The organism is Pseudomonas sp. D4002 (assembly GCF_013385665.1).
Taxonomy (GTDB): Bacteria; Pseudomonadota; Gammaproteobacteria; order Pseudomonadales; family Pseudomonadaceae; genus Aquipseudomonas.
On record NZ_JACAPN010000020.1, the window covers coordinates 115,343 to 173,013 of the forward strand.

The window sequence follows — 57,671 nt, forward strand, 5'->3', positions numbered from 1 at the left end:
CTACGTAGAAGACAGGTGTCAGTGCGAGACCGAACAGGGTCACGCCCAACATGCCGAAAAACACCGAGATCCCCATGGCTTGGCGCATTTCTGAGCCCGCACCAGTGGAAAACACCAGTGGAACAACGCCCATGATGAAGGCGATCGAAGTCATGAGAATTGGTCGGAGACGCAAGCGGCTCGCTTCAATGGCTGCCGTCAGCGGCGTGTACCCGTCATGCTCTAGTTCTCTGGCGAACTCGACGATCAAGATGGCGTTTTTAGAAGCCAATGCGACCAATACCATCAACCCGATCTGGGTAAAGATGTTGTTGTCTCCCTGCGTGAGCCACACCCCCGTGAGTGCGCACAAGATGCTCATGGGAACGATCAGGATTACCGCCAAAGGGAGGGTCAAGCTTTCGTACAGTGCGGCCAGTACGAGGAATACGAGCAGGACGCTGACAGGGAAGACCCACATACCGGCATTACCTGCCAAAACCTTTTGGTAAGTCAGCTCAGTCCACTCGAATTTTACGCCTTGAGGCAACACCTCGGCTGCAATGCGCTCTGCTGCTGCTTGGGCCTGGCCAGACGAATAGCCCGGCGCTGGGCCGCCGTTAATATCCGCTGCGGTGTAGCCGTTATACCGAACCACCATGTCCGGACCGTAGGTTGGGGTGATACGAACCAGAGACGATAGGGGCACCATTTCTCCACGGTCGTTTCTGGTTTTCAGCTGAAGGATGTCATCTGCTCGCTGACGAAACGGTGCGTCGGCCTGCACTCGTACCTGATATACACGGCCAAAACTGTTGAAGTCATTCACATACAAGGAGCCAAGGTATACCTGCATGGTCTTGAATACATCGGTAACGGACACGCCCAGCTGTTTGGCTTTCACACGGTCTAGCTCGACGTTTAGCTGCGGGAAGTTGATCTGATAGTTTGTCAGTGACCCACCAAGCTCCGGGGTCACTGCAGCCTTGGCCATGAATGCTTGAGCGGCCTTGTTAAGCTCCTCATACCCGAGGCTACCTTGGTCTTCCAGCTGCATTTTGAAGCCACCCAGTGTGCCAAGCCCGAGTATTGGAGGCGGTGGAAAGGCTGCGACATAGGCTCCTTTGATACTGGCGAACTTTTGGTTAAGGGATGCGACGATGGCCGCGGCGGACTCATCTTTCGATGTACGTTCGCTGAGAGGCTTGAGGGGGACAAAGACAATCCCTGCGCTAGAACTGTTCATGAATCCGTTAACGGACATGCCAGGGAAGCCGACTGCGTGAGCTGCGCCCGGCTGCTTCATGACTATTTCGCTCATCTGGCGAATCACTTCTTCCGTACGGTCAAGAGAAGCGCCATTGGGAAGCTGGGCGATGGTTACCAAGTACTCCTTGTCCTGCATGGGAATGAACCCAGCAGGCACAACGTTCCCCATAACCGCCGTGAGTCCCAGAAGAACCACATAAACAACCAGCATGCTGCCCTTGCGCTTAAGGACGCCTGTTACGCCTTTCGAGTATTGCTCCGAGCCACGATTAAAAACCTTGTTGAATGCTCGAAAAAAACCGCCCAGTAGCTTATTCATCACCCGCGTTAAGGCGTCTTGCTTAGCGTCGTGGCTACGCAAAAGTAGTGCGCTGAGGGCTGGAGAGAGCGTGAGTGAGTTGAAAGCAGAGATCACCGTAGAGATCGCAATGGTCATTGCAAACTGCTTGTAGAACTGGCCCGTGAGACCGCTCATAAATGCCAACGGTACAAATACAGCAACCAACGTGAGTGCGATAGCAATGATGGGGCCGCTGACCTCTTGCATGGCTTTATACGTGGCGTCCCTCGGGGTCAGACCGCTGGCTATGTTCCTCTCCACGTTTTCAACCACAACGATGGCATCGTCAACGACGATACCAATGGCTAACACCATTCCGAAAAGCGACAGGGCATTGATCGAGAAGCCGAAGGCCAGCAAGAGCGCAAAGGTACCGATGATGGACACCGGTACAGCGATCAAAGGAATGATCGCTGTACGCCATGATTGGAGGAACACAATGACGACCACGACCACCAGTGCGATGGCTTCGAGCAGTGTTTCTATAACCGCCTGAATGCTCGACTTCACGAAGCGAGTGGGGTCGTAGATAAGCCTGTAATCCAGGCCGGGAGGGAAATCAGCGCTGAGATCTTTGAGTGCAGCGCGGATTTGATCAGAGATCTCCAGCGCGTTAGCGCCAGGCAATTGGTAGATGGCGAGGGAGACGGCGGGTTTGTTGTCCAGCAGCGCACGCAATCCGTATTCAGCCGCAGAGAGTTCGACTCGGGCGACATCCCGCAGATGAGTAACTGCGCCATTCGGGCTAGTTTTGAGAACGATGTCGCGGAACTCGTCGACGGTCTTCAAGCGACCCTGGGCATTGATTGTCAGCTGTACTGCAGTACCCGGCGAAGAGGGCGCAGCACCAACGGCACCCGCAGCAACCTGAATATTCTGTTCTTGAATGGAAGTGACAATCTCCGAGGCGGTGAGATTACGCTGTGCTACCTTCTGCGGATCAAGCCACACACGCATTGCGTAGTCACCTGCCCCCCACATATCGACACGGCCAACGCCAGGTATCCGCTCAAAGCGCGTTTTGACGTTCCGTAGGCCGTAGTTTCTCAAATACGTTGTGTCGTACCGATCATTCGGCGACACGAGGTGCAGAAAAAGAACTAATGAAGAAGAGCTTTTGAGCGTAGTAACACCCAATCGTTGTACATCTTCGGGCAGTCGTGGCAATGCTTGATTGACTCGGTTCTGTACCAACTGGGTAGCCAAGTCCGGGTCAGTTCCTAATGCGAAAGTTACAGTGATGGTCAGGTTACCGTCACTGTTCGCTTGAGACTGCATGTACAGCATATTCTCAACGCCGTTGATTTTTTCCTCAAGCGGCGCAGCAACTGTCTCGGCAATGACTTTTGGGTTCGCTCCAGGATACTGTGCGCTGATTGTGACCGAGGGCGGAACGACCTCTGGATACTCAGAAATCGGCAGTTTAAATATTGCTATCAACCCTGCAAGCAGGATCACCACGGATAGTACGCCCGCAAAGATCGGACGATCAATGAAGAACTTTGATATGTTCATTAATGGCTCTTTAAGTGAGGCGGCTACTTTCTCTCAGCGCTGCTTGAGGGTTAAAAAGACAACAGGACGCTTAAGGATGCACTCTGTTTTATAATCAATGCACGGACCAATAAATCCTAAGTGCCTGAGGGGCATTCATTGTTTATTGGTGAATTTTAGTTAGTGCTGTCGTGGGTCAGTGAGCGTTTCTAGCCTGAGCGTCACTTTGGGGAATTATCTTTCCTAGAACCTGCTCCCCTGGACGGACTCGCTGAATACCGCCTACCACCACCCGTTCGCCCTCTTCGAGTCCGGACGTGATAATGCGATCATTGCCTTGTAGATTTCCCAGCGCTACCGGGCGATAAACAATATGGTCATCCTTTCCCACGACCAAGACAAATCGCTTATCTTGATCGGTGCCAATTGCCGCATCATCAATAAGGAGGGCCGCGTATGGCTCACTGCCGCCCACTTTTACACGCGCATATAGCCCCGGGACCATGGTGCCATCAGCGTTGTCAAACCGTGCACGCATGCGGATAGTGCCTGAGGTAGTGTCGAGTTCATTGTCTACGGATTGGATGACTCCCCGGCGCGAATACCCTGTCTCATCTGCAAGCCCTAGATCAACCGGAACAGTAGCCTTATTGCCGAGTCTGTTGATGTACTTAAGATAAGTCTGCTCATCAGCGTTGAACTCTGCATAAATGGGGTTCACAGAGACAAGCATCGTTAAAGGCGCCGCGCCTGCTCCGGCGTTTACGATGTTTCCAAGTGTTATTTCTGCCCGCGATACGCGACCAGAAATTGGAGCTGTAATCTGGGTATGGCCGAGATCAATTTTAGCGGCATCCAGCGCCGCTTCAGCAGTCTTAAGATTGGCACTGGCCTCCAATGCTGCGTTGTTTTTTTCATCGTAGTCACGTTTCGCTATTGCATTTTCGGCAATTAGGCGCTGTGCCCTCTCCCAGTCGCTTTTCGTGTACGCGGCGCGAGCCTGAGCTGCTGCAACCTGCCCCTTAGCTCGTTCGACTTGTGCTTGGTAAGGTCGTGGATCGATGACGAACAGAGTGTCCCCTTTTTTAACCAATTGGCCGTCATGTATGTTGACGTCCGTTATGGTTCCTGCCACCAGCGGCCTAACCTCAACTTTTTCCACCGCTGCTAATCGGCCAGAATAGATTTGCCAGTCGGTAACGGTTTCTCTTTTAACGACCGCGACATCTACCTCTTGGATTGGGAGCGGGCCTTCCTGTGCTACAGCTTTCTCTGAGCTATCGACCACACTAAAGGCAATGACTCCGGAAATACAAAGCATGCCTGCCGAATAAAGTGCCAGCCTAATGCGGGGTTTGGAATTAGCGCTCATAATTACTCCGAATTTATTCCTGTTCTAGCTTGACTGTTGTGTGAATGCCAACTTCCGATGGCTAATTCGCATGAAATATGAAATGGCGCTTCTTGGAAGCCAAGGTTTTTGCTTCTCCAGCAACACCGCGACTTTTTTACAGTGCACGGCATGCGTGAAAAATCACGTCATCGACCTGTTTTCATTGTCTAGAACGCGTTCGCCATTGGCGATTTTTGTTCTGCGGTCGGCACGCATCCACCTTAAGGTAATAACCGCGGATACCGCGATTAGCGGAAAAACAATATTATTCATGCCCTTCCAGCCAAGTAATTGCAATATAGGGCCGGCGGCCAAAGTGGAAAATGCAGTGAATGTATATTGAATAAACTCTGCCACTCCCTGCACCCTGGCCTTTTCGGAGGGGTGGTAGGAGGAAGTCAATAAGGTTGTGCCACCAACAAACATAAAATTCCACCCGACGCCTAAAAAAAGAAGCGCGATATAGAACGCGGTCAAGCTGTCCGAAAACTGTGCAATCAATCCGCAAGCTGCACTTAGTGCCATTCCCAGGAATAAAATCGGAGGCAATCCGAATAGGGCAATCAGGCGCCCAGCGAATAGTGACGGCGCGTACATACCCACTAAATGCCATTGAATAATGCTGGCGCCATCATTTATGGAGTGATTGCTGGCGACAGCAGCCAGCGGTGTCGCGGTCATGATGAACATCATCACCACGCCGCCAATAACGTTATTCGAGAGTGCCGCTAGTGAAATAGGTTGCTTGAATATTGTGAGTAATTTGCGTGGCGGCTGTTCGTGGTCATGCAGTTCCAATGGTTCTGGAAGTGCATCTTGGTAACCCAGCCAAAGTAATGCTGCGGAGGCAAGGCCCAGCAGGCATACCATCAAGTACGAGCCGGCGAATAGGACTGGGAACAAATCTGTGCTCCAACTCGCCAACAAAGGCCCAAGAAAAGCGGCGATCACTCCGCCCGCAAGCACCAACGAGATCGCGCGCGCTTTGCGATTGTCAGGTTCCGAATCTGTCGCAGCCAATCGGTAATACTGGGCAAACGCTTGAAAAATACCTACGGCGGCTGTCCCCATGCAAAACAGCCAGAAAGAGTTTAGGAAAACTGCCCATACGGAAATCAATCCGCCTATCGCGCCGGTGAGGGCACCTAGTACAAATCCACGCCGCCTACCTATTTTCTGCATCAGAGTAGAGGCGAAATATGTCGCAATCGCGCCTGCTACGGTGATGAGTGCAAAGGGCAGAGTCGCAAGCGATTTATCGGGTGCGAGCTGATATCCCGTCAAACCGGTCAACGTGAGATCGATTGCGATGGCTGCCGTGAACAAACCCTGGGCTATTGCCAGCACAGCCACATTCGACGGGCTTGATGACTTTTCTAACGCTGAAATGTCTTCCGATAATTTTGATGTGCTCATTGTGTCCGCCTCCAGTCAAGACGGTTCGAGCTGTCTGCCCTTACAACCATGACGACTCTCCTGTTGAGAAACTGGAGCATTCTCTACGTCACTTATGGCGGGAGAAAGGACTTAGTTCCCTCCTTTTTGGTCGTCGGATTACATTAGGAGCAGGTGTCACAAACAGGAAGGCTGATAGCGAAGCGGGACTGAGAGGCGAACAAAAACGATGACGTTTTTTGAGGGTTTTTTGCTCTTTTCGCCATAAAATTTTTAGAGGATGATTTGGGGCCAGCGTTACGAAAATCGGCCAATAGGACGCTGGCGGGGAACAGTAATTCCGAGCAGGATCTATGATTTTTTAAGAAGGTAATTCCATGCGTGACATCGCTTTCCTGGTCTTTCCCGAGTTTCAGATTCTGGATCTCAGCGGTCCGCTGGCGGCCTTTGAGATCGCTAAAGAGATTGGGGTACCAGATCCCTACTGCTGTTCGGTGGTTTCGTTGTCGGGCGGTCCTGTGATGAGTTCGTCTGGTCTAGAAGTAAGGAGTCAGAAGATCAGATCAAGCCCGTACGATACGTTGATAGTGGTCGGCGGTAAGGCTTTTTCCAAACCCTATGACCTCCCCATGGTGTCGGACCACCTCGCTAATGCGGCCGCGAAAGGTACTAGGCGAGTTGCGAGTGTTTGCACCGGGGCTTTTCTATTGGCTTCGGCGGGCCTGTTAGACGGTCGCAGGGCTACTACACACTGGAGGCAGACCGCGCGACTGCAACGCAATTTTCCGAAGGTGCGGGTACAGCCCAATCATATATTTACGAAGGATGGTGGCATCTGGACGTCTGCTGGCATCTCTGCGGGAATCGATCTGGCGCTGGCCATGATTGAGGAAGATCTGGGAAATGCTGTTTCCCATGAGGTCGCCCGCGCCATGGTCGTGTACCACCGTCGGCCAGGAGGGCAGTCACAATTTTCGGCCATGGCCGATATGGAGCCGACGACGGATCGCATGAGGGAGGTGCTTTCCTACATGCGAGAGCATCTAAACGAACAGCTATCAACAGAGCATTTGGCATCAATTGCTTGCCTCAGCTTGCGCCAATTTGGTCGAGCCTTTCTGCTGGAAACGGGGGAAACACCCGCTAAAGCTGTGGAGCGTTTGCGTGTCGAGGTCGCGAGGCTGCGCGTTGAACGTGGGGCGGAACCGATCGAACTGATAGCACACTCGGTTGGCTTCAAGGATCCGGAGCGGATGCGCAGAGCCTTCATCAGAGTTATCGGGCACCCTCCTCAAAGCATCAGACGGCTGGCCGCACATCAGGGTGTTAGCGCTTATGAGGTTACGGTTGAGGCTGAAGTGTCTTAACTGCCCGCTCAGGGTTCATTGCGCTCGGCGCAATCCCCGTTGCAACGGCGTATTTGAGCGCTGTACCGAAAGTCTATTCCTCTTAAAGCCGCCTCATCAGTAGATTCTAATTTCGGAAGGGGAAACAAGTTCGACTAAACCGTATGGCGTAAATCGAGGGGACTAAGTCGTTTTGCAAAGCGCTAGTGACGCTTAAGCTTCAGCTTCTGGGTTTAGTGACCCCGAATGGTCGCGGTAAATCTCAAATCTACTAATGGGACAGTCATGAAAGAACTTTCAGGCAAACGTGCATTCATCACTGGCGCTGCACGTGGTATTGGCGCAGCTATCGCTATCGAGTTGGCAGAAAAAGGAGCTGATATTGCTTTCAGCTATGTTCGCTCTGGGGATGCGGCGGAGGAACTGGCCAGAGAAATTGAGGGATTGGGTGTTAAAGCCTTCCCTATCCAGGCCGATAGTGCGGATCCCCAAGCAGCTACGCGTTCTGTACATGAGGCAGCTAGGCTTTTAGGAGGGTTGGACATACTAGTAAACAATGCGGGCGTCGCTTTTATTTGCCCGCTAGAGACAATGCCGCTGGATCAGATAGACCAGATCATCGCCGTAAACATTAGAGCAGTGATCTTGGCTTCTCAAGCAGCCATTACCTATCTTGGAGAGGGCGGAAGAATCATCAATATCGGTTCCTGTCTGGCGGAGCGTGTGGCCTTCGAATCGGTCACAGTCTATTCCATGTCCAAGTCCTCCCTACTTTCCTTTACACGAGGACTTGCTCGTGAGCTAGGACCGCGTGGCATCACCGTTAATACTGTGCATCCTGGACCTACGGACACTGATATGAACCCAGCCGATGGTGATGGTGCCGATGCGATGAGGGCTCATTCAGCATTAGGCCGATACGGTACTGGGAAGGATGTCGCAGTGGCGGTCGCGTTCATCGCAAGCCCAAGCGCTAAACACATCACCGGCACCGGGTTAAGCGTGGACGGGGGCGTAAACGCGTAGTCCTGATTTATCTACCTACAGACTCTCTGACTAGTTACCCCAGACACCTTGCTAGTAAGACTGAACGCCATTACGGGGCTAAAGAACTTGGTAGTTCGGGCTGATTTCCAGCAGTCATTCTAGTTGGGTGGCCGGCGAACTTAAATCTTCTTTTCGCGAACGCCTGGTTAGACGAACCACGTTTTACAGTTGAGGCGCCGTCAAAAGCATTAGAGACAACACCCTCAATTCAATCGCACTAGTGATCAGCTCGACCTGAACCGATGTATTTATCCATCGGCAGCACATGATCAATGTATGAAGTAATAATTCAAAGAAGACTTGCTAATCCAATTTTTGGTTTTTTCGTATAAAGAGGCTTGAATCAATGAGCGTTTTGTTGACTCGCCGCAAGGTGATTTCAGGTATGGGACTTCTAGGTATCGGCATGCTGGCAGGATGCGATACCCGAGGTGAGCTATCGTACAAATACGGCAAAGACTTAAGCAATAAAATTCTTGGGCGCACATTCCGGCTAAAAGACACCGACGGCGAGGTAAGAACGCTTTCAAGCTATCGAGGCGTGATGCCCATGATTTTTTTTGGATTCACTCAATGTCCGGCAGTCTGCCCCACCGCCTTGGCTCGTGCAGTTAAAATCAAAAAAATGATGGATAAGGACGGCTACTTTCTTCAGGTTATCTTTATTACGCTCGATCCCGAGCGGGATTCACCAGCCGTCCTAGACGCCTATGTAAAAACTTTTGATCCGTCATTTATCGCTCTTTACGGAACGCTAGAAGAAACAGCGGCTACAGCCAAAGAGTTTGGCGTGTTTTACGAGAAAGTACCGATTGGGTCAACATATACACTTACTCATTCATCGACAAGCTATGTGTATGACTACCAAGGAACGCTACGCCTTGGATTTTCTCAAGCACTTTCGGCACAACAATGTGCAGAAGATCTGATTACACTCATGGAGATTTGCTAATGTATTCAGGTCCAGATTTGACCAATATAAATCAACACGTTAAACAGATCGTACTTGGGTTTTCTCTACTAGGGCTGGCTTTCCAGGTTTCAGCCCAAACGCAGATAGAGGGCGCATGGGTTCGCGCGACAGTGCCAGGACAACAAGCGACTAGTGCGTTCATGACGATAACTGCAAGCAGCGACAGCAAGCTGCTCAGTGCCCAGTCACCGGTGGCGAAAATCGTGCAAGTTCACCAGTCGACAATCAAGAACGACGTGATGCGCATGCAACCAGTAGAGTTCGTCGCCTTGCCTGCTGGCAAAGCAGTCATCCTGGATCCCCACAGCTATCACATTATGCTTATTGACCTGGTGAAACAGGTAAAAGAAGGTGACCAGGTGCTTGTGAATCTTACGGTAGAGAATGCCAAGGGAGAGAAGGAATCGATCAAGGTTGAGGCCACCGCGCGAGCTTTAAATATGGCTGATGACGCAAAATGAATCGATAGTTTCAACGATGAGCGCCAGTAGATAAAAGTGGCTGACCGTGACGAGCGTTTAAACTGGGCGACGCCGCCAGCCACGTTGTCGGATTCGCTGGCCGCGTTTATCGAGTAGATTCGGCATGAAGCTAAGGCAAAGAGTTTTTTTGCCTTAGCTACCTTCGTGCGTGTAACACAACAAAAAATTGCTGGCTTATCTCAGGTGACCTCGCGCGCGACCCTTGTCTGGTTGCGATGCACCTCAGGTTAGCGCGTTCAAGCCTTTTAGCATCGGCTTAGAGGAAGAGGATCTTGCATCTGACGGGCTAAATTTATCCGATGCGGCTCCGTCGCTTGCTTAGGCGTATCGTTGGAATATCTTCGAGATTATTTTCCACTGACCGTCGATCTTGAGCAGCGAAAGAAAGTCGTGGAAGCTCGCGCCCAAAACGTCATTCTCCATGTCCACTCGGACAACTGCAGCTGTGGGTGCGATAGCCAAGATATCCAGGCGACTGCGGGTGTTCGGCGAAGCGCCCAGTGCTTTGAAGAAACTAGCAAATACAGGAACAGCTGGACCTTGAAGCAGCTCATCGCCGGTGTAGCCCCACATTATCGCGTCTTCGTGGAAGGCTTTCTCAATTCCAGCGATGTCCCCAGAGCGATAACCGTCAATATAAGCTTGAGCTGCCTGAATTACATCGTCGTATTCAGTCGTGGCGACTGGTTTTATATGCAAAGTCATGTTGAACCCTCGTAGCTGCCTAGCGAAATGTGCGTGTTTATGGGCCTCGCAGAGTCACGTACCGCGATCACCAAAATGTTTGCTACAACGAGTGCTCCTCCCCTGGCTTGGAGACGATGCATTCATACGTAGCGGGCCCACTCCTGAGTAAGCGTACTCAAGCCGTTGCCTTACGAGCATTGGACTAAAACATTGGTGATTCTTAGTGCTCTACTGCGCCGCCTGCGAACCTGTAAAAGCGAGCATTACAACCGTCGCTCATGGTGTGCGTGTCACCAACTTTACGTAGGAGTATGGGAAACGAAAACGACGTTTATCCCTCACTTTAAGCCAATAAATCTCGCTACTAAAAGCCATGAAGGGCGCCAGGCTCCGTGGTATTACACTAGGGTTCCCGTTAATCTGAGACTTAAAACGCTGGAGCTGAGCTGCGATGTACCGAATTGGATTTTTTGTCTGCCCTGGTCATGATGCCCTCGATCTTGCTGGGCCACTGTCTGCATTCAATCAAGTGGCGACGGCTGTTGGTCATAAGCCGTATGAGCTTCGTGTCGTATCGCACTCCGGAGGATCGGTTATTGGTAATTCAGGCCTTCCGGTCGAAACTACTCCAGTTTGCCAGCACACCTTTGACACCGTGATTTTTGTGGGTGGCGAAGTCGAGCCAATGCTGACAGCAGAGAATCTCGCCGCAGCAAGGCAATTGATCGTCAACGCTTCGCGAGTCGCCAGCGTGTGCACCGGGGCGTTCTTGCTTGCGGAAATCGGGCTGTTGAACGATCGGCGGGCCACGACGCACTGGAATCACACCGCACTACTGCAATCGCGTTTTCCCCGCATCAAGGTTGAGGGGGACAATATTTTTATTGAGGACGGGCACATCTGGACGTCGGCCGGCATCGCTTCCGGGATCGATCTGGCCCTCGCCCTGATTGAGAAAGATATGGGCGTGAATGTAGCGCGCGATGTCTCCAGATTGCTGGTCGTTCCATATCGACGGCCTGGTGGCCAGTCACAGTTTTCCGCGATGTCACAAATGGAGCCAGAGTCAGATCGCATCCGTATTGCGCTGAAATTCGCGAGAGAGCATCTGGCCGAGGAGTTGCCCATTGAGAGACTCGCCGATGCGGCGAGATTGAGCCTGCGACAATTCGGACGAGCGTTCCGCCGAGAGACAGGTGAAACACCAGCTAAAGCAGTGGAACGCTTGCGCGTCGAAGCGGCGTGTTTACGTCTGCAAGAAGGCAGCGAGCCGATCGAGCAGATTGCTCAGGCGGTCGGTTTTACTGACCCAGAACGAATGCGTAGGGCGTTCGTTCGACTGCATGGATATTCACCGCAGTATGTCCGCCGCGAGAATCGGTTGAGTGTTGAGTGCTCGATAATCAATAGCGGTACATAGCGAAGCCGAACTCATCCTGGATGCACCCGCTGACTTATGGCTCTTGAGAATGCTGAATCCATTCATTCAAAAGGAGCCGAAACGTGCGAAGGATTGTAAAGATGGCATTCACGTGGGTGCTTACAAGTGGGCCACTAATGAGCCAACTCTAAACGTAAACCCCCCGTGCGTAGGTACGCGCGGGGCTATATGCTTGAACTTGACGCCAGCTTAGGAACTGACCCTAGAGCGACCCCGCGGCATGGCGCAGAAATGACTGATCAAGGTCCGCCGAGAACAATGTTACAGAGCAACGATCACGCGGGAGCTAGTTTTGATAACTGCGCTCGACGCTTCATATGCTCATTCGCGACTCTCACAGCCTCGTCAGTTCTCCCCCACAGCCCCTTTATCTGTGCGACGATCTCCGGCCGCGCGGTACGTGGATTCCCCGAGTTCATTGTCGGCTGCGGGTCGTACTCGAGCACAAGCTGAGTAAACTCTGCCGCATCCTGGCCTTTAAGCTCGGCGATGACCTTCAGCGCAAAGTCGATACCTGCCGTTACACCGCCACCTGTGATTCGGTTCCTGTCGACGCATACCCGTTCGTAGCTCGGTTCGATACCCAGTGCGATAAGGGGTTCGTAGAAAGGCCAATAGGTCGCTGCACGGTAGCCCTCCAATAGTCCCGCCATAGCAAGAAGTACAGAGCCTGTGCATACAGCGGTTACATAGGTGGCAGTCTTGCCTGCGCGAGCAATAAAATCGAGCAGCTCCTGGTCCTTCATGATTTCAGGCGTTCCTCCGCCACCTGCGACAAACAGCACGTCCAGGTTATCTGGAACGTCATCAATCGTGATCGTGGGGTTCATGGTGACGCCCATATCCGTGGGAACGGGCTCCAGGGTCTTCCAGATTATGTGGGTTTTGGCATGAAGGCCGAATGCCGTCTGTGGGCCAGCCAAATCCTGCAGAGTAAAGCCAGGAAAAATTACCATGCCAATCTGCAGTTGGCGGTCTTGAATCTTATTGCTCAGCTCATCAGTCATTACCGTCTCCTCTCGTCGTAGTTGACTAAAGAGTATTCCTGCAAGACGCTACACGTGAGTGGCTTAAACGACATCAAACGATCGTTTTCTGCCAGTTATTTTGATTGTGAGAGCGGAGGTCGACGCCGTGCATAAAATTGCGGTTCTGGTATTGAATGACGTGGTGCCGTTGGACTTTGGTATCGCTTATCAGGTTTTCGCTTTGGCTTCTCAGGTTGATGGGAGCAAAGCTTACGAGGTGGAGGTGTGCGCACCCGAGCGGACAATTCGGGCCACTGGTTTTGATATGCATGTGCGGTACGGCCTCGACCGTCTTGAGCTCGCCCACACCATTGTCATTCCCGGGTGTGAAGACCCGTTTGGAGAGGTTCCAGAGGCGGTAAGAATTGCTCTTCGCCAGGCACATGCTCGTGGTGCAAGATTAGCGTCAATCTGCACAGGAGTTTTTATCCTTGCCGCGAGCGGTCTTCTAAGCGGAAAGCGCGTCACGACGCATTGGCGCTTCGCCGAGGACTTGGCCAGGCTTTACCCAGAGATAACAGTAGAACCTAATGTTCTATTCGTTGATGAAGGTAGCATCGTGACTTCGGCGGGTGCGTCAGCAGGATTGGATATGTGTTTGCATCTCGTGCGACGCGATTATGGTCAGTCTGTTGCGGCAAATACTGCCCGTCTAGCGGTCGCGCCACTGTACCGTGATGGTGGTCAGGCCCAGTTTATTCGTCAGGAGCTTCCAGGCTCTCCTACGAGCTTGGCGCCGTTGATCGAATGGATACGGGACAATTTGAACAGTTCGCACACGGTCGATAGTCTTGCGGCTCGCGCCAACATGAGCTCCCGCACCTTCGCTCGGCGATTTCAAGAACAGACTGGTACTACTCCTTTACAGTGGCTTCTGACCGCTCGTATTGATCGAGCGCGTGCATTGCTTGAGGAGAGCGAGATATCGATTGATCAAACGGCATTTCTTTCCGGATTCGGGTCTGCGGTGACCTTCCGGTCGCGGTTCCGAAAAGTCGTTGGCCTCACGCCAACTGAGTACCGTCGTCGTTTCAGCTCAGTAAACTAAAATCCAAATACCCGCAGACCATGGGTTTGGATTTTCAGGACGACCGACACGCTCACATTGATGCGTCAATCGCCAATCCCGCTGGCGATCAATGACAGTACCTCGCTCGGCACATTTTTCGGGGCACAACAAATTCGGGATGGGAGCGCTGTAGTTTCACTACGGCGAATCAAGAACTTCCCATGGACAAATGCTAGAAAATCATGCCCATATGCCAGCACCTTAGCCTGAGTCTTTACTGTCGTAACGCTGGGCGCTATCAATGGATTTCTGGTCCGAGAGACCCGATAGTCGGTCAGTTGTAGGGCGGGTTTGCCTCATACTCCCTCCTGCTCGAGTGTCGCACTGTTCAACTGCTGATCTTGCCAGGCCGCGCAGGTCAGCCCAGTGCCTTTCCACCGTCCATTCTGTATGACCATTGGCTGTGCGCCCGTGGATAATCAAAAATATTTCAGACCTATATCACCTCTATGAACGCCCGCCTGTATCGACTGCAGTTGGGATTTTGGCGTGCCTGCACTTCGCTTAGCACGCTCATCATTTGAGAGGATCTGCGTATGTATAGCCCTTGCCCAAGTTGTAACTCTGGACGCATCGTCACGAAAAATATTGGGAAACAAGCAGGCGGTTTGATCGGTGCCGCAGGCGGCGCCGCCAGTGGTACAGCTGGCGCTCTGTCCGGCGCCGAAGCTGGAGCTGTTTTAGGTGTCGCCGGAGGCCCAATAGGCATCGCGATCGGGAGCGTCGCTGGGGCGATTTTAGGGGGGTTGTTTGGAGGGGTCGCTGGCGGTATCGCCGGGGCCACGCTCGGTGAACAGATCGATGACAAGGTACTGAATAACTATCAATGCCTAGAGTGCGGTTACAGCTTCAGCGCTAATCGCTAAATCATCGAGTCAGCCCCTGTTTCTCATGCAAACAGGGGCTTCCCCTTTGTCAAAGGACCTATTCCCATGGCTCATCTCATTGAACAAATGGCTTATGTTGGCGCAACTCCCTGGCACGGTCTGGGTAGTCGCCTTTCTCCGAAACAACCCATCGAAATCTGGCAGCGCGAAGCGGGTATGGACTGGAAGATCCAGGACAGCCCGGTGCATTTCAAATCCGATAGCATCGGTGCACTTGGCTCAATTCACACCTTCCCTGACCAGAAGGTTCTCTACCGCTCCGATACTAAGGCCCCGTTGTCCGTGGTTTCTCAGCGCTACCAAGTCGTGCAGCCGCGCGAGGTCTTGGAGTTCTATCGGGACCTCACTGAAGTATCGGGCTACGAGCTGGAAACGGCCGGCGTACTCAAAGGCGGTCGCAAGTTTTGGGCGCTGGCCCGCACTGGCCAAGGAACGACCTTGAAAGGCAACGATCAGGTCAATGGTTATCTCCTGCTGGCCACCTCCTGTGACGGTACCTTGGCTACCACGGCCACACCTACAACTGTGCGGGTAGTTTGCAATAACACGTTGACTATTGCGCTGGACGGTTCGTGCAAAGCGATCAAGGTGCCGCACAGCACGCGCTTCGATCCACAGGCAGTAAAAAAGCAACTCGGTATCGCTGTCTCGCAATGGGACAACTTCATGCACCGGATGCGAATGCTATCTGAACGCAAAGTTCAGTGGCATGAAGCCATGGGATTCTTCATGAACGTGCTGTGTGATGCCAATCCGAACATGCCACTACCGGCAGTACTTCCCAACGAGCGGGCACTACGCAAGGTGCAATGCCTGTATGAAGGTCAGGGTCGCGGGTCAACCCTGGAGTCAGCTCAAGGAACCGCCTGGGGCCTGCTCAACGCCGTGACGGAGTACGTCGACCACGAACGCCGTGCGAGAAGCATCGAGTACCGTATGGACTCTGCCTGGTTCGGGCAAGGAGCACAGCTCAAGCAACGGGCGCTGGAGGCGGCGCTACAACTTGCAGCTTAGGCCTAGTTTTCACTGTCCTCATAAACCCCTTCCCCATTCTGTTCTTCCACTCCCTAAACGCCTGATCAGCTTCGTGCTGGTTGGGCGTTTTTTATGCCTCAAGGAAATGATTATGAGCACTCAATCCCTACTACATCTCAGAACTAAACCCCGTCCTGCCTTACGCTTGGTCGGCACCAAACAACTGCCGCGTGAGGACTGGTTGACCGTGCGCAAGCAAGGCATCGGCAGTTCGGATGCCGCCGCCGCTGTGGGCCTGAACCCTTATAAATCACAGCTGGAACTCTGGATGGAAAAAACCGGGCGTGACACTTTACTGCCCATGATCGATCCGCAGGATGAGGAAAACCCCGCGTACTGGGGCAACATCCTGGAGCCGATTGTCGCATCCCATTACACCCGGCGCAGCGGTCATCGGGTCCGCCGGGTCAATGCGGTTCTGCAGCATCCTGATCCCAAACTGGCCTGGATGCTGGCCAATATCGACCGTGAGGTTATCGGTGCGTCAGAAGTGCAGATTCTCGAATGCAAAACCGCCGGCATAAACGGCGCACGTCTCTGGAAAGAAGGCGTGCCCGAGTATGTGCAGTTGCAGGTCATTCACCAGTTGGCCGTGACTGGCAAGCAGGCGGCGGATGTGGCGGTACTGCTCGGAGGTCAGCACCTGGAAATTCATCGCATTGAACGCGATGAGTCACTGATAGCTCGGTTGATTGACCTGGAACGGCTCTTCTGGGATTACGTCGTCAGTGACACCCCGCCGCCAGCAGACGGTTCTGCCTCGGCGGAGCAAGCTTTGCGCTGTCTGTATCCGCATGACAATGGACAAATCCTGGATTTTAGCCACGACACACTGCTCTGCACGGCCTTTACCGAACTGCAGAACGTGCGCAAGTCGATTGCTCTGCAGGAGAAGCAGGAAGCTCAGCTCAAGCAAACGTTGCAACAGGCCATGGGCGATGCCAGTCGGGCGACCTTCGCAACCGGCAGCATCACGTGGAAGAAAGCCAAAGACAGCACGGCCCTGGATATCCCCCGCCTGCTGAAAGAAAAACCCCACCTGCAAGTACGCTACTCGACCACAAAAACCGGCAGTCGACGTTTTCTGCTGGCCTGAACGCTCGCTCGCGCTTCCCTTATTCCCATGCCCTTTCTCTCCAACGCCACCCTGGCCGTTTACGCGGTCTCGGTGGCATTTTTATTTCAGATACAGGAGAACTCCCATGCTCAAAGGTTTAGCCATCACTCCGCCGATTTTGGGCCGAATATCCATTGGCAAGCTCGTCGAAAAGAACGGCAAGCGTCTACCGGAAAAGGACGATCAATTCACCCTTACCTCCCAAGTACAGAGCCGTGACGGCTGGCTGCTGCACCCCCTCAATGAGGAGCTGCGTAATGGCCAGGACGGCAAACTGCGCAGCATTCCGATCCGGCTGCTGTTCAACGAGCCGGACCTCAACTTTCGAGCCGACTACAGCCTGTTCGACCGCAACACTGGTCGCCCGCTGTGCGTCGGCAATGGTGAGACCTGCAAGCGTCTGACCAAGGATGGCGTTCAGTCGTTGCCCTGCCCTTCCCCGGATGGCTGTTCACTGGCCCAAGGCAGTGCCTGCAAACCTTACGGCCGGCTCAACGTGGTGATTGGCGATGACGATCCACTTGGCAGCTTTGTCTTTCGCACTACCGGCTACAACAGCATCCGCACCCTCGCAGCGCGACTGCATTATCTGCAAGCCATCTCCGGCGATCGACTGGCCTGCTTGCCGCTGGAGTTGCGTCTTCGCGGTAAGTCCACTCGCCAAAGCCACGGTGTACCGATTTTCTACGTAGACATCACGGTACGCAGCGGTCTGGGCATGGAGGATGCCTTACTTGCAGCCAAGCAATTGGAGGAGACCCGTCAAGCCGCAGGCTTTGACCAGAGCGCCTTGGATCAAGCGGCACGGCAGGGTTTTAACAATGGGGCCTTTGAGGACACCGTGGAGGACACAGGTGCCATCGTCGAGGAGTTCTTCCCTGTCATTGAAGATCAGCCCAGCCGTATAGAACTCAACCCCCCTCCACCGGCAGCGCCTGCCAAACCCTCACTTGCCCAGAAGCTGGAATCGCGAGCCTCGCAGCACAAAAGCAGGTCTTCGGTTCAGTAGCCATCAACTCTTCTGCGTTCTTCCCTATTCGCTCAGGAATACCCGAATGAAATATCACAAGCTGATAGCCGGTGAAACAATCGGTACCTATGTCATGGAATCCCCGGTTACCGAGGCTGACATCCTGCAGATGGCACAACAATTGGCAATGAGCCGTCTGTCTAAAGGCCGGGCATTAACGGAGCCAAAGCAGGTTTTTAGCCACCTGCAAACACTGCTGCAGTACCACGAGCACGAGGTCTTTGCGCTACTACTGCTCGACAGCAAACATCGAGTGATTGCCTTCAGGGAGCTATTCAGAGGCACACTGGATGGCGCCAGAGTCTACCCGCGAGAAGTGGTCAAGATTGCGTTGGAGCACAATGCGGCAGCGGTGATTTTGGTACATAACCATCCATCCGGCGACCCTGAACCCAGCCAAGCTGATCGCACGCTAACCCAGGCGCTCAAGAACGCCCTCAGCATGATTGGCACCCAGACGTTGGATCACATCGTTGTAGGTCATGAAGGCTGCGTATCGCTGGCTGAACGAGGTTACCTTTAACTCCAATGTACACACCGTCCGATGGACCGCCTTTGGCATTGCCAGGGTGGTCGTCGGCACGGTGTCCTTCTATTTTTTTGTCGTGATTCAGCGTTGTGCTCAGGTTCTGCTGCACCCGAAACCATGGGAACCATCCCCAAAAACCTTCGTGCTCGACTTACACAGGTAGCTCGCACGATGGAAGAAGGCTGCCTGTCCGGCTATCTCGTCGCGATACAAGTGATAGTAAGGATTTTGTGGAATCTCGACCAATCCCCTGACAGCCTCTACTGATAACCCTAAAGCGCTTGCCCACGCTCCTTCCAAGCGATTAAACATGTTGTCTCTGCCTGATTCGAGCTTACCCAGCGCATTGAATGCATCGTAGTTCAGCAAGATCGCAAAGTGATGATGTGGTCGCGCGTGCTGCCCTTGTTCCCTAGCCCAGACGTAACGCACCTTGGTGTCGTGAGCGTACTTATTCACAAGTTTCGCCATTTGGCGATTGTGCTTGATTTTGGCTTTAAAGGATTCGATGAAGCGGTCAATAACTTCGTTCGTGAAAGCGTAATCGGGCAATTGATTGTTAGCTGGTAGCCGCAGGTCAAACCTGAATGCGAACACACGAGGGTACTGATTAAGCGCTCGAGATACCGTCTGATGAAGACGGTTTAGGTACTCTTGGATGAAGGGTCCCTTATCCACTTGCACGGTCAGGCCTTGATAAGAACCTTCGTAATGAAGGGTTAAGTTCGTGTTGCCTGGATATCTAGCCATGATGGAGCTCCGAGTATTTAGTTTCATATAGTCAGGCCCACTAGTACATTTTTACTTACACCTAAGAATGTAGAGCACAGTACTGCTCTGCTTAGAGTGCCTACCTTCCCTCCGACACACCCCTACACCTAACCAGTACAGACAAGCCAAACTCACAATAGAGATACTGTATAAGCATAGTACCAATACCGAAACTTTCTGACGGCACGACACTAGATAAAACACCCACAAGCCCTGTTAAAAAAGATACATTACAGAGAAACAACAACTCTGGAAAAACACCATGAAAGATAAGTTCCTTCATGGTGTTAACTAGAACCGAGCCAGTGAAATTCACAAAGGCAAACGCAGCAGATCCTCAAGCATCATTCTTCACCAACTGATCCCGCTCTTTAACTTTACTTAGTATCCAATCGTGAACTTCACTTTCCAGCCAACCTACACAACGGTCCCCCAAGGAAATAGGTTTGGGAAATGAATCTCCCGAAATAAACTTGTAAATCGTAGATCTAGCAAGGCCAGTTAGATCCATGACCTCTTTCAATCGAATTATCCTCATGAACGCATCTCCTGTATTCGTCCAGAGGATTGGCAAGGTCAGTAGAACTTTACTGAGGGCCACGAAACTCCTGTCTACTGGCGAGTCAATGAACCACTCAGAGGCTAGAGAACGGACATGGTAAGAAGCGACCCTTCCTTGCCATGGGCGGCGGCGTTGACGGATTTTTGAAGACCTTTCGGCAGCCGCCCCTTGTTGACCTCAAGGCGGTTCAGGCCCAGCAGCACTTCAGCGGCTTGTTCACGGGTGCTCAGTTGGGCGACCTCCATGGTGCTGATGCCTTAAACACCGCATAATTTCGGCCCTATCATCAAAAATATCTACTATAAATATTCTAGCTAAACACTATAAAACTCATGCAAAATCTCTATGTTTGTGCTATAACGCTACTGAATTTTTTCTAGAAGACTTATAAAATGGCCATCAGAATCAATGATAATCTTTCTCAGCTCTGGGGAGACAATTTAGTCAATGACCGCAGGGATATTTGGCTATGGAAACGCCTCCAAGAATACGGGCTCAATATTGGCCCCCTCGACAGAGCGCCGCGAGAGATGCGCAACATAATCGCAGAGTGCTTGAGCTTAAACCCACACATCGCTGAGACTTTGAAACAACAGGAAGCGGCAAAACTACTTCATCAGGATCACTTCAAGTGGATACATGAGGGCAAACGCCAAATCTCATGGGTAAGTAATCGATTACTTAGCGCTTCAGGACTTATTCCATTCATGATCCCAACAAACCTACATGGAATAGACAGGCTGTATTACATCGCAGACTGCTGGGAAGCCGACATCACCTACAAGCGTATTGAACTAAAGAACATAGAGGAACTGTGGAGATCACAAAAAAACACTGACAAACCTTTCAGATGGTTTAAAGACGACAACCAAAAAATCTTGCTCGCGTGGGAATGGCTTACAAAGAACACTCAACTCAATCTCTCACGCCCCCCATTTGAAGACTATGAAGACCTTTTAATATATTTTGACGAAAACCTTATCATCAACGAACAAAGAGAGCTCTACCTTACTAAAATTAAAGCACGATGGAGCCAGCAAAAATACAGAAGCAACCTATCAGGAAAGTCTCAGTACAACTTTATACTTTCCGACAAGGCCATTCGAAGTTTAGACAAAATATGCGAACAACATGAAATCAGTCGTGCTCGAGCAATAGAAATCCTCATAGCGCAAGAAGAGATAAACGCTACGTACATTGCTGAAAAACTGAAAAACTCCAAACTACTCAATCAAGATTAGTGGACTTTGCAGAAATAGATACCTGATAGATCTCCGGTCAAGACCCGACCTCACTCTCGGATTATTTTCCGCCCCAGCAGGATCTAGCTCAAGAGAGCGATACAATGGCTGCTCTCTATTTACATGCTCTACATCGTGCCAATCCATGCTGTGACGCAGCTGTTATGCAGAGCATATTGTACGGCCTGGGTCCGTCCTCCCCGACTGAACTAGTATGGGCTCTCATAACTCACGCAGGCAAAGAAACTGGGCCCAGCGCCAAACCTGGCACATCTTGCACTACAACGTAGTTTCAAACTTCTAACCGGCAATCCAGGCATTGTCGACATCGTTGACGCCAGGACTCACCACGTATTGAATGTTTGGCCGCGCTGTCAGCCACTTGCTGACCAGGAAGTCGTAGTAAAGCTCCACTTTGGATGTAGAACATCCCGGGTGGATGTAGCGATCGATCTTGTTGGTGGCCTTGTCATGCACAGTGGCGTCGCTAAACAAGGTCAGCGCCCGTGCCGGGTTGGTCGCATCCTTGTAGACCTGATGCTGCACCACCCACTAGGCGCCGTGTTTGTTGTTGTGGGATTTGAAGCCTGTATCGCTCAGCGGCTCCTGTGCCACGTCCGCAGCAAGATAGAAATCGTCAGCCTTGGTGGTACTGTAGTAGCCGCCGACGCGGTATTCGCCGGGCGTTGGAGCAGGAAGTAGTAGAGACCGCCCATTTGCCGTACTCGAAGGCAATATGGCATGTGCTGACTCGCCAGAGCGAGTGAAGGAATGCACAATCGCCAGCAATGGCTATCAGAAGCCGTTGGCTCCGCTCAAAAGTGAGATCCGACGAACAGCTGTGGAATTGAGCATTGATCGACGCAAAGGTAGGAATTTAAGAAGATTCGCGAATGGTATTCCAAAAGGTATTCCAATAAAAAATTTAACCGAAAACAATCTATAATAATCAACATGTTATAGAATCAATTCAGATTACCCCGGCACTACATACGAAGCACCACCAAAACCCGCTTCGTGCAGGTTTTGCTGTTTCTGGGCTCCTGGAAACACACCGCCGAATGAGCCTTCGGATTTTTCCCGCAAGCCATCGCGCCCTTGATGAACTGGTGCTCATCAATCGACACGACTAGCCTTGAAACGTCGCTGCAAAATCAGCGACCGGGTTTAGCAGCTCGGTTAATATCAAGGCATGCAATGCCACCATCCGTTCAAACGAAGCATCTTGCGTCCGCTTGTCCGCGTTATGGCGGCTGTGCGTGGGGCACTTTCGAGTGCGCTGGGTTCCTTGATTCCTGGTCTGCTAACCCGCGTACGGTCGCCACCCTTTTCGTTTAGCAGCGATGTCTGGCGACTCCACCAATCAAGGAGTTGCACTCATGAAAAACAACAGTCCCAATCCTCCGAGCCCGGGCCAATCCTGCACGGATATCTTCTGCATCGCTCAAGGCATCGACCCCGAAACCCTGCTCGTACAGGCCTGCGAAACCCTTGCCTCGCTAAACGCGCTCACTACTGACCTGGCTTTCGAACTTGACGGAGCCTTTCGCCATAAGCTTCTGGCCACTCAGCAATTGAGTGTCTTGGGCGAGTTGCTGGTAACGCGCGCACTGGACATTCTTGTGCCAACGGCAGACTCGAAAATCCAGGGAAAGACGTCTTCCGAGGATTAAAAAATAGCGATCCAGCGGGAAAGCGCCAAAAAATAAAAAAAGGGTGAGCGGGCTATTTTCTTCGAAAATAAATCCGTCACTTTTTTCCAAATACGAAGCACCACCAAAACCCGCCTTGTGCTGATTTTGTTGTTTCTGGGCTCCTGTAAACACACCGCCGAATGGACCTTCGGATTTTTCCCGCAAGTCATCGCGCCCTGCATGAACTGGCGCGAGCCACCCCACGAAGATAGCCTTCTCTGGTTGCTGCTCATCAGCAACCGGCTTTGACAGGCCGAAAAGTGTAACCTTTCACTCCCCTTGATAAGTCGGCATGCCTCGCGCATTCCGCTTCGTTCATGGCGGCTGTGCGTGGGGCATCTTCGGGTGCGCCGGGTTCCTACACTTCCGGTCTGTCAACCCGCGTACAGCTGCCACCCAACCCTGTTTGACAGCAGGGGATGGCAGCTCCCGTCACCAGTGTAGGAGCGTCACCATGAAAAAGATCACTCCCAATCCTCCATGCTCGAACCACCCCGGCGCGGATATCTTCTGCATCGCCCAAGGCATCGACCCCGAAACCCTTCTAGTACAGGCCTGCGAAACCCTCGCCTCGCTAAACGCGCTCACTACTGACCTGGCTTTCGAACTTGATGGCGCCTTTCGCCATAAACTTCTGGCCACTCAGCAATTGAGTGTCTTGGGCGAGTTGCTGGTGACGCGCGCACTGGACATTCTCGTGCCAACGGCAGACTCGAAAACGCAGGAAAGGACGGCTTCCGAGTATTAAAAATAGCGACCCAGCAGGAAAGCGCCAAAAAGTAACCAAAGGGTGAGCGGGCTATTTTCTTCGAAAATAAATCCGTCACCTTTTTCTATTGGGGATGGTTGTGATACTTCTCCATCCCGTACCCAACACCGCCCCACCTGAAACCACCTATCAGACAACCGGAAGTCCGATACCTCATGCTCAAGCCCTGTTTATTCCTGGCCCTCGCCACGCTATCCACACTCGCCAACGCCGACCTCGCAGGGGTCTGGCAAGGCACGCTCGGCAAGACGCCGATCACCGCCTGTTTCAACGCCGCGCCCAATACCGGCGGCAGTTACTATTACCAGCGATTCCTGACACCGATCCAGCTCACGCAGGAAACACCCGATGCTACCTGGGCCGAAGAAGGCAACAGCGGCGTCTGGCAATTGGAGACGCCACAGGGCGATTCCCTGAAAGGTTCCTGGAGTAAGACCAAGGGCAGCAATCCACTGCCCCTGGCATTGCAGCGCGTAGCAACGCCACCCGAAGGTTGCGCCAGCGATGCGTACAACACGCCCATGGAAACCTCGCCCCTACCGGTCAAGACGCAGAAGCAGTCCTTCGCCGGGCACAGCTACCAGCTAAAGACCCAGGGCGCCCAGGTGACGCTCAAGCTTGAGGGCGACAGCCCGGCAATTCAGAAGATCAACCGGCAATTGGCGAGCCTGGCCATCAGCGCCGATGGTCAAGCCGACTACTTCAGCGAACGACGGGAATACCTTGGACGCAACGGTGCGGCCTATACCAGCGAAATCAGCGTCGAACCCACGTACTGGTCATCCCAGTGGATCACCGTCAGGTTTTACCGATGGGCCGCCGGCACGGGCGCCAGGGGTATCAGTTGGGGGCTGCATTCCTGGAACCTGCAAACCGGCGAAAGCGTTGACCCATGGACTTGGCTCGGCGGGAACCAGGAATGGTATGACGCTTACTCCGGCCATCTGAAACTGCCCGCCAACTTCAGCGCATGGCTGGAGAAGCAAACCACCACCGATGAAGGTTGCCCGGCGATCACCAGTTACTCGAGCTTCGACCTGAGCTTCGACACTCAAGGCATGAAGCTGTCGACGCCGGCAAATGGCGACGGTTGCGACAATGACCTGAGTTTCACCTGGGAGCAGTTGGAACCTGTTTTGTCGGCCAAGGGTAAAGCCACACTTGCCAGCTTGAAGACGCCTTGAATGCGTGACCAGCATACGATGGTCCAGACACTGATCAGCAGCGATGTCCAACGCTGGCACCTACTGGCCGTCGTCCGCTCCCTCGCCCTCCCCGACTGCTGGATCGGCGCCGGCTTCGTACGCAACGCGGTATGGGATCACCTCCACGGTCGCCCCCTATCACCACTGACCGGTGACGTCGACGTACTGTGGTTCGACGCCACCTGCACCGACCCCGTCGAAGACCGCCGCCTCGAAGCTCTCTTACACGCAGCAGAACCCTCCATCGACTGGTCCGTCAAAAACCAGGCCCGCATGCACCTGCGCAACGGCGATGCGCCCTATCGCAACGCCAGCGACGCCATGCGCTTCTGGCCCGAGACCGCCACCGCAGTAGCCGTCAGGAGAACCGCAGAAGACCTATGTGAAGTTTCAGCCCCTCTCGGCCTGGAAGACCTGTTCAATCTCCAACTCAAACCCACGCCCCGCTTTACCCAGGAAAAACACGCCATCTACCAACAACGCATCACCTCCAAACGCTGGCTAACCCACTGGCACTGCTGAAACAACCCTGACCCTACAAAAACCTCACATTCATTCACGAATTATTAAGAATCGCCCTCGTATACTCGCCGATCGCCCGGACTGTTCCCCCGAACGGCCCCCTGCCCCGGTAGCCAGAATCCATGACGCGTTCCGCTCCTCTGCTGCTCCTGCTCGCTGCGCTGTTGTTTTTCTTTGCCCTTGGCAATCACGAGTTGCAAGGCTCGACCGAGGCCCGTGTGGCCGGGATCGCCATGGCCATGCACCTGGATAACGATTGGGTGGTGCCGCGATTGTTTCGTGAACCGTTCCTGGAGAAACCGCCACTGAGCCTGTGGCTCGACGCCGGGGCGATTCGCCTGTTTGGCGGTACCACATGGGCAGTGCGCCTGGCGTCGGCGTTTGCCGGGCTGTTCAGTGTGATGCTGCTGTACGGAATGCTGCGCAAGTTTGGCCGGCCCAAGACCCTGGCGTTTGTCGCGGGCCTGATGCTGGCGACCATGGCCAGTTACTGGAGCAATGTGCGCGGCGTCGGTGAGGATTCGCTGCTCACCCTCGGGGTCACCATGGCTCTGCTGGCGTTTTATCAGGCCAACCGCCCAGAATCGGAGCGCGACCGCTCCAACCTGGGCACCTGGTTGCTGTTCACCTTGGGGATGGTCATCGCCACGCTGAGTAAAGGGGTTCTGGGCCTGGCCATGCCGGGCGTCGTGATCTTCGTCTATCTGGCCAGTACCAGCCTGATGGATAAACGCTTCAAGCTCGGCGATTGGGTCAAGCCCGGGCTGTTCACGCTGCTGGCGCTGGTGCCGCTGATGATCTGGCTGGGTTTCCTCTACCAGCGCGACGGGTTGCAGGGGGTACGTGAAGTGCTGCTGACCAATAGCGTCGGGCGCTTCAGCGGTTCGTTTGTCGAAGCCGGTCACTACGAGCCGTTCTATTACTACATCGTCAAACTGCCCGAAGCCTTTTTGCCCTGGAATATTCTGGTGTACCTGGGGCTGTGGCACTTCCGCAAGAGCCTGGTGCGCAACCGCTACCGGCTGTTTTTCAGCGTATGGCTAGTAGCGCAGTTCACCCTGCTGACGTTTGCCTCCAGCAAGCGCACGGTTTACCTGATGGCCTTGACGCCCGCCGCGGCAGTGCTGGCCGCCGAGTATGGCGGCGTGCTGCTGGGCTGGCTGAAAAGTCGTGGGCAGGTTTCACACGTTGCCGAACACGTTTATGAAAACCGACGGGGTCTGGTAGGTGGCTTCTTCACCGTGGTGGTGGCCTGCTACCTGATTGCGGCTTTCTGGTTCGCGCCCAAGGCCGATGTGCGCCAGTCGTTTGTGCCGGTGATCAACCAGATCCAGGCGATGCAGGCGCAGGGCAAAGAGGTGGTGCTGTATCAGGCCAACGAGCGAATCGCCGGCGCCGGGGTGTTCTACATGCAGGCCTATTTGACGATTCTGCAGACGCCGGAGGAACTCAAGAGTTACCTCGCCGCCAAGCCCGGCAACGTGGCATTGGTGGACAATACTGACCGGCTGAACGTCCCGGTGACGGTGGTCAAGGAGATGGCGATCAACCGTCAGCCGTACTATTTCGTCGAGCAGTAGGGCCGGTTACCACAGCGCCAGGTCGTACGTGAGGTAGACCCGGTAGTTGTCACGATCGCTCGCATAGGTCGAGCGATACGTGGCCTTGCGCAACTCGATGCCTACGCCTTTGAAGATGCTGTCCTGGATCACGTAGCGCAGGTTGGTGTCCGACTCCCACTCGCGGGCTTCGCGCCCTTTGAAGTCACCGTTCTGGCCCTTGTAGTAGCGGGTCATGAAACTCAGGCCCGGCAGCACGGCGGCAAAGTCGTAGTCATAGCGCAGCATCCAGGTTTGCTCACCGGCCTGGATGAATTTGCCGACACCTGCGTTGCTGAAGGAATACACCGTCGACACGCTGGCGTAGGGCAACGCGGTATCACCGGTGACTTTCTGATAACCCACGCCCAGCGCCTGCGGCCCTAGCCGGTAGGTGAACAACCCGCTGAACATGTCGCTGTCGACCTTGCCATTGCGTGCCTCGCCCGCTTCGTTGCTGATGAAGTAACGCAAGTCGCTGGTCAGGCTGCCGGCACCCACTGGCTGTTTATGCACCAGGCCAAAGAACTGCTGGCGATAGAATTCACGCATTTCGCCGTAGTACCAGGTGCCGCTCAGCTTGGGCGTGAAGGCGTAGGTAGCGCCGGCAAAATCAAAGTCGCTGCCCTTTTTGCCGCTGTAGCCCTGGGGATAAATATCCACGCTGTCGGTAGAGTTTCGCAGCTTGAACTTGTCCAGATGCCCGGCGTGCACGTACAGGTTACGGACGCCGCTGTACTCGACTTGAGTGCCCTGGAATGTTTGTGGCAACAGCCGGCCATCGTTGTACACCAGCACTGGAATCTTCGGCAGCAGCGTGCCGGTTTTCACCACGGCTTCACCGATGCGCATCTTGGCGGTCACGCCCAGGCTTGAGAATTCGCTGGCCGCGCGGCCATCGTCGTGCACCGGCAACAGCCCGGTGCCGGCATGGGCGCGGCTGGAGTCGAGCCTGATCCCCGACAGCCCCAACGCATCCAGGCCAAAACCCACCGTGCCTTCGGTATAACCCGATTGCAGGTTGAGCAAAAAGCCCTGGGCCCACTCCTTGCGGTCCTCGCCGCCGTCGCGGTAACCGTCGTTGAAATAGTAATTGCGCAAGGTCAATTTGCCGTGGGAATCCTCCCAGAAACCCTGGGCCATCAGTGCCGGTGACAGGCTCGCCAGCAAGCCCGTGCACACCACTCCTCCCCTCGTGAAAAGCTCACGCATAACCGTCTCCCGAATGCCGTATTGTGATTTTTTATGGGCAGTTGCTGCCTGCGACACGCTGGACGGCGCCTCGCATTGCGGCGGACACTAACGGCTCCTCGAACGCCCGGCAACGTTATGCGAGAAGCGCATCAGGCTATGCGCAAAGCCCTCAAACCACAGGAAAATCACGGTGAATCTCAAGCAGCTCGAAGCCTTCAAGGCGATCATGTCCACCGGTTCGACCATCGGTGCGGCGACCCGCATGGGCCTGTCGCAATCCGCGGTCAGCCGGTTGTTGAGCCAGTTGGAAGAAGCATTGGGTTTCGCGTTGTTCCTGCGCAAAAAGGGCCGCTTGATGGCGACCCCGGAGGCTGAAGAACTGCTCGCCGAAGTGGCCGGCCTGGTCGACGGCATGCAGCGTATCCAGCGCCTGGCAGATGAGATGCGCGTGGGCCGTTCGCGCAAGAGCCTGATCAAGGTCGGGGTGCCCACCAGCATGACCCAGGAGCTGCTGCCGCGGATCGTCGCCGAGTTTCTCAAGGGCCGGGAAGACATCGTGGTCGAGCTGCTGACCGGTTCCTACGACATGATCGAACGGGCCGTGCTCGACCGTTCCGCCGACCTCGGTTTTGTGCGCTTGCCTACCGAGATTCCCGACTTCGAGATTGAACCGGTGCTGGAAACCGAAGGCGTGTGCGTGATGCCCGCTGACCATCCGCTGACCCGCCACGCCTGCATCGAAGTGCAACACTTGCGGGACGTGCCGCTGGTAATGCTGGGCCGGCAACGGGCCCTGCGGGCGGAGTTGAACCAGGTGTTTCGCGCAGCCAACCTGACGCCACAGGTGCGGGTGGAAGTGCACTCGGTGGGCGCCGCGTGCAGCTTTGTCGCCGAAGGGCTGGGGGTGTCGATCGTCAATGGTTTGCTGGCCAGCCACTTCATGCATTTGCCGATTGTGGTCCGCCCGTTTCGACCGGCATTGCCCTATGCATTCGGCCTGGCGTTTCGCGCGGATGAACCCAGGTCCAAGGTGGTGACGGCGTTTGCCGAGCACCTCAAGCACCGCCTGGCCGCACAAAACGCATAGCCCAACCCAGCCCGCGCATAACGTTGTCGCCGCTAAAACTTTGCCCTAGTGTCCGCTCCACAAGTGTCACCCGACACAACAATAACAGCGCACACCGGGGCAACCAGCATGACCGAACCGCAGATCGTCCGTACCCACTCGCCCACTGATACGCCGGTGGAAAAACCCGCGCAGCGCAAGCAGATCAACCCGGCCCTCATTCTGCTGAGCATCGTGCTGCTGGCTGTCGCCTTCACCTACGCGGTGAACTCGGGCAAGTTCCAGCGCCAGAACGGCCTGGTGGTTCCGGGCTCCTATCAGGTGCTGGAAAAGCACGACTCCCTGGGCCAACTGTTCTCCCTCGAACCGCGCAAGGCCAGCGATACGGTCGCTCGGCCGGTATCGTTGGTCGAGGGCTTCATGGCCATTCCCCAAGGCATCGAAAAACGCGCCGCGCTGATTTTCATGGTGCTGTTCATCGGTGGGATGTTCGGCGTGTTGAACAAGGCCGGTGTGATTGATGCCGGTCTTGAACGCCTGCTGGGGCTGACCCGGGGCAATATCTACGTGCTGGTGCCCAGCCTGATGCTGGTGTTTTCCGCCGGCAGCACCTTCATGGGCCTGGCCAAGGAATTCATCCTGATCGTGCCGTTGATGGTGGCCATGGCCAACCGCTTGGGGCTGTCGAACCTGATCGGCCTGGCCATCGTGGCCATCTCGGTGAAGATCGGCTACCTGGCCTCCATCTCCAACCCGGTGGCGCTGTCCGTGGCGCAGCCGATGGTGGGGCTGCCGATTTTCAGCGGCCTGAGCATGCGCGTCCTGGCCTACTGCACGTTCCTGCTGGTGGGCATCGCGTTCGTACTGTGGAGTATCCGCAAGCATGGGTTTGATGCCAGCGCGCAGATCACCTTCGAACGCAAACCGCTGCCCCTGCGCCACCTCCTGAACCTGATCGTGCTGGGGGCCGGTATCGGTTTCCTGGTATACGCCTCGAACCGCTGGGAGTGGAAATACCACGAGCTGTCGGCGTTCTACCTGCTGCTGACCGTGGCGTTCAGCGTAATCGCCGGCCTGGGTGCCAGCACCGCCGCCAGCGCCTTTGTCGACGGCATGAAAAAGGTGCTGATCGCCGGTGTGTTGATCGGCCTGGCGACCGCCGTGGAAATCATCCTCAGCACCGGCCAGGTGCTCGACACCATCGTCAACAGCCTCGCCAACCTGGTGGGCGATCATGGCCCGGTGGTCTCGGCCTACGGCATGTTCTTCGCACAACTGGGCCTGGATGTACTGATCCCGTCCACCTCGGGGCAGGCGGCGGTGACCATGCCGATCTTCGGGCCGCTGGGACAGCTCTCCGGCGTCAGCCCGCAAACCACGGTGTTCGCGTTTTTGATGGGCAACGGCCTGACCAACATGATCACCCCGACCTCCAGCGGCCTGTTGGTATTGCTGGCCACCGCCAACGTCGGCTGGGGCCAGTGGGCACGCTACATCCTGCCGCTGTTTCTGATCTATGCGGTGCTGGCGATGGTGTTGTTGGCCATTGCCGTAGGCACCGGGTACTGACCCCATGAGTGTTTTCCCCATGCAGACGTTGCACAACCAGATGATCGCCATGCGCGACGGCATCCACCTGGCCACCGATATCTACTTGCCCCACGGTCCAGGCCCTTTTCCGGTGGTGATCGAGCGCACCCCGTACGACAAGAGCAAACCATCGCGCTCGGAAATCCAGCTCGACGGCCAGCACATCTCCCGCGAGCAAATGGCCGCGCGGTTCACGGCCCAGGGCTTTGTCGCGATCTTCCAGGATTGCCGCGGGCGCTATGCCTCCGAAGGCGTGTTCACCAAATACACCGCAGAGGGCGAAGACGGTTGCGACACCCTGGCATGGATCGTCGAGCAGCCGTGGTGCAACGGCAAGATTGGCAGCATGGGCCTGTCCTACGCCGCCCACACGCAACTGGCGATGGCCTGCCTGCATCCGCCGGGCCTCGCCAGCATGGTGCTGGACAGCGGCGGCTTCGCCAACGCCTACCAATGCGGGATTCGCCAGGGCGGCGCGCTGGAGCTCAAGCAAGCCACCTGGGCGTTTCGCCAGGCCAAGGAAAGCCCGGCGGCACTGGCGGATCCGAAGATCCTCGAAGCCCTCGAACAGGAAGACATCCACCAGTGGTTCAAGCGCATGCCGTGGCACGCCGGGCAATCGCCCCTGCGGCATGTGCCGGAGTACGAAGCCTATCTGCTGGAGCAGTGGGCCCAGGGCGACTTCGGCCCGTACTGGCAAGCGCCGGGCATCTACGCCGAGGGGCATTACCACGATCTGCCGGATATCCCGGTGCTGTTCATGTCCAGTTGGTACGACGCCTATGTCAGTTCGACCCTCGCCAACTACGCGGCGTTTTGCGCCGGCAGTACGGCGCAGCATCAGTTGATCATGGGCCCCTGGCTGCATGGTGATCGCAATATCACTCACAGTGGCGATGCGCAATTTGGTGCACCAGCGGCTTTCGACGGGCAGGTGGCGAAAGACTGGCTGAGCTGCCGCCTGGACTGGTTTGAACGCACCCTCAAGGGTTCGCCGCTGCCCGCCCCCGCGGCGGTGAAGGTGTTCTTGATGGGCGGTGGCACCGGTGAGCGCGATCAACAGGGGCGCTTGCAACATGGCGGGCACTGGATCGACAGTCATCAATGGCCGCTACCGGATAGCCGGCAACTCACCCTGCACCTCACCGCACAACGCCAACTGCAACCTGAACCGCCGACCACCGAGGGCCAGCTCAGCTACTGCGCCGACCCGGCCGATCCGGTGCCGACCATCGGTGGCGCCCTGACCTCCGGCGCGCCGATTTTTGTCGGCGGCGCTTTCGACCAACGCGAGCGGGCGGACTTCTTCGGTACCCGTGGCGACCAGCGCCCCCTGGCCGAGCGCAGCGATGTCTTAAGCTTCCAGACCGAGCCACTGAGCCACGACCTGATCGTCGCAGGCCCGCTGCGCGTGGAACTGTGGATCGACAGCGATGCGCCCGACACCGACTTCACCGCCAAACTGGTCGACGTCTACCCGGACGGCTACGCCATGAACATCACCGACGGCATCCTGCGGGCCCGCTACCGAAACACCTGGGAGCACCCCACCCTGCTGACCCCGGGTGAGCGGGTCAAGGTGGCGATCGAACCCTTCGCCACCTGCAATCTGTTCCAGCGCGGCCACCGGTTGCGCCTCGACATCGCCAGCAGCAACTTCCCGCGCTTTGACGTCAACCCCAACAGCGGTGAAGCACCCGGCCAGGCAGAACATCCCAGGGTGGCGCGCAACACGCTACACCTGAGTACCGATTGCCCGTCACGCCTGATACTGACCGTGGTCGAGGCCTTGAGTAACTAACTACCGCCATCCACACGCCGAGACTGCGCACCCTCAGGGACCATTGACTCCCTGAGGACCGGCCATGCCCGCCCAGCCCCCGAACACATCACCACTTACCCCGGAACAACTGAACGGCTACCTGCTGCAAATCGGTCATCGTCTACAGATTTTCCCCAACGGCCACGCACCGGCAGCGCAGTCTTCTACCGAGTTGCTGGAGGTGCAGGCATTGCACACCGCCCTGGCAGAAGAAAGCCGCTGGAGCCTGCAGAACGTACAGGTGCATTACACCGTCCCCGGCGACTGGGTGATCCAGGGCGAGCCCGGCCGGTTGAACCGCACGCGCATCAGCCAGGCATTGCACAAGAAGCTGGCCGCCCTGGAAATCGAACGGCGGCCCAACGGCCATCTACGCAAGAACTGGATACTCGACAGCCACCAGCCGATGCTGGAGGCCGAGGCCAGGCTGAAGGTCAAGGATCGCCTGCTCAGCCCTGCCGACCAGCTGCTGGTGACGAATATCGTCAGCGGCCCCGAGCTGCGCCCGGGTATCCATCGCCTGACGTTTCGCTACCGCCAGCAGACCATCGAGTTCGCCGGGGCGTTCGTCCTCACGCGTAGCCAGACACCGGCCACCCACCTGGAAATCGAGGACGGTGATGTGTTGCTGTTCACCCCGTCCAGAGGCCTGGAGGCTTTCACCTCGCTCAAACACCTGGATCGCACGCTGCAAGAGCGCATGAAGCAGGCGGCCTGGCGTCAGGAACTGCTGCAACACTTGCCGCGCCGTTACCAGCACTTGCGCGCGGCGAGTATCTGGCCGCTGGTGCCAGAGCCTATCGACAGCCTCCCGCTGAACGAACACACCTACAACGCCCTGCAGGACAAACAACATCAGGACATCGCGTTTGCCCTTGGCCTGGACGGCCATCCAGCGCCGACAGACGTTGCCAGAATGACCCTCGAACTGGACCAGGCGCTGCGCTGCTCGCCTTGGGACCTGGCCTCGCGCCTGGAACTGCGCGCGCAGCAGTTACTGGAAAAACTGCTCCACGAATCCGCCCCCGACTGGTACCGCAGCGCCAATGAGGCCCAGCGCAAAACCCTCGCCGAGCACCTGCGCACCTATGAACACCTCAGCCTGCAAGTGCTGGCGCTGCTCGGCCCGGCGGCCTCGCCGGAGGCCATGGCGCGCCTGCAATTGCTTGAGCACCTGGACGACGACCTGGATATCCAGGGCCTGATCCCCGAGCAACTGCAGATCAGCACTGAGCGCACCCTTAAGTCGGGCAACTCGTACAACCAGCACAACAACCTGGTGCAACTGGCGGTACGTGGCTTGCACCGTGGCGATGAACACGCCGGTTCCGAGTTTCTCGAGCACACCCAACTGACCTACGGCCAGCAGCCATTGCCGCCCGAGTTCCAGGACGTCACCCCGGCTTACCTCGCCGACCTGCTGGCCAAGGTTCAACCAAGCCTGACCTTCGCCGAAGAACAAAAGCGCGCCCACAGTTTGCCCGCCGTACAGGAAGCCATGCAGCAGATGCTCGACAGCCGCCTGCACGCGCTGGCCTACAGTGCATCGTTGCAAAACCATATCAGCGCGGACGACTACGCACTGCTGCAAACCCTGAGTGAAGGCCCCTCGCCCACACTCACTGCCTGCTGCCTGTTCCTGCACAAGGCTCCGCTCAAGGACCTGTGGGTGCTGCGCCAGACCGATGCAACGGGCGCGGTCAAACGCTTGCTGCTGTGCACGCCTCACGCGCCACGCGCCGAACAGTTCCAGGCCTTTGGCAGCGAGCGGGAATTGCAGGCGCATATCCTCGGCTGGAGCCAGGAGATAGCGTCCGCTCCAGGTTCGCGCAGCATGAAAGACTACCTGCTTGAACAGTTGGTCAGCCGGATCCGGCCCAAATACAGCGCGATGCTTTCCGCCCTGGGTTTTACCCCGGCCAGCCTTGAGTATTTGATGATCAGTTTCGGCGCGCCCTCCACCTACGAGGCCTGCCTGGTGGAAATGAGCACCACGACGCTGGCCATGCAGGCCGATGAATACCTGTATCAGATGCCCAAGTGGCTGAGCCAGGCATCGGCAGCCGACCGACAGAAACTCGCCGATCTCAAGGAACAGGCACTGGGCGCGGCACAGGCCTACGCCGCAAGCCCGGGTAGCCCACAACAGTTTCCCGACTTCGACAGTTACTTGCACAAGGCGGCAAAAGCCGCCCTCAACCAACTGCTCGGCAACCCGATCCCGGCGGTAGACCCAAACCTCGTGGGCGTGATCACCCCGCGCGAACGCGTCAGCTACACCACGCTGTACCGCAACGGCTACGACGCCAGCCTGGGCTTTATCAACCCCGACGCCAGCACCACCGCGCAGTTCAAGGGACCGCCCGGCGTCGACCTGAGTCGACTCACCGCGCAAACGGTGAGCAACTCGGTCAGAGGCACCTGGATCGGTGACCGCTATGTCGCCGAGGTCGAGAAAACCCTGCTGGACCCGCAAGGCCCCCACTATGCATGGCGCCGCAACATGGCCCTGGAGGTTGCCCAACTGCACATGCACGTCGCCGCGCTTGAGTGCTGCCTGCAAAGCTGCCTGGCAACAGGCGACCTGGCCTGGCTGGAAAAAAGCATCGACAGCCTGGCCGATAACAGCGATGCCGTGCGCAATCGGTATCGGCTCTATCCCCTGCACATCAGCGGGCAAGTGATCGATGGCTGCTACCTGTTCCACCACGCCAACGACCTGCCCCTGCTCTACACCCCGCACGCACCGGATGGCATCGCCTTCAGGCCGCAACGGGAATTCAACGAACGCCTGAAAAACCTTGAAGGCATGGACACCTACTACATCAGCCGGGTCGCCAGCGTTGAGCGCGCGGCGTTCGAGCCGAGGTTGCATGCGTTGGTGGCCGGCCTGCCGGCACAGCTCAAGGGGCTGTATTCCAAGCCGGTGTTCGACGAAGTGCCTCGCACCGCACTGCCGCTCAAGAACCTGCATTACCACACCTACGACAAAAAGCTGCGTCACCGTATCGACGAAGTCAAAAGCACCACCACCGGGCGCTTGCAGATGATCATGGAGCTGGTCAGCGTGATCGGCGAAATCACCATTGCCGTGCTGACCGCGCCCTTCCCGGCACTGAGCCTGGCCTTGGGCGGCTTGCTGGTGTTCAAGGATTCGATGCTCGCCCTGCATGCCTACAGCCGCAACGACACCGCCGCCGCGCTGGGACACTATCTGGGTGCGCTGCTCAATGCCGGCGGGACGTTGTTGACCGACCTGCGGCCCCTGCTGTTCGCCCCCGTCAAGCTCGCCCGTCCGCCGTTGCGCCATATTGCCCGGGTGACCAAGGACCAACAGGCCATGAGCTTGATCAAGCAACTGCAACCGCAACCCCCATTGCCCCAGGGCATGCAGCCCGTGCTGTTTGCCGGCGACAGCCTGTGGGCCTCGCACACCCCGGACAGCCTGGGGCGATTCCTGTTGTTTCGCTACGACAACACCAGCGGGCAATTGCGCTCCACCGGCAAGCTGGTGAACCAGACGGTGGACGGCCAGTGGCAGCGCTCCGGTGTCATCGGTGGCATGCCTGGCCCTGAAAGGCTCGGCCAGCCCTATGAATTGTCGGAAAAGTTTCGTCGCGACGTATCGGCTGTCATCGCCCCCGAGGACCGGTCGGCGCTGTTCCTGCAAATCGCCTACCTGGATCGAGACCTCAATACCCACAGCATCTGGATCTCGCGTCGGCAACTCGCCCCGGCACTCAAACAGCACCTGGACAATGTCAGGGCCCTGACGGATGACGCCGACGCGTTTTTTGCACGGTTGCCCGCCGTGGTTCCCCGGGCCGAAACCCTGAACCCGGCGCCAGACATTGCCCTGCGTGACTTGCTCAAGCTGCTGATCGATGACGCGCACAACCTGGTGGTAGGCGAGGCACCGTTTTCCACCGCGGCTAAACAGGTGCTGATCGAAAACATGCAGTACCTGCGCGAACTGAACGTGACGGTTCTCTATATCGAGCCGCTGTGGCGCGACATTCATCACTTGAAAACCCACTCACGGTTTTCCAGTGGTTTCTCGAAACGGGCCGAGGGCCAGCTCAAATCCATCGACAAGGAAAATTACCGCGACCCCGACGGGTTGCACGGCCACTGGATGCTGGTAAACACCGCGCAACAGCACGGGATTGAGGTTCGGCCGTTGAACGCCTCAAGCTCCTACGACCTGGAAAACACCCTGTGCCTGTTTGATTCACGCCCGGCCCCGATTCGCGCCAACCGGCTGACCAACTTTTACTCCCACACCCTCATCAACGATGACCAGGCGAAAAAACCGGGCGAGCGCTGGATAGCGTTGGTTGATCAAAAACGCATGAGTACCTATCGCGGCACGCCGGGCCTGGCCGACCTGCAAAAGAGCATTGCCCTGCGGGTCGACGACGCCTTCGACCAACCCACCCGAGTCATCGCGGATGTGGCCGGCGGCATTCCCGGCGATGCCCTGGCCAAGGGCGACCTGAAGCTGTCGTTGCACACGGCACGCCAACCGGCGCCGCACCCGGGCCCCTCGGTGGAGCGCTCACACGCGCTACGGCCAACGCGCCCTCTGCCTGTTGAGGCGCCGCGCCACTTCAGCACCTTTGACCTGCCCCATGAACACCTGGGCCTGATCAGCGAGGAAATCACCTTGCCGATAGGCACGCGTGAAGCGCTCTTCGCCACCGCCTACAGGGAGACCGCCAGCAGCCGTCGCGCAGCGCAAACCACCTTCGACCAGACCCGCAAAAAACTTCAGGATCAGGCCCAGGCGTTTTTTACCGAACACACACCGCCTGCGCGGGGAGCACTGCCTGCGGTCGACCCGGCCCTGGATGAGGCGAAATTTATCGATCAACTGCTGGACACCGCCGATGGCCTGGTAGTCGGCGAAGCCCACGCCGGTACGTCGAGCAAAGGCTTCCTCAGCCGGCACATGGAATACCTGAAAGGCCAGCGCGAAGTAAAAACCCTCTACATGGAGCAACTCACCACCGAGCTGCATCAGGCCGACCTGGATATCGTCCACAGCCTGGGCTTTATGCCAGATGAACTGTGGAGCTACCTCAACGCATTGGACAAAGGCCACGGCGTACCGGCCGACAGCCCCTACGGTTTTGTCAGCCTGGTGCAGGTGGCGATGAAGCATAACGTGCGGATCCGCGCACTCGACTGTGTCGCCAGCTTGCGGGTGGACGGCATGCCCGCCTCCAGGACATCAATGTTCAACTACTTTGCGACCCAGGTGATCCGCGCCGATCAGCTTCAACAGGGGCCGCACAAGTGGGTCGCACTGGTGGGCGAAACGCACGCCAATACCCATCGCGGCGTGCCGGGCATTGCCGAGCTCAACAACGGCATCAGTCTGCTGCTGGACGATGTGCCTCCCGGCTCGGCCAGCGGCTTTGTGCGTGAGCCCGCCAGCGTCCAGGCGCTGCCGCGCGAGCAGCAATGGCCACTGGTGCGCTACGACTTCAAGAAAAACGTCGAAGTCGCCGGTGCGCCATTGCCGCTACCTGCCACGCCCGCACCACCCCTCAGCCTCGAACAACGCCTGCGGCGCAAAGGCGACTACCTGCTTCAGCGCACCCTGGACGACGGGTTGGAGATGGTCCATAAAAACCGCGACGGCGTACTGGTCCACACCGCGTTGCAGCAGGATGCCAGGGGGCACTTCGTCAATCGCTGGAACCTGGATGACCGCCGTTTCAGCAGCAGGGAAGCGTTGATCGACATCATCACCACCAGCAAAAGAATGCGCCAAGTCCACTGATCCTCGCACCGCCCTCTGCATGAGGGCGGTGCGACCGCTCGTCGCTCACGTTCCATAAATCCTGCCCTCACGAAAAAACCGTTTCAGCTCTCGCCAGGGCTGCCGATACCTCCTGACTACCCATCGGCTGGTCGCTACTTCCAGCAACCGGATGTACCCGCAAATCTGTTCCTGGAGGAATGCGATGAATAGTTGGTTCGGCAACATCAGCGTCAACATGAAACTGGGCCTGGGCTTCGGCCTGGTACTGGTCCTCACCTCGATCCTCGCGCTCACCGGCTGGACCAGCCTGGGCGGCCTGATCGACCGCAGCAACTGGATGAGCGACATCACCCAGCTCAACGCTTCGCTGACCAAACTGCGCATCGTGCGCCTGCAATACATGTTGGCCAACGGCGACGAAGCCGTGGCGCAAAACGTGCAGACCAACCTCGACGGTTTTGTGGCCCAGCAACAGAAGCTGCTGGACAGCTTCAAGAGCCCGGACAACCTCAAGCTGCTCAATGAGCAAAAAGCGATCATCACCGCTTACCAGCAGTCCTTGAACAAAATGCGCGAGGCCTACCGCAACGGTAACGCCGCGCGCCAGGTCATGGGCGACAAGGCTGACATCGCCAATGCGCAGATCAGTGCCCTGGACGCCAGCGTGCGCCAGATGCCCGAGAGCACCGAGCGCTTTGCCCAGTTCGAGGCCGTGACCAGCGCCAAGGAACAGTTCCAGTTGGCCCGCTACGAAGTGCGCGGCTACACCGGCAACGTCAACGCCGAGACTGAAGCCCGCGCCGCCGCGCAGATCGAGAAAGCCATCGACGGTCTGAAAGGCCTGCACGCAGCGTTTGGCGCCAGCCAACAGCCTGCACTGACCGCCCTGGAAACCGCCCTCGGCGCCTATCGCAGCGCGGTGCAGAACTACAAGGCGGCCAACGCCAACATCGTCTCGGCCCGGGCAGAAATGACCACCCAGGGCACCGACATTGTCACCATCAGCGACAAGCTGTACGACATCCAGCTGCAACGCCGCGACGCCGAAGGCGCCCAGGCCCGCAGCCTGCAACTGATCAGCACATTGCTGGCCTTGCTGGTGGGCATCGTGGCTGCGGTGATCATCACCCGCCAGATCACCCGCCCACTGCGCGAGACCCTCGCCGTGGTGGAGCGCATCGCTTCCGGCGACCTGAGCCACAACATCCAGGTGACCCGCCGCGACGAACTCGGCGTGTTGCAGCAAGGCATCCAGCGCATGGGCACCACCCTGCGTGAACTGATCAGCGGCATCCGTGACGGCGTGACCCAGATCGCCAGCGCCGCCGAAGAGCTGTCGGCCGTGACCGAACAGACCAGTGCCGGGGTCAACAGCCAGAAGATCGAGACCGATCAAGTGGCCACCGCCATGCACGAAATGACTGCCACCGTGCAGGAAGTCGCACGCAACGCCGAACAAGCGTCCCAGGCTGCCTCGGCCGCCGACGGTGAAGCCCGTGCCGGTGACAAGGTGGTGGCCGAAGCCATCGCCCAGATCGAACGCCTGGCAGCTGAAGTGGCACGCTCCACCGACGCCATGACGCACCTGCAACAAGAGAGCAACAAGATCGGCAGCGTGATGGACGTGATCAAGGCCGTGGCCGAGCAGACCAACCTGCTGGCGCTCAACGCCGCCATCGAAGCAGCGCGTGCCGGTGAAGCCGGTCGCGGTTTTGCGGTGGTCGCCGATGAGGTGCGCGGCCTGGCCCAGCGCACCCAGAAATCCACCGAAGAAATCGAAGGCCTGGTGGCCGGTTTGCAGAACGGCACCCAGCAAGTGGCCGCCGTGATGAACAACAGCCGCAGCCTCACCGACAGCAGCGTCGAACTGACGCGCAAGGCCGGTGTGTCACTGGAAAACATCACCCGTACGGTGTCGAATATCCAGTCGATGAACCAGCAGATCGCCGCAGCCGCCGAGCAGCAGAGTGCCGTGGCGGAAGAGATCAGCCGCAGCATCGTGAATGTGCGGGACGTGTCGGAGCAGACTGCAGCGGCCAGTGACGAGACGGCCAAGTCGAGTGTGGAACTGGCGCGTTTGGGCGGGCAGTTGCAGCAGATGGTCAGCCATTTCCGGGTGTAAATCCCAGGCACAAAAAAGCCGCCCCGGTCGAAACCGGGGCGGCCCACTTCTCAGACCTTAACGGTCATCAAAGCTGTCCCGCAGGAATTTCCACACGTGATAAACACGCAGGGAGTTCACTACGAGGTCCCACGTACGTCGTGCAAACTTGGACATACTCGGCCCTCCATCAGTTGGGCCTACCTCCAGCGCACTTACCGGAACACGTGAGCCTTCGGACGCAGGTCAATGCTTCCAGTGAGGCGGCCGGGCTTTGGTTCCTCCCGCATGAATCCGGCACGGATTACTAGCCCGTGGCGTTCGGTCCATAAATTCGCGCGCGTACCCAGCCCACCTACAAACGACATACACAGAACGGGGGCGATACTAACCAACATCCCGCTCAAAGGTGTGACCTGGGAGAACTAATCCACCGGTAACGCTCCAAGAATTTATTGCCAGTTTTTGCAATCGTCCTTAAATAGCGTAGATCTCAAAGAACTGAAAACACCGAGTGTCACCAGGCCTTGCGTGATGCCTGAACCGACAGTAGTATCCGGTCAGCAGGTCAATGCTTCCGGTGAGGCGCAACCCCAGCCGCGAACTGGGATTGCAATAAAAAACCGCCCTACTAAGGCGGTTTTTTATTGCCTGCGATTTTTGCGCGCAGCCTCAGCTGCTGACTTCTTCAACAAACACCAACCGGTTCCCAGACGGGTCGCTGATGCTCATCTCGCGGCTGCCCCACGGCGTGTCTTCAATACCGGGCTTGGCGTTGCGGTAATTCCTGGCCAGCAATTGTTGCTGGTACGCTTCCAACCCTTGAGCCTGAATCCGCACCGCCGCACCTGGCGTGCAATCGCCATGGTGCTCGGACAAGTGCAGCACGCAGTCCCCCAGCGACACCTGCAGGTACAGCGGAAAGTTGTCTTCAAACCGGTGCTGCCAATCGACCTTGAACCCCAGGAAGTCGACGTAGAACTCCAACGTTTTGGCCTCGTCGAAACTGCGCAAGATGGGGGTGACTTTTCCTAAGTGCATGGCGATTGCTCCGTGTTTGAGAGCCGCCACTATAGAGTGGCAAAACCCTTTCGCAAATCCCCGCTGCGCGCCAGGAATCGTCCGGGACGCTGCCCGTTGGCCTGCCCGTCGCTGTAGCTGAGCACGCCGTTGACCCACACACCGTCAATCCCTTCCGCCGCGCGCTGCGGCTCTTTGAAGTCCGCCACATCCCGCACCCGCAACGGATCAAACAGCACCAGGTCGGCCCAATGCCCTTCACGGATCTCACCGCGCCCGGCCAGGCCAAAGCGCGCCGCCGACAGTCCGGTCATCTTGTGCACGGCGGTGTGCAGCGGGAACAAGCCAAGGTCCCGGCTGAAATGCCCCAGTACCCGGGGAAACGCGCCCCACAGACGTGGATGAGGAAACGGATCTTCCGGCAAACCATCCGAGCCAATCATCGACAGCGGATGCGCCAGGATGCGCTGCACGTCGGTCTCGTCCATCCCGTAATACACCGCCCCGGCGGGTTGCAGGCGGCGGGCGGCGTCCATCAGCGGCACCGCCCACTCGGCGGCGATATCCTGCAGATCCCGCCCGCCCATTTCCGGATGCGGCGTAGACCAGGTGATGGTGATGCGAAAGGCATCGGTGACTTGCTTGAGGTCCAGGGTCGAAGAGCTGGCCGCATACGGGTAGCAATCGCAGCCCACCGGATGGGTCTTCGCCGCGTGCTCCAGCGAGGCCAACAACTGCGGACTGCGCCCCCAGTTACCGGCGCCCGCGCACTTGAGGTGGGAAATGATCACCGGCGCCTTGGCATGCCGGCCGATCAGAAAAGCCTCGTCCATCGCCTCCAGCACCGGTTCGAATTCGCTGCGCAAATGGGTGGTGTACACCGCGCCATACGCCGTCAGTTCTTCACTCAACTGCAGCACTTCATCGGTCTCGGCGTTGAAGGCGCTCGCGTACGCAAGCCCGGTGGATAAACCCAGGGCACCGTCCGCCAGACTCTCCTGCAACTGCACGCGCATCGCGGTGATTTCACCCGGCGTGGCGGTACGGTGCAGGTCGTCCATATGGTTGCTGCGCAGCGCGGTGTGGCCGATCAGCGCCGCCACATTGACGGCCGGGTGGGCGTTTTCCACCGCCGCCCGGTAATCGCTGAACCGTGGGTAGGCAAAGGCCTCGGCGGTGCCCAGCAGGTTCATCGGGTCCGGCGGATCAGCCTGCAAGCTCACCGGCGAGGCGCTGATGCCGCAGTTGCCGACAATCACCGTGGTCACGCCCTGGCTCAGCTTGGGCAGCATCTGCGGGTGACGGATCACCACCGTGTCGTCGTGGGTGTGCACGTCGATAAACCCCGGCGCCAATACGCGCCCGGCAGCCTCGATTTCATGCTCGGCGCTGTCCCGGGACAGGTCGCCGATCTTCTCGATACGGCCCTCGTGCACTGCCACATCGGCGACATAGCCGGGGGTGTTGCTGCCATCAATGATCAGCGCCTGGCGGATCAGCGTGTGGTACTTCATCTCAATCTCCAAGCGGCAGGCTGTCAGGGCCGCCGCGATAATCGTCCAGGGCCAGCTTGATCCGTCGCAGGCGTTCCTGGTTGTCGTCCGGCATGGCCAAGGCCAGCTCGGTAGCGAGCACATCGATGGCCAACAGCATTCCGTAGCGCGCCGCCGTTGGCTTGTAGATAAAACTGGTTTCGGCCGGTTGCAGCGGCAGCAGCACGTCGGCCAACTGCGCCAGCGGTGAATCCGGCAGGGTGATGGCGATGATTTTTGCGCCGTAGTTGCGTGCCAGCGCCACCACGCCCAATACCTCCGGGGTGATGCCGGTCAGCGAGCAGACGATCAGCGCATGCTCCGGGCCCAGGGTGGCGGCGGTCACGCGCATCATCACCGGGTCGTGGCAGGCGTTGATCGAGTAGCCCAGGCGCACCAGGCGCACTTGCAACTCGTCGCTGCACAGGCTCGACGGACCGCCCATGCCGAACGCGTGGATCATCCGCGCATTGCCCAGCAGGCTCACGGCGTCGACAAAACTGCGCTGGTTGAAACCGGACAGGTGCCGGCGCAACGTCGCCTCGATATCGCTGAGAATCTGCCGGTGAAACGCCGACTGCTCCGGCAGGCCCGCCGGGTCGAGGAAACGGCTGCCGACACCGCTGGCCTGGGCCAGTTGCAGGCGCAGGTCACGCAGGTCGCGGCAGCCGACGCTGCGGGCAAAACGCGACAAGGTGGCGGTGCTGACCTCGGCCCGTTGGGACAATTCTTCCAGGCTGGCGGACGCTGCAAAGCCGACATCATCGAGCATCAGCCTGGCGATACGCCCTTCGCCGGCGCTGAAGGAATCCTGGCGGGCGCGGATCTGGTAGAGGATGTCCATCGGTTCGGCTCCGGGTTACAAGATGCAGGACAAACCATAAGTCAGACCGAAGGCGACCACCGAAATCAGGGTCTCCAGCACGGTCCAGGTCTTGAAGGTCTGGATCACCGTCATATTGAAGTATTCCTTGATCAGCCAGAAGCCGCCGTCGTTTACGTGGGAAAAGATTACCGAACCCGCGCCGGTGGCCAGCACCAGCAATTCCGGGTGGGGATAACCCAGGCCCATCGCAACCGGTGCAACCACGCCTGAGGCCGTGGTCATGGCCACGGTGGCCGAGCCGGTGGCGATGCGCATCAGCGCGGCGAACAGCCAGCCCATCACCAGGGGCGACAGGTTGAAGGCGTGGGCCAGGCCGAGGATTTCATTGGTGACCCCGGCGTCCACCAGAATCCGGTTCAAACCACCGCCCGCGCCCACCAGCAAGGTGATGCTGGCGGTCGGTGCCAGGCATTCGTTGGTGAACTTGAGGATCGACTCGCGGTTGAAGCCCTGGGCCAGGCCGAGGGTCCAGAAGCTCACCAAGGTCGCCACCAGCAGCGCAATCACCGAGTTACCGATAAACAACAGGAACTGGTTAAAGGCGGTGCCCGGTGTGGAAATCAGGTTGGCCCAGCCGCCGATCATCATCAGCACCACCGGTAACAGGATGGTGCCCATGGTCAGGGCGAAACTCGGCAGGCGGGTGCGCGGCTCGCGGTCGATGAACTGGCGTTCCAGCGGGTTTTCCGCCGGCAGGTGAATGTGCGGCACGATGAACTTGGCGTACAGCGGGCCGGCAATGATCGCGGTGGGTATGCCAATCAAAATCGCATACAGCACCGTCTGCCCGACCGACGCGTTATACGCCAGCACCGCCATCATCGCCGCCGGATGCGGCGGCACCAGCGCATGCACCACCGACAAGCCGGCCACCATCGGCAGGCCGACCATCAGGATCGACACGCCCACCCGCCGCGCCACGGTAAACGCGATCGGCACCAGCAACACAAAACCGACCTCGAAAAACAGCGGCAGCCCCACCAGGAACGCGATACACACCATTGCCCAGTGCGCGTTACGCTCGCCGAACCGGTTGATCAGCGTGCGCGCCACCTGCTCGGCGCCACCGGACTCGGCCATCATCTTGCCGAGCATGGTGCCCAGCGCGACCACCAGCGCAATATGCCCCAGCGTCTTGCCGACGCCCGCCTCGTAGGAGCCCATGATCGTGTCCGCCGGCATTCCGGCCAACAAAGCCAGGCCGATGGACACCAGGGTGATGACGATAAACGGGTTGAGCCGGTAACGCGCGATCAATACGATCAATGCAATGATGGCGATGGCGGCGTAGATCAACAGCCAATACCCCGGTGATGCGGCCATGCGGTACTCCTCGGAAAGGGTCACGTCGAATAGGTTGTGAAAGTCATAAATCATTACCGAGGTGCATTTTCAATTTTTATGAAAGTAATTTTCGCCCACAGACAAGCGCTGTCGCGCAGGGATATGCCCGGGGTCAGTGGATGAAAATTCGGGAGGCGTTCTTACATGAAGATCGCCGGGGCTGGAAACTCAACTGCGCAGGCCGAGTCTTAGACTGCACACCGACTCATGACCAGGAAAACCCAGAATGAATCGTAACCACCTGCTTGTTCCTTTCGCCGCCGGCGCACTGTTGCTGGCCTTGTGCGGCACGGCCTCGGCCGATGAGAACCCGGCACTGAAAAAATGCATGGACGGCGCCAACACCACCGCCGACATGGTCGATTGCAACGCCAAGGAAACCAAGGTGCAGGACGCGCGCCTGAATACCGCCTACAAAACCGCGATGACCGCGATGGAAGGCAACCGCAAGCAGCAATTGCAGGACGTACAACGCCAGTGGCTCAAGTTTCGCGATGCCAATTGCGGCTTCATCGGCTCGGCCACCGGCGGCACCATTGATCAGGTCAACGGCTCCGGCTGCGTGCTGGACATGACCCAGACCCGCGCCCAGGAACTGGAAAACCTGGTCGGACCATGATCGTTCCCACGCTCTGCGTGGGAATGCATCCTGTGACGCTCCGCGTCACGATTTTAAGAGCGGACGCGGAGCGTCCAAAGCGGCGTTCCCACGCAGAGCGTGGGAACGATCATCGCGCTTCAACAACGGTCAGTCGTGCTGCACCCGTGCCCGCTTGAGCAGTTTGCGGCAGCGCTCGGACAGGTGCAGCACCCGCAAATGCTTGCCGGCCTTGGCGTAGCGCTCCCGCAAGGTCATCAACGCGGCAATCGCCGAATAGTCGACGAAGCTCAAGTGACGGCAATCCAGCGTCACCTGGGCCGGGTCGTTGGCCGGATCGAAGCGATTCAAAAACGGCGTGGTCGAGGCAAAAAACAGCGTGCCGTGCACCCGATAGAGTTTGCTGCCGTCCGCTTCCATGTGCTCATCCGCGTACAGCTCGCGCGCCTGCTGCCAGGCGAAGTTCAGCGCCGCAATCACAATCCCGCACAGCACCGCCGTCGCCAGGTCGGTGAACACGGTAATCACCGTCACCGCCATGATCACCAGCACGTCGTTGAGCGGCACCTTGTTGATCACCCGCAGGGACGCCCAGGCAAAGGTCTGCTGGGACACCACAAACATCACCCCCACCAGCGCCGCCAGCGGAATGCGCTCGATCAGCGGTGACAGAAACAGAATGAACAACAGGATCATCACCCCGGCAAATACCCCGGAGAAGCGCCCGCGCCCGCCGGAGCTGAGGTTGATCACGGTTTGTCCGATCATCGCGCAGCCGCCCATGCCGCCGAACAGGCCCGAGACCATGTTGGCGGCACCCAAGGCCACGCTTTCGCGGTCCGGGTAGCCGCGGGTTTCGGTGATTTCGTCGGTGAGGTTGAGGGTCAGCAGGGTTTCCAGCAGGCCGACCATGGCCATCAGGATCGCGTAGGGCGCGATGATGTGCAGGGTTTCGAGGGTCCAGGGGATCTGCGGCAGCGCGAAGGTCGGCAGGCCGCCGGCGATGTGGGCCATGTCGCCCAGGGTGCGGGTCGGCAGGCCGAGCAGGTATACCGCCAGGCCCACGCCGAGGATCGCCACCAGGGCTGGCGGTACCGCGCGGGTCAGGCGCGGCAGCAGGTAGACGGTGGCCATGGTTGCCGCGACCAGCCCGGTCATTACGTACAGCGGCGTGCCGCTGAGCCAGGTGTCACCGCTTTTGAAATGCTCCAGCTGCGCCAAGGCAATGATGATCGCCAGGCCGTTGACGAACCCGAGCATCACCGGGTGCGGCACCATGCGCACCAGCTTGCCCAGGCGCAACAGGCCGAAGGCGACCATGATCAACCCGCCCAGTAATACCGTGGCCAACAGATACTGCACGCCGTGCTGCACCACCAGCGCGACGATCACCACCGCCATCGAGCCGGCGGCCCCGGAGACCATGCCAGGCCGGCCGCCGAACAGCGCGGTGAGGGTGCAGATGATGAATGCGCCGTAAAGGCCCATCAGCGGGTTGAGATGAGCCACCAGGGCAAAGGCGATGCATTCGGGCAGCAAGGCAAAAGACGTGGTGAGTCCGGCCAGGGCGTCGGCGCGCAGACGGGTGAGGTTCATTGAAGTACCGGGGAGTTGCGGGGGATAAGGCTGGGGATGGTACGGAATTGGGCGGGGTGGGGCTAGTGTTGGGTAAGACCGTTGGACCGAGTCGCCCCTTTCGCGAGCAAGCCCGCTCCCACATTTGACCGCATTCCAAAGTTGGAACTCGGGCAAATGTGGGAGCGGGCTTGCTCGCGAAGGGCTCGCCTCGGTCTCAAGCGAACATCAAACCATCTCGTTGCGAATCCACTCCACTACGGAGGTCCGCTTCGGCGCCCACCCCAGCAATTCCCGCGCATGCTTGCCGCGCACCCGGCTGTTGGAGCCCAGGCCATAGTTGGCCATTTCATAACCCCACTCGGCCTCGGCATCCGCCAATGGCCAATCCTGTGGTTTACCCAGCTTCAGCGCTTCGGCAATCGCGGTGGTCATGTCGACAAACGCCGCTTCGCCACTCTCCACAAAGTAGAAAGTGCCCGGCACATTCTTTTCCAGGGCCAGCAGGTACAACGCAACCACGTCTTCAATGTGCACGTTGGACCAGATGTTCTGCCCGGTGCCTACATGCCGCACTACACCGCTTTTGCGTGCCTGCTTGAGCAAGCGTGGCAACTGCACGCTGTCGCGCTTGACGCCCAGGCTGTGACCGTAGATCAGGGTGTTGCAGATCACTGCCGAGTTCACGCCATCTTTGGCTGCAGCCAGGATCAGGTTGTCGATGGCCACGCGAGCAGCCTTGTCGACAGTCGGCGCCGGCAGGTTGTCTTCAAAGTAGATGACATCGCTGGACTTACCGCCCGACGCATCGCCAACGATGCTCGAACCGCTGGTGTGCAGGAAGGTTTTGTTGGAACCGCGCAGCGCGGCCAGCAAGGTTTCCACGGCGCCGCGATGGTCGCTGCTGGCGGCGTTGATCACCGCGTCAGCTTTCTTCGCCTGCTCGGTCAACAGCGCGCTGTCATCCAGCGTACCGATTACCGGCGTGATGCCCAGTGCCGTCATTTCCGCAGCCTGTTCGGTGCTGCGCACCAGGCCGGTGACGTTATGGCCGGCCTTGACCAGGCCAGTGGCGATGGAACCGCCGATAAAACCGGCAGCGCCGGTGATGAATACGTTCATGGAGGTGTCTCCCTGCGTGAGTAATTGATGGACTCAGTATTGCGGACCTATCCATTCCGAATAAGTCCGTATTGCCCAATTCAATCTTGCGCAGAGGTCACGAATCAGCTGGCGTAGCTGGCCAGCTTGCCCTGGATAAAGTCCAGGAAGCACTGGATGCGCAAGGCCAATTGCGAGTTGCGGTAGTACACCGCGTTGATCGGTTGACGATAGCCGCTGTTGAACTCGGCCAGCACCGGTATCAGGCGTCCGGTCTTGATGTCCTGGGCGGTCATGAAGTCCGATAAACAGGTGATGCCCTGCCCTTCCAGCGCCAGCTGGCGCAAGGTTTCACCGCTGGAAGCGGCGACACCGGGCTGGATTTGCCAGCGATCGCCGTGCACATGGCGCAACGGCCAGTGGTTGAGGGTTTCGGTCTGGGTGAAGCCGAGCAAAGTGTGTTCAGCCAGTTCGGCAACGGTAGTGGGCGTGCCGTGCTGTTCCAGGTACGCCGGGCTGGCGAGGATATGCAGCGGGCTGCAACCCAGTGAGCGGGCGTGCAACGTCGAGTCGGCCAGGGCACCGATGCGAATCGCGATGTCGGTGCTCTGCTCCAGCAGGTCGATGATCAGGTCGTTGCTGTTCAGTTCCAGCTGGATATCCGGGTACAGGCCACGAAACTCGGCGATGTACGGCACGATCGCATGCAGCATGAACGGCGACGCCGCGTTGATCCGCAGGCGCCCCGACGGGGTTTGCTGGCGCGACGACAGGCGTTCTTCCAGGTCGTCCATCTGCTCGAGGATCACCTTGGCCCGCTCGAAGAAATACTTGCCCTCTTCGGTCAGGTCCATGCGCCGGGTGGTGCGATTGATCAGGGTGGTGTCGAGCTTGGCTTCCAGGCGCGACAAGGTGCGGCTGACCGCCGACGGCGTCTGCCCGACCTGCTCGGCTGCGGCGGAAATCGACCCGCATTCAATCACGCAGACGAAGATCTGTAGCTCATCGGATCGGGCTTTCAACGTGAATCCTCTTTATAGCGGCTGCACGGATACTAGCCGCATTACAGACTCAGGTTAAACACCTGTGCCAGATGCTGTTCATAACGCGCCACGTCGGCTTCGATGGCCGGGCGTTTCATCACGTCCACGCACAGGAAGGTCGGCAGGCCGGTCATGCCGAGGAACTCGTTGGCCTTGTGGAACGGGAAATACACCGCGTCCACGCCCTTGGCTTCGAAGAAGTCGGTGGGGTCGTCGAACGCTTGCTGAGGAGCGTTCCAGGTCAGGGACAGCATGTATTGCTTGCCCTGGATCAGGCCGCCGCTGCCGTATTTCTGCGACGAGTCGGAGCGGGTGCGGCCGTCGCTGGCGTACAGGCTGCCGTGGCCTTCGGTGAAGACTTCATCGATGTACTTCTTGACGATCCACGGAGCGCCCATCCACCAGCCGGGCATCTGGTAGATGATCACGTCGGCCCAGAGGAATTTGGCGACTTCTTCGGCCACGTCGTAGCCGGCGTCGATGTGGGTTTCCTTGACGTCGATGCCGCCACGGTCCAGTACCGCCAGGGCGGCTTCATGCAGGGTGCTGTTGTAGCGACCGTCGGAATGGGCGAATTTCTTACCGCCGTTGAGCAGGAGTACTTTTTTCATAGGGGGGTGCCTAAAGATTAAAAATGTCTGAAGGCAGGGTAACGAGGTCTGTCCTTTGGAATAAGCGTCCCGGCGGCAAAATACATTTGACCAAGGCGCACGAATCAACGGCATATTGTTAACCACTGATCAGCAAATGACCTCCCAGCGCGGCCATGCCGATAAAGAACACCCGCTTGAACAGCACGGCACTGATGCGCTGGCGCAGGGCCTGGCCCAGCCACATCCCGAGCAGCGCGGGAACCAGCGCCAACAACGAGGCGTTCAATTCACCGCCGCCCAGGCTGCCACGCCAGAACAGCCCGGCTGCCAGCGCCAGGGTCGACACGGTGAACGACAGCCCCAACGCTTGCACCAGCTGATCGCGGTTCAAGCCCAACGCTTGCAGATACGGCACCGCCGGTATCACGAACACCCCAGTGGCCGAGGTGATGACCCCGGTCAGCACGCCGCACAGCGGGCCCAGCCAACGCTCGGTGGCCGGGCTTACCTTGAACGTCGGCAGCAACAGCCCGCTCAAGGCATACACCAGCAGCGCGCCGCCCAACGCCCGCACCACCCAATGCCCGCCATCCATGCCCAGCCACACCGAGCCCAGCCCGGTGCCGAGGAAAATCAGCAGGAGCATCGGCCACAGGCGTTTGATCAACGCGCTCAGGTGACCGCCGAAGGCCAGTTGCCAGAGGTTGGTGACGGTGGACGGGATGATCAGCAACGCCGCAGCCTGCGCCGGCAACATAGCCAGGCCGAGCATGCCCATGGCGACGGTGGGCAGGCCCAGGCCGATGACGCCCTTGACCGTACCGGCCAGCAGGAAGGTGCCGATCACCAGCAATGTCAGGGCCGGGCCGAGGTTTTGGTAGAACGCGAGTAAGGTATTCATGGGTCGATTTTGCAGGTTTGGGTGATGTCTGAAAATTCGCCATATACTGAGGCAGCCTCTTGTTTTGCATGAGGCAGATGACCTCTTCGCGAGCAAGCCCGCTCCCACATTTAGATCTGTGAACCCTTTCAAAATGTGGGAGCGGGCTTGCTCGCGAAGAGGCCCGTCCAGACACTGAGATCCCCAGCCCATGCACTTTGACCTGATCGACCTGCGCCTGTACCTGCACATCCTCGACACCGGCAATATCACCGCCGGCGCCAGCCGCAGCCATTTGTCCCTGGCGGCGGCGAGTGCGCGGATCCGGGCGATGGAAGCCTCCCTGGGCATCGAGTTTCTTGAACGTGGCCGCCGTGGCGTCACCCCGACTGCTGCGGGTAAAGCCCTCGCCCGTCACGCCCGCCTGCTGTTGCAGCAAGCCGATCACCTGCAGCAAGACCTCGCGGAATACGCCAACGGCGTCAAGGGCCAAGTGCGCCTGCTGTGCAACACCACCGCCCTGAGCGAGTACCTGCCGGAACTGTTGGCGGACTTTCTGCACGAGCACCCCAACCTCGACATCGACCTGCAGGAACTGCCAAGCCTGCGCATCACCCACGCCTTGCGCCAGGGCGCGGCAGACCTGGGGATCATTTCCGATGCGGTAGACACCCACGGCCTGCAAACCCTGCCCTTTCGCGACGACCCGCTGGTGCTGATCATGCCGCTGGATCACCCGCTGGCCGGGCGCACCGTGAGTTTTATCGACAGCTTGCAGCACGACTACGTGGGCCTGGCCGCCGACAGCGCGCTGGCGGTGTACCTGGAGGAACAGGCATTGCACGCAGGCTTTCGCTTGCAGACACGCATCCGCGCTGATGGGTTTGACGGGCTGATTCGCATGGTCGCCCGGGGCGCCGGGCTGGGGATCGTGCCCCTGGCCGCGCTGGAACGCTGGCCGTTGGAGCGGCGCTTCAAGGCCCAACCCCTGAGCGAGGATTGGGCCTGCCGCAAACTGCTGTTATGCGCCCGCGAGTTCGAGCAATTGCCCGGTTACGCCGCCCAACTGCTAAACGCCCTCTCCCCCTGTAGGAGCGAGCTTGCTCGCGAAGCACGTCAACGATAACGCGGGCTTTCTGATTTAACCCGGCGCCCTCGGGTTTTTCGCGAGCAAGCTCGCTCCTACAAGGTTTTGGCGACCCTTGCGGAAGAATACGTAGTACACCAGCGACAGAATCAGCAGGAACGGCACCCCGAACACCAGCGTCATCTTGAACGCATCGGTGAAGAACGTGGTGATCATCACCGCGCCCATCAGCACCAGGCCCAGCAGCGTGCTGTAGGGAAACAGCGCCAGCTGGAACGACAGCTTCGCCCCGCCGTGACGCTTGCGGTAGCGGCGGAAAAACAGGTGCGTGAGGAAGATCATGAACCAGGTGAAGATCGCGCCAAACATCGAGATCGCCATCATCAGGGTGAACGAGCTTTCCGGGTACACCACGTTCAGCAGGGTCGCCAGGGCAATGCCCGAGCTGGACAGCAACAAGGCGTTCAACGGGATCCCGCTCTTGCTCAAGGCGCCCATGGACTTGGGCGCAAAACCGGCGCGGGACAGGCTGAACATCATGCGGGTGGTGATGTAGAGCTGGCTGTTCATCGCCGACAGCGCAGCGATCAGGATCACGAAGTTCATCACCCCGGTGGCGCCGGGAATGCCGATGGTCTGCATCACCGTGACGAACGGGCTCTGGGCGTGGCCGGCCTGGTTCCACGGCACGATGGCCAACATCAGCGCCAGGGTCAGCAGGTAGAACACCACCAGCCGCACGATGGTCGCGCGGAAGGCTTTTTTCACCGCCTGCTCCGGGTCGGCCGCTTCACCGGCGGCCACCGCGATCATTTCCACGCTCAGGTAACTGAAGATCGAGACGATCACCGCGATCCACATGCCGCTCAACCCGTTCGGGAAAAAGCCGCCGTGGGCCGTGTAGTTCTGCACACCGTAATCCGGGTTGCCGGAGCCGAACACCACGTACACCGCGAGGATGATGAAGCCGACAATCGCGCTGATCTTGATCGTGGAAAACCAGTACTCGAAGTTGCCGAAGGTCTTGACGCTGATGGCGTTGAGTACGATCAGCACGCTGGAAAACGAGACGATCCACACCCATTCCGGCACGTTGGCAAACCAGTACTTCATGTACATCGCCACCGCCGTGACCTCGGCGCCCACCGCCAGCACAATCGCCGCCCAGTACGCATAACGCACCAGGAAACCGGCCAGCGGGCTGACGTAAAATTCGGCATACGCGCCGAAGGAGCCCGAGGTGGAATGCGCCACGGTCATCTCCGCCAGGCAGCCCATCAACAGCAAAGTGATCAGCGCACCGATGGCATAGCTGACCAGCACGCTGGGCCCGGCATAGCCGATGGCGTAGGCGCTGCCCATGAACAGCCCGGTGCCGATGGCGCCACCGATGGCGATCATGCTCATCTGGCCGGAAGTGAGCTGGCGCCTGAGGCCCAGTTCGCGATTGGTGATTTCGGCAAAGCCTTGGTCTGGCGTGGTCACGTGGCGTGCCCCTTTATTATTGTGATTGCACTGCTTTCTGGTTGAAACACTGTTCCCTGTGGGAGCGGGCTTGCTCGCGAATGCGGTGTGCCAGTCAATACATCAGAGACTGATAGACCGCATTCGCGAGCAAGCCCGCTCCCACATTTTTTGCTCTGCGTTTACTCAGGTGACGCTGTGGCGAACCTTGAACTGCGGCTGGTCCCAGGTTCTCTGATCGAGAATCTCACCCAGGATTTCCACCGCATCCCACACTTCAGCAAAGCTGGTGTACAGCGGGGTAAACCCGAACCGCATGATGCGCGGCTCACGATAATCACCAATCACGCCACGAGCGATCAAGGCCTGGATAACCGCGTAGCCTTCCGGGTGTTCGAAGCTGACGTGGCTACCCCGTCGGGCATGCTCACGCGGGGTGATCAGGGTCAGGTCGTGGGCGGCGCAACGGCTTTCCACCAACTCGATAAACAGGTCGGTCAACGCCAGGGATTTAGAGCGCAAGCTGGCCATATCGGTCTGGGCGAAAATATCCAGGCCACACTCCACCATCGCCAGCGAGGTAATCGGCTGGGTGCCGCACAGGTAGCGGGCAATGCCCTGGCTCGGGGCATAACGCGATTCCATGGCGAACTGTCGGGTATGCCCGAACCAGCCCGACAGCGGCTGCGTAACCACATCCACCAGCGCCGGGTTGACCCACACAAACGCCTGGGAGCCGGGCCCGCCATTGAGGTATTTGTAAGTGCAACCAATCGCATAATCGGCACCGGCCTGATGCAGGTCGATCGGCACCGCGCCCGCCGAATGCGCCAGGTCCCAGATTGCCAGCGCGCCACATTCATGGCTCAAGGCAGTCTGGGCCTGCATGTCGTACATGTAGCCGGTCTTGTAGTTGACGTGGGTGAGCATCACCACGGCCGTGTCCTGGTCGATGGCTTTCGGCAGTTCGTCCGGGCTGTTGACCAGGCGCAGGGAGTAGCCCTGTTGCAGCAGTTCGGTGAGGCCTTCGGCGATGTACAGGTCGGTGGGGAAATTGCTCGCTTCGCTGACGATCACCTTGCGGCTTGGCGCGCGTTCGCGTTGCACGGTCAGCGCGGCGCTGAGCACTTTGAACAGGTTGATGGAGGTGGTATCGGTGATCACCACTTCACCGTCGCGGGCACCGATCAGCGGTGCCAGGCGATTGCCCAGGCGCTGGGACAGGTCGGCCCAGCCGGCACTGTTCCAACTGCGAATCAGCCCATTGCCCCACTCCTCGGCGATCACCGCTTGCGCCCGTTCCAGTGCCGCTACCGGGCGCGCACCGAGGGAGTTGCCGTCGAGGTAGATGACCCCGGCCGGCAAGGCGAATTGGTTGCGCAATGGCGCCAGCGGATCCTGGGCGTCGAGGGTCAGGCAATGGGTGCGGGTGGTCATGGTCAGTCCTGTTGTTGTAGTAACAATGAGCCAAATAATGAACGAAGCTTTAGAGAATTTTCGTGCAAAGTGGTGGGCAACAGGCTAATTAAGCTGTAGGAAATTCGAATTTAACCCCCAAACACGCGGATTTATTCTAACCATGATTCTCGACGCCACCGACCTGCGCCTTCTGCATTTCCTGCAACAGGATGGCCGTATCAGTAACCAGGAACTGGCGGAGAAAGTCGCCCTGTCGCCGTCGGCCTGCCTGCGGCGTTTGCGCCTGCTGGAAAGCGAGGGAATCATCAGTGGTTATCGGGCGGTGTTGAACGCCGAGCAGCTGGGGATCGAGCTGGAGGCCATCGTCCACCTGTCGTTACGCCAGGATGTGGAGGATTGGCACGAGACGTTTATCAAGAAGGTGCAAGGGTGGCCGGAGGTGGCCAGTGCGTACGTGATTACCGGGGCGAGCAATTATGTGCTGCGGGTGCAGGCGCGCAACCTCAAGCATTTTTCTGACTTTATCGTGAACCACCTGAACCGCACGGCGGGGGTGATGGATATTCGCTCGGAGATCGTGCTGCAGAAGATCAAGGATCGGGATGATCTGCTCGATCTGGTTGTTCGCAAATAGGCCAAACGATACAGCGCCAATGTGGGAGCGGGCTTGCTCGCGAAGGCGGAGTGTCAGTCACCGGAAATATTGACTGATCCACCGCATTCGCGAGCAAGCCCGCTCCCACATTTTTTTACCGCGTTCAGTCTTCGAGCGCGCGAACTCGTTGCATACGTTTCTGTTCGACAGGCGCAACTGCAGGTTGCAACTCGAAGTCAAAATCAATCTGCGCAAACTGCCCTTCCACACCAAATTCCTTCGCCAGGTTTGCGTCCTCGCTGAAGCGAATTTCGGCGATCAACTCATCCCGCGTCGCATAGGCAAAATCATCATGCAGGTACGGGTCATCCGACAGGTTGATCTGGGTGGTCAGGTGCCGATGGCCCGGCGCCGAGATGAAGAAGTGGATATGCGCCGGCCGCTGGCCATGGCGCCCCAACTGGTCCAGCAACTGCTGGGTCGGGCCGGTCGGCGGGCAGCCATACCCCGACGGCACGATGCTGCGAAAACGGTAGTTGCCCTGAGCATCGGTCTCGATTCGCCGACGCAGGTTGAACTCCGACTGTGTGCTGTCAAACCACGAATACGTACCACCGGTATTGGCCTGCCATACATCGACAATCGCCCCCGCCAACGGCTTGCCATTGGTGTCGCGCACCTGGCCCTGCATGAACAGCGGCACGCCCGGGTCCTGGCCGTCGTCCAGCCGCGCCTCGAACTTGGACAGCGGCGCACCGGCCACATACAGCGGGCCTTCGATGGTGCGCGGGGTGCCGCCGGATTTGCCGGCTTCCTCGTCCGCCGCGTCCATCAGCATGTCCAGGTAATGCTCCAGGCCCAACCCTGCCGCGAGCAAGCCGGCTTCTTGGTTCTTGCCCAGTTCGTTGAGGTAGTTGACCGCCTTCCAGAACTCTTCCGGGGTCACTTCCAGGTCTTCGATGATGTTCACCGTGTCCCGCAGGATCCGGTAGATCAGCGCCTTGGCCCGTGGGTTGCCGCCGTCGTTAAGGTTGCCGCTGGCTTCTTCGAGAAACTGTTGGGCGTGAGCAGTCTGGGAAAGTCGGATGGTCATGGTGCAATCCTCATCTTGTAATTATTAGGTGAAAAAACAGACTCAGCGATCATCCTCACGGATCGACGATGGATGCCGGCACAGGGCATTCACTTCGATGGCCATGTAAGGATAAAGCGGCAGTTGCATCAGCAGGTCATGCAGTTCCTGCACGCTGTCGACATCGAACACGCTGTAGTTGGCGTACAGCCCGGCGATGCGCCACAGGTGGCGCCATTTGCCTTGCTCCTGCAGCCGCTGGGAGAAGGCTTTTTCTTCAGCCTTGAGGCCGGCAGCGCGCTCGGGGTTCATGTCGACTGGCAGGTTCACGGTCATTTTTACGTGGAACAACATCGCAGGTGTCCTCTTGTTAGTTATCGCGACGGAAGAACGCCAGGCGCTCTTCATCGATGGCCAGGCCCAGGCCCGGAGCGGTGGAGACATGCAGGTGGAAATCGCGGTACACCAGCGGCTCGGCGAGGATGTCTTCGGTGAGCAGCAGCGGGCCGAACAGCTCGGTGTCCCACGCCAGTTTGTTCAAGGTGAGAAAGGCATGGGCCGAGGCCAGGGTGCCGATACCGCCTTCAAGCATGGTGCCGCCGTACAGGCCGATACCCGCCGCCTCGGCAATCGCTGCGGTGCGCAATACCGCACGCGGCCCGCCGTTTTTGGCGATCTTCAGGGCGAACACCGAGGCCGCGCCTTCGCGGGCCAGGTTGAAGGCATCTTCCACGCATTCGATGGATTCGTCGGCCATGATCGGCGCCGGGCTCGACAGGTTGAGCCGCACCATGCCGCCGCGGTTGTTGCGCGAGATCGGTTGTTCGATCAGGTCGATGCCGTTGTCCCCCAGCACCTTGCAGGCGCGCAGGGCCACGGCTTCGTCCCAGGCCTGGTTGACGTCGACCCGCACACTGGCGCGGTCGCCCAGGGCTTTTTTGATCGCGATGACGTGGGCCAGGTCCTGGCTGACTTCACCGGCGCCGATCTTCAATTTGAAAATGCGGTGCCGGCGC

General features: G+C 58.0%; 49 protein-coding genes and 2 pseudogenes (2 of these 51 running past the window's edge). 26 read left to right on the forward strand and 25 right to left on the reverse strand.

Annotated elements, in window-relative coordinates; all coding sequences use genetic code 11:
- The 3 genes from HX824_RS14740 to HX824_RS14750 all read right to left on the reverse strand — a co-directional run.
- On the reverse strand, positions 1–3,103 hold the 5' portion of the coding sequence (locus tag HX824_RS14740; protein ID WP_016973805.1) for an efflux RND transporter permease subunit. The gene continues 83 nt to the left of window position 1, outside the view; 3,103 of the gene's 3,186 nt are visible here — the first part of the coding sequence; it begins with the start codon at positions 3,101–3,103; its stop codon lies off the left edge, out of view.
- Positions 3,104–3,278: 175 nt separating this feature from the next.
- Entirely contained in the window at positions 3,279–4,454 is a 1,176-nt protein-coding gene (locus tag HX824_RS14745; RefSeq protein ID WP_080520268.1) for an efflux RND transporter periplasmic adaptor subunit, read from the reverse strand.
- A gap of 162 nt (positions 4,455–4,616) precedes the next feature.
- Positions 4,617–5,891, reverse strand: a complete 1,275-nt coding sequence (locus tag HX824_RS14750; protein ID WP_177054729.1) for an MFS transporter — start codon at positions 5,889–5,891, stop codon at positions 4,617–4,619.
- Positions 5,892–6,247: 356 nt separating this feature from the next.
- On the opposite strand from HX824_RS14750, the gene HX824_RS14755 reads away from it, so the two are divergent.
- From HX824_RS14755 to HX824_RS14770, 4 genes are all read left to right on the forward strand, one after another.
- Positions 6,248–7,237 carry a GlxA family transcriptional regulator gene (locus tag HX824_RS14755; RefSeq protein WP_016973808.1) on the forward strand — a complete coding sequence of 330 codons (990 nt, stop codon included), beginning with the start codon at positions 6,248–6,250 and terminating at the stop codon, positions 7,235–7,237.
- Positions 7,238–7,501: 264 nt separating this feature from the next.
- Positions 7,502–8,242: an SDR family oxidoreductase gene (locus tag HX824_RS14760; RefSeq protein ID WP_016973809.1), complete on the forward strand. Its 741-nt coding sequence runs from the start codon at positions 7,502–7,504 to the stop codon at positions 8,240–8,242.
- 367 nt (positions 8,243–8,609) lie between these two features.
- Positions 8,610–9,215 carry an SCO family protein gene (locus HX824_RS14765; protein ID WP_016973810.1) on the forward strand — a complete coding sequence of 202 codons (606 nt, stop codon included), beginning with the start codon at positions 8,610–8,612 and terminating at the stop codon, positions 9,213–9,215.
- Positions 9,215–9,697 (forward strand): copper chaperone PCu(A)C, encoded by a 483-nt coding sequence (locus HX824_RS14770; RefSeq protein WP_177054730.1) that lies wholly within the window; start codon positions 9,215–9,217, stop codon positions 9,695–9,697. Before HX824_RS14765 ends, HX824_RS14770 begins: the two co-directional genes overlap by 1 nt.
- A gap of 339 nt (positions 9,698–10,036) precedes the next feature.
- On the opposite strand, the gene HX824_RS14775 is transcribed toward HX824_RS14770, so the two are convergent.
- Entirely contained in the window at positions 10,037–10,423 is a 387-nt protein-coding gene (locus HX824_RS14775; RefSeq protein ID WP_016973812.1) for a nuclear transport factor 2 family protein, read from the reverse strand.
- A gap of 433 nt (positions 10,424–10,856) precedes the next feature.
- Here HX824_RS14775 and HX824_RS14780 point away from each other — a divergent pair, with 433 nt between their 5' ends.
- Positions 10,857–11,825, forward strand: coding sequence for a GlxA family transcriptional regulator (locus HX824_RS14780; protein ID WP_016973813.1), 969 nt, complete (start codon positions 10,857–10,859; stop codon positions 11,823–11,825).
- 296 nt (positions 11,826–12,121) lie between these two features.
- Here HX824_RS14780 and HX824_RS14785 read toward each other — a convergent pair whose 3' ends face one another.
- Positions 12,122–12,853: a DJ-1/PfpI family protein gene (locus HX824_RS14785; protein WP_177054731.1), complete on the reverse strand. Its 732-nt coding sequence runs from the start codon at positions 12,851–12,853 to the stop codon at positions 12,122–12,124.
- A 127-nt stretch (positions 12,854–12,980) separates the two neighbouring features.
- Here HX824_RS14785 and HX824_RS14790 point away from each other — a divergent pair, with 127 nt between their 5' ends.
- From HX824_RS14790 to radC, 6 genes are all read left to right on the forward strand, one after another.
- Complete coding sequence (locus HX824_RS14790) at positions 12,981–13,922, forward strand: helix-turn-helix domain-containing protein (protein WP_177054732.1); 942 nt, start codon at positions 12,981–12,983, stop codon at positions 13,920–13,922.
- Between the two features lie 557 nt (positions 13,923–14,479).
- Positions 14,480–14,809 carry a hypothetical protein gene (locus tag HX824_RS32595; RefSeq protein WP_008436736.1) on the forward strand — a complete coding sequence of 110 codons (330 nt, stop codon included), beginning with the start codon at positions 14,480–14,482 and terminating at the stop codon, positions 14,807–14,809.
- Positions 14,810–14,875: 66 nt separating this feature from the next.
- Entirely contained in the window at positions 14,876–15,844 is a 969-nt protein-coding gene (locus tag HX824_RS14795) for a DUF932 domain-containing protein (protein WP_016973816.1), read from the forward strand.
- A 112-nt stretch (positions 15,845–15,956) separates the two neighbouring features.
- Complete coding sequence (locus tag HX824_RS14800; protein ID WP_169893880.1) at positions 15,957–16,961, forward strand: YqaJ viral recombinase family protein; 1,005 nt, start codon at positions 15,957–15,959, stop codon at positions 16,959–16,961.
- Between the two features lie 106 nt (positions 16,962–17,067).
- Complete coding sequence (locus HX824_RS14805; RefSeq protein ID WP_177054733.1) at positions 17,068–17,991, forward strand: hydrolase or metal-binding protein; 924 nt, start codon at positions 17,068–17,070, stop codon at positions 17,989–17,991.
- Between the two features lie 46 nt (positions 17,992–18,037).
- Positions 18,038–18,535: a DNA repair protein RadC gene (gene radC, locus HX824_RS14810; RefSeq protein ID WP_016973819.1), complete on the forward strand. Its 498-nt coding sequence runs from the start codon at positions 18,038–18,040 to the stop codon at positions 18,533–18,535.
- A 99-nt stretch (positions 18,536–18,634) separates the two neighbouring features.
- Here the strand turns inward: radC and HX824_RS14815 are convergent, their stop codons facing one another.
- The 3 genes from HX824_RS14815 to HX824_RS14825 all read right to left on the reverse strand — a co-directional run bounded on the left by HX824_RS14815 (position 18,635) and on the right by HX824_RS14825 (position 20,119).
- Complete coding sequence (locus tag HX824_RS14815) at positions 18,635–19,291, reverse strand: inovirus-type Gp2 protein (protein WP_047335636.1); 657 nt, start codon at positions 19,289–19,291, stop codon at positions 18,635–18,637.
- A 358-nt stretch (positions 19,292–19,649) separates the two neighbouring features.
- On the reverse strand, positions 19,650–19,850 hold the full coding sequence (locus HX824_RS14820) for an AlpA family transcriptional regulator (RefSeq protein ID WP_008436723.1): 201 nt from the start codon (positions 19,848–19,850) through the stop codon (positions 19,650–19,652).
- Between the two features lie 104 nt (positions 19,851–19,954).
- Positions 19,955–20,119: a hypothetical protein gene (locus HX824_RS14825; protein WP_177054734.1), complete on the reverse strand. Its 165-nt coding sequence runs from the start codon at positions 20,117–20,119 to the stop codon at positions 19,955–19,957.
- Between the two features lie 147 nt (positions 20,120–20,266).
- Between HX824_RS14825 and HX824_RS14830 the strand changes: the two genes are divergently transcribed.
- The gene (locus HX824_RS14830; RefSeq protein ID WP_177054735.1) at positions 20,267–21,115 is read left to right on the forward strand and encodes a hypothetical protein; all 849 of its coding nucleotides are present in this window, start codon (positions 20,267–20,269) and stop codon (positions 21,113–21,115) included.
- Positions 21,116–21,415: 300 nt separating this feature from the next.
- On the opposite strand, the gene HX824_RS14835 is transcribed toward HX824_RS14830, so the two are convergent.
- On the reverse strand, positions 21,416–21,664 hold the full coding sequence (locus tag HX824_RS14835) for a carbohydrate porin (protein ID WP_177054736.1): 249 nt from the start codon (positions 21,662–21,664) through the stop codon (positions 21,416–21,418).
- Between the two features lie 830 nt (positions 21,665–22,494).
- Between HX824_RS14835 and HX824_RS32600 the strand changes: the two genes are divergently transcribed.
- A complete protein-coding gene (locus HX824_RS32600; protein WP_102604489.1) occupies positions 22,495–22,788 on the forward strand; it encodes a DUF6124 family protein in 294 nt (97 codons plus the stop codon).
- Here the strand turns inward: HX824_RS32600 and HX824_RS32605 are convergent.
- Positions 22,785–23,042 carry a hypothetical protein gene (locus HX824_RS32605; RefSeq protein ID WP_146013706.1) on the reverse strand — a complete coding sequence of 86 codons (258 nt, stop codon included), beginning with the start codon at positions 23,040–23,042 and terminating at the stop codon, positions 22,785–22,787. The genes HX824_RS32600 and HX824_RS32605 overlap by 4 nt on opposite strands.
- Before the next feature lie 221 nt (positions 23,043–23,263).
- Here HX824_RS32605 and HX824_RS14845 point away from each other — a divergent pair, with 221 nt between their 5' ends.
- The 4 genes from HX824_RS14845 to HX824_RS14860 all read left to right on the forward strand — a co-directional run bounded on the left by HX824_RS14845 (position 23,264) and on the right by HX824_RS14860 (position 26,885).
- Positions 23,264–23,557, forward strand: a complete 294-nt coding sequence (locus HX824_RS14845; RefSeq protein ID WP_102604487.1) for a DUF6124 family protein — start codon at positions 23,264–23,266, stop codon at positions 23,555–23,557.
- A gap of 176 nt (positions 23,558–23,733) precedes the next feature.
- Positions 23,734–24,762 carry a hypothetical protein gene (locus HX824_RS14850; protein ID WP_177054737.1) on the forward strand — a complete coding sequence of 343 codons (1,029 nt, stop codon included), beginning with the start codon at positions 23,734–23,736 and terminating at the stop codon, positions 24,760–24,762.
- A complete protein-coding gene (locus HX824_RS14855; protein ID WP_256347008.1) occupies positions 24,763–25,305 on the forward strand; it encodes a nucleotidyltransferase family protein in 543 nt (180 codons plus the stop codon).
- A gap of 122 nt (positions 25,306–25,427) precedes the next feature.
- Positions 25,428–26,885, forward strand: a complete 1,458-nt coding sequence (locus tag HX824_RS14860) for a glycosyltransferase family 39 protein (protein WP_177054738.1) — start codon at positions 25,428–25,430, stop codon at positions 26,883–26,885.
- Positions 26,886–26,891: 6 nt separating this feature from the next.
- Here the strand turns inward: HX824_RS14860 and HX824_RS14865 are convergent, their stop codons facing one another.
- Positions 26,892–28,115, reverse strand: a complete 1,224-nt coding sequence (locus HX824_RS14865; protein ID WP_177054739.1) for an OprD family porin — start codon at positions 28,113–28,115, stop codon at positions 26,892–26,894.
- Positions 28,116–28,287: 172 nt separating this feature from the next.
- Here HX824_RS14865 and HX824_RS14870 point away from each other — a divergent pair, with 172 nt between their 5' ends.
- The 6 genes and pseudogenes from HX824_RS14870 to HX824_RS32960 form a co-directional block, all read left to right on the forward strand.
- Positions 28,288–29,184, forward strand: a complete 897-nt coding sequence (locus HX824_RS14870; RefSeq protein WP_003212270.1) for a LysR family transcriptional regulator — start codon at positions 28,288–28,290, stop codon at positions 29,182–29,184.
- A 108-nt stretch (positions 29,185–29,292) separates the two neighbouring features.
- Positions 29,293–30,732 (forward strand): YfcC family protein, encoded by a 1,440-nt coding sequence (locus tag HX824_RS14875; RefSeq protein ID WP_102604483.1) that lies wholly within the window; start codon positions 29,293–29,295, stop codon positions 30,730–30,732.
- 19 nt (positions 30,733–30,751) lie between these two features.
- The gene (locus tag HX824_RS14880) at positions 30,752–32,554 is read left to right on the forward strand and encodes a CocE/NonD family hydrolase (RefSeq protein WP_177054761.1); all 1,803 of its coding nucleotides are present in this window, start codon (positions 30,752–30,754) and stop codon (positions 32,552–32,554) included.
- Between the two features lie 64 nt (positions 32,555–32,618).
- The gene (locus tag HX824_RS14885; protein ID WP_177054740.1) at positions 32,619–38,363 is read left to right on the forward strand and encodes a membrane-targeted effector domain-containing toxin; all 5,745 of its coding nucleotides are present in this window, start codon (positions 32,619–32,621) and stop codon (positions 38,361–38,363) included.
- Between the two features lie 217 nt (positions 38,364–38,580).
- Positions 38,581–39,612: pseudogene (locus HX824_RS32955) on the forward strand (methyl-accepting chemotaxis protein); the annotation flags it as partial.
- A 258-nt stretch (positions 39,613–39,870) separates the two neighbouring features.
- Positions 39,871–40,467, forward strand: a pseudogene (locus tag HX824_RS32960) (methyl-accepting chemotaxis protein); the annotation flags it as partial.
- Between the two features lie 651 nt (positions 40,468–41,118).
- On the opposite strand, the gene HX824_RS14895 reads toward HX824_RS32960, so the two are convergent.
- Genes HX824_RS14895 through HX824_RS14910 form a run of 4 tightly spaced genes read right to left on the reverse strand, consistent with a single transcriptional unit; the run spans position 41,119 to position 45,261 of the window.
- Positions 41,119–41,487 (reverse strand): glyoxalase superfamily protein, encoded by a 369-nt coding sequence (locus HX824_RS14895; protein ID WP_177021603.1) that lies wholly within the window; start codon positions 41,485–41,487, stop codon positions 41,119–41,121.
- Between the two features lie 29 nt (positions 41,488–41,516).
- On the reverse strand, positions 41,517–42,980 hold the full coding sequence (locus tag HX824_RS14900; protein WP_177054742.1) for an amidohydrolase family protein: 1,464 nt from the start codon (positions 42,978–42,980) through the stop codon (positions 41,517–41,519).
- A gap of 1 nt (position 42,981) precedes the next feature.
- The gene (locus HX824_RS14905) at positions 42,982–43,842 is read right to left on the reverse strand and encodes a MurR/RpiR family transcriptional regulator (RefSeq protein WP_087693435.1); all 861 of its coding nucleotides are present in this window, start codon (positions 43,840–43,842) and stop codon (positions 42,982–42,984) included.
- Positions 43,843–43,857: 15 nt separating this feature from the next.
- Complete coding sequence (locus tag HX824_RS14910; protein WP_017478510.1) at positions 43,858–45,261, reverse strand: gluconate:H+ symporter; 1,404 nt, start codon at positions 45,259–45,261, stop codon at positions 43,858–43,860.
- A gap of 193 nt (positions 45,262–45,454) precedes the next feature.
- On the opposite strand from HX824_RS14910, the gene HX824_RS14915 reads away from it, so the two are divergent.
- Positions 45,455–45,847: a lysozyme inhibitor LprI family protein gene (locus HX824_RS14915; RefSeq protein WP_177054743.1), complete on the forward strand. Its 393-nt coding sequence runs from the start codon at positions 45,455–45,457 to the stop codon at positions 45,845–45,847.
- A gap of 129 nt (positions 45,848–45,976) precedes the next feature.
- Here the strand turns inward: HX824_RS14915 and HX824_RS14920 are convergent, their stop codons facing one another.
- From HX824_RS14920 to HX824_RS14940, 5 genes are all read right to left on the reverse strand, one after another.
- A complete protein-coding gene (locus HX824_RS14920; protein ID WP_177054744.1) occupies positions 45,977–47,422 on the reverse strand; it encodes a SulP family inorganic anion transporter in 1,446 nt (481 codons plus the stop codon).
- Between the two features lie 207 nt (positions 47,423–47,629).
- Positions 47,630–48,523 carry an NAD-dependent epimerase/dehydratase family protein gene (locus tag HX824_RS14925; protein ID WP_102605600.1) on the reverse strand — a complete coding sequence of 298 codons (894 nt, stop codon included), beginning with the start codon at positions 48,521–48,523 and terminating at the stop codon, positions 47,630–47,632.
- Positions 48,524–48,627: 104 nt separating this feature from the next.
- The gene (locus HX824_RS14930) at positions 48,628–49,524 is read right to left on the reverse strand and encodes a LysR family transcriptional regulator (protein WP_003212293.1); all 897 of its coding nucleotides are present in this window, start codon (positions 49,522–49,524) and stop codon (positions 48,628–48,630) included.
- 41 nt (positions 49,525–49,565) lie between these two features.
- Entirely contained in the window at positions 49,566–50,156 is a 591-nt protein-coding gene (locus tag HX824_RS14935; RefSeq protein ID WP_008436691.1) for an NAD(P)H-dependent oxidoreductase, read from the reverse strand.
- Between the two features lie 118 nt (positions 50,157–50,274).
- Positions 50,275–51,039, reverse strand: a complete 765-nt coding sequence (locus HX824_RS14940) for a sulfite exporter TauE/SafE family protein (RefSeq protein WP_177054745.1) — start codon at positions 51,037–51,039, stop codon at positions 50,275–50,277.
- A gap of 190 nt (positions 51,040–51,229) precedes the next feature.
- Here HX824_RS14940 and HX824_RS14945 point away from each other — a divergent pair, with 190 nt between their 5' ends.
- A complete protein-coding gene (locus tag HX824_RS14945) occupies positions 51,230–52,144 on the forward strand; it encodes a LysR substrate-binding domain-containing protein (RefSeq protein WP_102605602.1) in 915 nt (304 codons plus the stop codon).
- A gap of 15 nt (positions 52,145–52,159) precedes the next feature.
- Here HX824_RS14945 and HX824_RS14950 read toward each other — a convergent pair whose 3' ends face one another.
- Together HX824_RS14950 and kynU are read right to left on the reverse strand one after the other, a co-directional pair.
- The gene (locus HX824_RS14950; protein WP_008436684.1) at positions 52,160–53,590 is read right to left on the reverse strand and encodes an amino acid permease; all 1,431 of its coding nucleotides are present in this window, start codon (positions 53,588–53,590) and stop codon (positions 52,160–52,162) included.
- Between the two features lie 165 nt (positions 53,591–53,755).
- The gene (gene kynU, locus HX824_RS14955) at positions 53,756–55,006 is read right to left on the reverse strand and encodes a kynureninase (protein ID WP_003212302.1); all 1,251 of its coding nucleotides are present in this window, start codon (positions 55,004–55,006) and stop codon (positions 53,756–53,758) included.
- 142 nt (positions 55,007–55,148) lie between these two features.
- Here kynU and HX824_RS14960 point away from each other — a divergent pair, with 142 nt between their 5' ends.
- Positions 55,149–55,622, forward strand: a complete 474-nt coding sequence (locus HX824_RS14960; RefSeq protein WP_003212305.1) for an Lrp/AsnC family transcriptional regulator — start codon at positions 55,149–55,151, stop codon at positions 55,620–55,622.
- A gap of 124 nt (positions 55,623–55,746) precedes the next feature.
- Here HX824_RS14960 and catA read toward each other — a convergent pair whose 3' ends face one another.
- The 3 genes in view from catA to HX824_RS14975 are tightly spaced (at most 42 nt apart) and all read right to left on the reverse strand, a layout consistent with a single transcriptional unit that may run on beyond the window.
- The gene (gene catA / locus HX824_RS14965; protein WP_177054746.1) at positions 55,747–56,676 is read right to left on the reverse strand and encodes a catechol 1,2-dioxygenase; all 930 of its coding nucleotides are present in this window, start codon (positions 56,674–56,676) and stop codon (positions 55,747–55,749) included.
- Between the two features lie 42 nt (positions 56,677–56,718).
- Positions 56,719–57,009: a muconolactone Delta-isomerase gene (gene catC, locus HX824_RS14970; protein WP_003212310.1), complete on the reverse strand. Its 291-nt coding sequence runs from the start codon at positions 57,007–57,009 to the stop codon at positions 56,719–56,721.
- Between the two features lie 16 nt (positions 57,010–57,025).
- Positions 57,026–57,671: the 3' portion of a muconate cycloisomerase family protein gene (locus tag HX824_RS14975; protein WP_003212312.1), read on the reverse strand. Its footprint extends 479 nt past the window's final position; 646 of the gene's 1,125 nt are visible here — the last part of the coding sequence; the start codon falls outside the window, past its right edge; its stop codon occupies positions 57,026–57,028.

What these genes read in the sequence shown, in the direction of transcription:
- HX824_RS14815 (WP_047335636.1), bottom strand. Translation starts at nt 19,291, where the DNA reads ATGGCTAGATATCCAGGCAACACGAACTTAACCCTTCATTACGAAGGT.
- HX824_RS14780 (WP_016973813.1), top strand. Translation starts at nt 10,857, where the DNA reads ATGTACCGAATTGGATTTTTTGTCTGCCCTGGTCATGATGCCCTCGAT.
- HX824_RS14745 (WP_080520268.1), bottom strand. Translation starts at nt 4,454, where the DNA reads ATGAGCGCTAATTCCAAACCCCGCATTAGGCTGGCACTTTATTCGGCA.
- catA (WP_177054746.1), bottom strand. Translation starts at nt 56,676, where the DNA reads ATGACCATCCGACTTTCCCAGACTGCTCACGCCCAACAGTTTCTCGAA.
- HX824_RS14800 (WP_169893880.1), top strand. Translation starts at nt 15,957, where the DNA reads ATGAGCACTCAATCCCTACTACATCTCAGAACTAAACCCCGTCCTGCC.
- HX824_RS14795 (WP_016973816.1), top strand. Translation starts at nt 14,876, where the DNA reads ATGGCTCATCTCATTGAACAAATGGCTTATGTTGGCGCAACTCCCTGG.
- HX824_RS14915 (WP_177054743.1), top strand. Translation starts at nt 45,455, where the DNA reads ATGAATCGTAACCACCTGCTTGTTCCTTTCGCCGCCGGCGCACTGTTG.
- HX824_RS14845 (WP_102604487.1), top strand. Translation starts at nt 23,264, where the DNA reads ATGAAAAAGATCACTCCCAATCCTCCATGCTCGAACCACCCCGGCGCG.
- HX824_RS14905 (WP_087693435.1), bottom strand. Translation starts at nt 43,842, where the DNA reads ATGGACATCCTCTACCAGATCCGCGCCCGCCAGGATTCCTTCAGCGCC.
- catC (WP_003212310.1), bottom strand. Translation starts at nt 57,009, where the DNA reads ATGTTGTTCCACGTAAAAATGACCGTGAACCTGCCAGTCGACATGAAC.
- HX824_RS14900 (WP_177054742.1), bottom strand. Translation starts at nt 42,980, where the DNA reads ATGAAGTACCACACGCTGATCCGCCAGGCGCTGATCATTGATGGCAGC.
- HX824_RS14760 (WP_016973809.1), top strand. Translation starts at nt 7,502, where the DNA reads ATGAAAGAACTTTCAGGCAAACGTGCATTCATCACTGGCGCTGCACGT.
- HX824_RS14750 (WP_177054729.1), bottom strand. Translation starts at nt 5,891, where the DNA reads ATGAGCACATCAAAATTATCGGAAGACATTTCAGCGTTAGAAAAGTCA.
- HX824_RS14830 (WP_177054735.1), top strand. Translation starts at nt 20,267, where the DNA reads ATGGCCATCAGAATCAATGATAATCTTTCTCAGCTCTGGGGAGACAAT.
- HX824_RS14875 (WP_102604483.1), top strand. Translation starts at nt 29,293, where the DNA reads ATGACCGAACCGCAGATCGTCCGTACCCACTCGCCCACTGATACGCCG.
- HX824_RS14910 (WP_017478510.1), bottom strand. Translation starts at nt 45,261, where the DNA reads ATGATTTATGACTTTCACAACCTATTCGACGTGACCCTTTCCGAGGAG.
- HX824_RS14920 (WP_177054744.1), bottom strand. Translation starts at nt 47,422, where the DNA reads ATGAACCTCACCCGTCTGCGCGCCGACGCCCTGGCCGGACTCACCACG.
- HX824_RS14895 (WP_177021603.1), bottom strand. Translation starts at nt 41,487, where the DNA reads ATGCACTTAGGAAAAGTCACCCCCATCTTGCGCAGTTTCGACGAGGCC.
- HX824_RS14935 (WP_008436691.1), bottom strand. Translation starts at nt 50,156, where the DNA reads ATGAAAAAAGTACTCCTGCTCAACGGCGGTAAGAAATTCGCCCATTCC.
- HX824_RS14770 (WP_177054730.1), top strand. Translation starts at nt 9,215, where the DNA reads ATGTATTCAGGTCCAGATTTGACCAATATAAATCAACACGTTAAACAG.
- HX824_RS14765 (WP_016973810.1), top strand. Translation starts at nt 8,610, where the DNA reads ATGAGCGTTTTGTTGACTCGCCGCAAGGTGATTTCAGGTATGGGACTT.
- HX824_RS14825 (WP_177054734.1), bottom strand. Translation starts at nt 20,119, where the DNA reads ATGGAGGTCGCCCAACTGAGCACCCGTGAACAAGCCGCTGAAGTGCTG.
- HX824_RS14880 (WP_177054761.1), top strand. Translation starts at nt 30,752, where the DNA reads ATGCAGACGTTGCACAACCAGATGATCGCCATGCGCGACGGCATCCAC.
- HX824_RS14775 (WP_016973812.1), bottom strand. Translation starts at nt 10,423, where the DNA reads ATGACTTTGCATATAAAACCAGTCGCCACGACTGAATACGACGATGTA.
- HX824_RS14940 (WP_177054745.1), bottom strand. Translation starts at nt 51,039, where the DNA reads ATGAATACCTTACTCGCGTTCTACCAAAACCTCGGCCCGGCCCTGACA.
- HX824_RS32595 (WP_008436736.1), top strand. Translation starts at nt 14,480, where the DNA reads ATGTATAGCCCTTGCCCAAGTTGTAACTCTGGACGCATCGTCACGAAA.
- HX824_RS14925 (WP_102605600.1), bottom strand. Translation starts at nt 48,523, where the DNA reads ATGAACGTATTCATCACCGGCGCTGCCGGTTTTATCGGCGGTTCCATC.
- HX824_RS32605 (WP_146013706.1), bottom strand. Translation starts at nt 23,042, where the DNA reads ATGAGCAGCAACCAGAGAAGGCTATCTTCGTGGGGTGGCTCGCGCCAG.
- HX824_RS14785 (WP_177054731.1), bottom strand. Translation starts at nt 12,853, where the DNA reads ATGACTGATGAGCTGAGCAATAAGATTCAAGACCGCCAACTGCAGATT.
- HX824_RS14755 (WP_016973808.1), top strand. Translation starts at nt 6,248, where the DNA reads ATGCGTGACATCGCTTTCCTGGTCTTTCCCGAGTTTCAGATTCTGGAT.
- HX824_RS14805 (WP_177054733.1), top strand. Translation starts at nt 17,068, where the DNA reads ATGCTCAAAGGTTTAGCCATCACTCCGCCGATTTTGGGCCGAATATCC.
- HX824_RS14960 (WP_003212305.1), top strand. Translation starts at nt 55,149, where the DNA reads ATGATTCTCGACGCCACCGACCTGCGCCTTCTGCATTTCCTGCAACAG.
- HX824_RS14945 (WP_102605602.1), top strand. Translation starts at nt 51,230, where the DNA reads ATGCACTTTGACCTGATCGACCTGCGCCTGTACCTGCACATCCTCGAC.
- kynU (WP_003212302.1), bottom strand. Translation starts at nt 55,006, where the DNA reads ATGACCACCCGCACCCATTGCCTGACCCTCGACGCCCAGGATCCGCTG.
- HX824_RS14885 (WP_177054740.1), top strand. Translation starts at nt 32,619, where the DNA reads ATGCCCGCCCAGCCCCCGAACACATCACCACTTACCCCGGAACAACTG.
- HX824_RS14850 (WP_177054737.1), top strand. Translation starts at nt 23,734, where the DNA reads ATGCTCAAGCCCTGTTTATTCCTGGCCCTCGCCACGCTATCCACACTC.
- HX824_RS14820 (WP_008436723.1), bottom strand. Translation starts at nt 19,850, where the DNA reads ATGAGGATAATTCGATTGAAAGAGGTCATGGATCTAACTGGCCTTGCT.
- HX824_RS32600 (WP_102604489.1), top strand. Translation starts at nt 22,495, where the DNA reads ATGAAAAACAACAGTCCCAATCCTCCGAGCCCGGGCCAATCCTGCACG.
- radC (WP_016973819.1), top strand. Translation starts at nt 18,038, where the DNA reads ATGAAATATCACAAGCTGATAGCCGGTGAAACAATCGGTACCTATGTC.
- HX824_RS14865 (WP_177054739.1), bottom strand. Translation starts at nt 28,115, where the DNA reads ATGCGTGAGCTTTTCACGAGGGGAGGAGTGGTGTGCACGGGCTTGCTG.
- HX824_RS14860 (WP_177054738.1), top strand. Translation starts at nt 25,428, where the DNA reads ATGACGCGTTCCGCTCCTCTGCTGCTCCTGCTCGCTGCGCTGTTGTTT.
- HX824_RS14855 (WP_256347008.1), top strand. Translation starts at nt 24,763, where the DNA reads ATGCGTGACCAGCATACGATGGTCCAGACACTGATCAGCAGCGATGTC.